Raw genomic sequence first — 41,061 nt, 5'->3', positions numbered from 1 at the left:
GCAGACCAGCAGCTACCGGCCACCCAAAACCCCGCTGTCCGCGCGCCGCAGGCGCCCGGACAGCGCAGAAACCTCATCTGTGGATCAAGGCTTAGACTCCAGCCCGGCACATTCCCACGCGCAGAAGGGATTCCGGGTGGCGCACGGTCAGCGAATCGGCTACATCAGGGTCAGCACCGACGACCAGAACACCGAGCGACAGCTCGACGGCGTACCCATCGACAAGACCTTCACCGACAAGGCGTCCGGCAAGGACCGCGAACGCCCGCAGCTGGTGGCACTGCTGGACTACGTCCGCGACGGCGACACCGTGGTCGTGCATTCCATGGACCGGCTCGCCCGCAGCCTCGACGATCTGCGCCAGCTGGTGCGCGGGCTGACCGAGCAGCAGATCAAGGTCGAGCTCGTCAAAGAGGGCCTCACCTTCACCGGCGACGACACCCCGATGGCCAACCTGCTGCTGAACATGATGGGCGCGGTCGCCGAATTCGAACGCACCCTGATCCTCGAGCGCCAGCGCGAGGGCATCGCCAAGGCCAAGACCCGCGGCGTCTACAAGGGCCGCAAACCCTCCCTCACGACCGAGCAGGCCCACGCACTACGCGCCCGCGCCGCCGCCGGTGAGTCGAAAGCAAAGCTGGCCAAGGAATTCGGGTACACCGCGACACTGTGTACAGCTACCTCAAGGCCCTGCCCACGCTCCCCGCCGACCAGCGGACGCTGATCCGGTAAGGCGGACCCTTTCAGGGCCCACTCGTCTGCTGCTGCACCACTTCGGCTCAGCGTTCAAGCTTGGACCAGCGTTCGGCGCGGACTGGCGGGTCATGCCGGCGGCCTTGCCGATTGCTTCCCACGACTTCGCGGTTGACGGTTGGCGTGCTCGAAGAGGGCCCGACACCCCCGCCGCACCGCAGACGACACCACCACCCACCCGGCGGCCACCGACGTCGGCACGCGGAAAGGGTGCCCGCAAGAAACGCCGACACCGCCGCCGCTGACCGGGCCGACGCAAGCGCGGGGCGGGTGACTAGACGCCGGTCCACCGCTGCCGGATGGACCGAAGCATTTGCTGAAACCGCCGAAAGATCAGGGAAACCAGGCTGTATGACGCTTCACCGCACTCCACCACAATGCCCACCCTCGGCGTACCATCAGGTCGCACATGGTATTGGAATGTTCGTCTTTCAACTTGGATGAACGTCGTAGAGGTGAGCGGGTCGAGGAGCTGTTCCCCCACAGATGGGATGGGGAAGGCCTGATTCTGCTCAAAGTCGTAGCCCTGCCTTTGGCCCTGCGGGTCGGTCCATCGTATTTCGAGAGCGAACTCCATGATCTCCTTCCCCAACAGTCGAAACGCTCGGGCCAACGCAACCTAGCGTCAACTCGAGACAGAAGCTCGGATCTCGGTGCCCGTGTTGGGGTGCCGGTAAGAATCGCACCACCCGGGGCCTCGGGGGCATGACGGTGACTAGCGTCAGCGAGACGCTCTGGCCGTGGGACGTTTCCGCAGGTGGGGCGCTGCACGCAGCAGTGTCACGCCATCCTGGCTACCCTCGCTGTCCACTCATCTGGTCCCATACCTGAATCCGACGTTCGATCACCGCGACCCGTTCCGCCCGACACGCGCCTGCTGCGAGGCCGCACGAAAATGTCAGTGACCCGCCGCCGTATTGCCTTACCTACGAGGGGCAGACTTCCGGCGTATTCATGTCGCCACCCTAATACGTTGCTAGCCAATGGATTACGGCATATCTGCTCGATTTTCGGCGAAAACTACCGGGACCCCCTGGGGTCTCGCGGTCCAGGGTTCCGGGGAGGCCAGCCCGATGGCCTACGTCAGCACGGGCGGGCAACCCGCTGTCGTCGCATGATCGAATCGCTGTGTGAGCCCGACACCCTGACACAGCTGTGGGGCGGTGTCGGGGTGCCGGGCCGCGGCGGGTTCATCGGGGGTAGGTGGTGTAGCGGGTGTGGTCGGGGTGGTCGGCGTCGGCGGGGATGATGACAATCGGTGTGGGTGTGCCTTCGGGGTTGCCGTGGCTGACGGTGCTGAAGGAGAAGGTGCCGCCGGTGCAGCCGGGGATGGCGAAGGCGTCGTGGATGTTGCGGAGTTGGCCGCGGACCTCGTCGTGGTTGGGCTGGGTTTTGCCGGTGGGAGGGGTGGCCAGGCGGGCAGCCCTGGCCGCGGTGAAGACGGCGTCGTGGGTCAGGCAGGTGTAGGCGTCGGCGTCGGCGGCCAGGAATCCGGCGGTGGTGAGGGCGGTGAGGTAGTCGGTGTATCCGCGGGGTGGGTTGCCGTCGGGCAGTGACCAGGTGTGGGGATCGACGACTCCGGCGTAGACGATCGTGAGCTTTGCCGCGCGTAGCTCGTCGGTCATGGTGCGGTCGATGTGGGTCAGGGCCGAGCTGGCGGTCATGATGACCATGGGTCGGTCTGCGCAGTTGCGGGTGCTGAGGGCTTCGATGAATTTCTCCAGGTCCCCGATGCGGCCGGCGTAGAGGATGACCTTGGCGTCGCTTTGGCAGATGCTGATGTCGGTGTTGTAGAACATGTCGGGCCGCTCGTTGCTGGGGATGGATTCCCCGGTGAACTCCAGGGCGCGGCGCGTGCCGATCCAGGATCCGAGTTGGTCGTTGAAGGCTGTGGTGAGCGAGCCGGTGTAGAGGTCTCCGCGGGTTTCGGAGTTGTCGTCCCACACGACGAGGGCGGAGTCGAGCCCGGGTCGGGTGTGCAGGTAATCGGCCAGAGCGGCGACGAGGTCGCTGGTGTCAGGGACGACGCGGATCATCCCAGGGATGTGGGTGTAGTCGAGTTCGTCGGCGGTGGTGATCGCGCCGATGACGGGGATTCCCTTCTGTGTCAGGGCCTTCGCGGCGTCGCGGGTGGCGTTCACGCTGGTTCCCAGCGCGATCACCGCGACCAGCCGCTGGCCGGGATCGCCGGCCAACTTGATCAGTTTGTCGACCGGGTCGTGCCACTGGTCCTGCTGGCTGCCGACGTTGGCCAGCAGCAACCGGATTCGCGGTCGCGGGCTGCCCACCGGCGAGCTGCCGCTATTGGCCCGCTGCTGGGCGACGGCGGCGCCGATGAGCATCTGACGTGCTTGCTCGGTGCTCAGCTGTCCCGGCAGTGTCGGAGACTGTGTCAGCGGACCGAGCAGGGCGACGTCGACGTAGTCGCCGCCGCTACTGGCTGCGCGATTCTGGGCGGTGATCTGGTCGATGACCGGGGTCAGCGCGGGGTCGAACTGGTCGAACAGCTCCGGCCCGGTGACCCCGACACACTCCGCAGGTGTCCCCGCCATCGACAACCCGGCCGCGACACAGCGGTGATCGGCGGCGGACACCGAGCTCGGGCGCAGTCCCACCACCAGCCCGGCCACCACCACGATCACGGCGATCACGACGACCGAGGCCGCGAGCCACGGCCGCCGCCGAACCAGGCCAACGAGCCACGCCCTCCGGCCGGACCAGCCAGGCCCAGGGGCCTTCGAGGATTCCTCGCCCGGACCGAGCGCCCGGACCGGCTGCTCGGTCGGCTGCTCGGTCGGCTCGGGCTCAGGCGGTTCGGTCGGCTGCGCGGTCGGCTCGGGTGGGTCATGGATCACGCGAGGACGGCTGGCGTCGAGCCAACGTCGGTGCCACACACCGACTTCGGCGTCCAGCTCGGCGTCACTGTTATCGGGGTGAAGCAGCCGCTGGCTGACCCTCACGATCCGGTCGGTCACCTCCGCCGACGGCATCGGGGAGGTCTCGCCGAACGCCTTCGACAGCGTGGCTTCACCGACATTCGCCCTCGTGGCGACTTGCTGCTGGGTCAACACCGGGTCGACGCTGTAGCGGGCCCGGGTGACCAACTCCTTCAGCTGGCGTTTGAATGCGAGAATCTTGGCAGGGTCGGGCATCATGCCCGCCGAAGGGTGGACGAGGACCCCTGCGAGGGCGTCAGCAGCCGGGCAGCGATCTCAGCGGCCGCGACCCCGGCCGCCCCGATCACCGCGACCGCGGTGCCCGGCGCGATGCCCCTGGCCACCAACACGATCGTGGACACGATCACGACGATCAGAATCACCACCCGCAGCACCGACTGCCTCGGCAAATGGGTGTCCCACGGATACGGCGGTCGAATCACGTCGATCATCACCGATCACCTACTTCCCCAAATCGAAAACTGGCCCGGACGAAACCGGAGGTTTGATGCCCGAGCCCTGTTACCGAGAACCCGTCCCCTGCACCGGATTGCCTGCAAGCAATCGGTGAGAGTGACGGCGGTAACAGGGCCCTGTGAGACGAGGCTCGCACCCGAAACCGGGTCGCGCCACAAGAAAGAGTTTCCGATTCCTTTACCTAGCTCCCAGGCCCTTGTGACGGCCATCGAGAGCCGAGAAACCTGACGCATCAGCAAGTTTCAGGCAATGCGCTACCAGTTGGAAATAGGTGATGTGGGTGAGCGCGGAAAGCGCGAAACCCGGGATCGCCTGCCAGGAAACCGCTTTCATCGAGTCGTGGACCCAGGCCTTCCCAGGGAGGGGGATTTCGGCAGCTGGACGTGGTCCTGAGACCGGATGCATTGGTATGACGAACCCACCCAGCGGTCCCCGGAGGCCGTCGCGGACAAGCGGGCGCCTAGGAAGTTCGCCGGGTGGCCAACCTCCTAGGCGGAGCAGGTTCGAATCCTGCCGAGGGCACGAACCTGCAACAGAGGTTTCCGCAGTTCAGGGCGATTTGCAACGTCGCAGGGGCCATAGTAGGCCGACGTTGGGTAGCACATCCCAGGTCGGATGTCGCAGGTTCGTGCCTTGGGTCACCAACCCGCGACACGGAATTCGGCATATTGGTCCGCCTGCATCTCGAGATGCAGTGCCTGGCACGGATTCTGTGGTCGCACAGAGCCGTCGGCGCTTGTCCGGTTCGGACAAGCCTGCTTCGAACGAGGCGTGGGTGATGTCGTGGCGGGAGCGCAGGGTGTCGGGGTGGTCAGCGGCCAGGACCCGCATCCGGTCGACGAGATTCTGTTCGAACAACTCGATCGCTTCGGTCACGCGGCCCGCCACCGGAATTCGTCGCCCAGCTGATCAGCTTGCCAGGGCGGTTCAGTCACCACGGACGTTGGACTAGGCGCCCCTCTCGCGCCCCTGAGCGAGCGCCGGGAATCGGTCAGAGCGCCCGCTTCAGCCCGACGTGACTGTTGTCGTACCCGAGCCGCGCATAAAAGGCGTGAGCCCGCTCGCGCGCCCGGTCTGTGGTGACCTGCGCGAGCGTCGCACCTCGGTGCCTGCCGTGGTCGTGTGCCCACTCGAGCATCGCGGTTCCGATGCCGCGAGAGCGTTCCGAGGCAGCGACCCGGACTCCCTCGATCTGGAGGCGGGTGGCGCCGCCGCGGGACAGCCCCGGAATGATGGTGAGCTGCATGGTGCCGACGATCCGGTCGCCCTCGTCCCGGACCACGGCCAGATAGTGCGACGGGTCCCTGGTGACGGCGTCGTATGCCTCCTCGTAGCGGGAAATTTCGAAACCTTCGCGGGTACGGCCAATCTCGTCGTCGGAGAGCAGCGCGACCAGCGCTGGCACGTCGGCACGCCCCGCCCGCTGCACACGATAGATCCGGTCGCCGAGTCGGAGCCGACCACCGACCGAAGCCCGTGCCCGTGACTGCAGTCGGGCGATCAGCGTGTCCAGCCAGGCGCCGACATGCCGCCGAGCTTCGGGAGTGTCCGGATACCGGCAGCGCAGGTGCAGCCCCGCCTCGTCGAGGATGAACCAGAGCATCACGCCATCGGTCCGAATCGTCGCGCCGACGTACTGCGCCTCCAATCCGGTCGCGTCGACTCGCACCGGCAGCCGACGCAGGTCCAGCCACGAAATCGCGAACATCCCCGGCGCCTCGGGCATCCCGCCCCACGGACGCAGGATGTCCTCCAGTGGCCAGGACCCCATCCGGACGGCCTCCTTCACCGCCTCCGCGCTGGCACGGGGATCGGAGTCGGCCGACTCGAGCACCGAGTTGGTGATGAACCACCCCACCGAGTCGTGCCAGGTGGTGTCGTACCGACTGTGCACCGGAAACACGGCCCGCAGTGCGGTGCCGGCCAACTCGTGGGTCACCTCGGTCATCGCCCCCACCACCAGCGCCAAGGTCGAGACGCCGTCGTCGCGGGCCTGCGCCGAGAACGCGGCGCTGTCGTCGACGTCGAGGACATCGCGCACCTCCACGCGCTCCTCCTGCAACGTCGCCTCACCCAGCGGCAGCGGGAACCGTGGCATCACATCGCCGCTGCCCGCCAGCACCTCAGCCCAGCGGCGGTGCACCTCGTCGGGTGCCGGCGGGCGGTCCCGCAGCGCGCGGGTGTGCTCCGCGAAGGCGGGGGCGGGCGGCAACGACGGTGCACGACCCTTCTGCACCGCGGCCAGCGCGGTGAGCAGGTCGCGCGCGATCACCAGCATCGACCACATGTCGACGTGCGCGTGGTCGGCGGCGACCACCACGGTCGGACCTACCGCTGTCTCGAGCACGCAGAGCCGGTACGACGGACGACTGTACGGTGAACAAGCACGGTCCAGCACGGCGCGGAGCGCATCGTTGACCGCCTGCCCCGGAGCGATCACATGCTCGACCCAGCCGCCGGGGCGGATATCGACCTCGTGCAGCCGAGGCTCGCCGTCCTCGCCCGGCACGAAGACCGACCGCAGCGTGCCGTGCCGCTCGATCACCGCCAGCCAGGCGGTCGCGAGTTCGTCGGGCGGTACCGGCGCGGAGAGCCTGAAGGACAACGCCATCCAGGATCCCGCTCGGTCGCCGGCGCCGACGTGGCGCCGCTGGTCGAAGGACACCGGAAGCGACCGGCCCACCCGACCCGCAGTGACGTCGAAGCCCAGCAGGCGGCCGAACGGCAGGCGCAAGTGCGCGACGTTGGTCAGCCGCATGACGGTATCCTAGGCTCCTTCCCGAGCGATCGCCGTCTCACCAGCACCCTGGAGCCGCCGTGCCGACCTTCCGTGTTCCCGGCGCCGACCTCGACGTGGAACTGAGCGACGAGGGCGGCCACCCCGTCGTCCAACTCCACGGCCTCACCTCCAGCCGCCACCGCGACCGTCTGATGGACCTCGATCTCGGCCGCGGACTCAGCGGAACCCGACTGCTGCGGTACGACGCGCGCGGCCACGGCCACTCGACGGGCCGTACCGTCCCCGAGGACTATCGGTGGCCGGTTCTGGCCGATGACCTGCTGAACCTGCTCGACCACTGGTTCCCCGGTGAACAGGTGCACGGTGTCGGTCCTTCGATGGGCACCGGGACACTGCTGCATGCCGCTGTCCGCGATCCTGCCCGATTCACCGGCCTCACCCTGCTGGTGCCAGCGACCGCCTGGCGCACCCGCGCCGCGAAGGCCGACATCTACCGGAAGAATGCCCGCTTGATCGAGGAGCAGGGACTCGACGCCTTCCTCGGTGCCGATCTCACCGTGCCTCGCCCGCCGGCCACCGTCGGAACGCCGGAAACCGTGCCGGATGTCGCCGAGCACCTACTGCCCTCACTGTTCCGCGGGGCAGCGATGAGCGACCTGCCCGCCCCCGAGGCGATCGCCGCGATCGAGGTGCCGACCACGGTGTTGGCCTGGATCGACGACCCCGCCCATCCGGTGTCGACCGCCGAGGCCCTGGTGGACCTGCTGCCGACGGCCACACTGGAGGTGGCGCACACACCGGCCGATCTCGCACGCTGGCCGAGCATCCTGTGCGAGGACGTAGCACGACACGGGTAGGCACGACGCCCTAGCGATTCGTTCTGGGGCCAACCGCCCAATACGATCGCCCGTGCCCCACGGCTCGCCGTCGGCCGGTCCGACTGGGGCCCGAGCGCCCAAATGTACGCTCTGGCTACACGGAACTGATCGAATCGGTCCCAGGACGGGTGCATAACAGCCGAGCGCCAGCCGGATCTCATGTGGCGCAGCGCCAGGCCGCACGCCCCGCGCCCGCCGGTGATGCCACCACCAGCGTCGTGAACAACGTTGCGGCACAGAACTATTCGTTGCCATGCGCTTGTGGTCGGCTCCGCCGGTGGCGGATCACCGGAACGTCAGCAACACATATCGACCAATCGAACCTCCATTCAGTAGTGATGGTGACGTGATCCCTGCTCAGTCGAGCCGCTTCGGACTGCATAAGGTGGGCGGGCCGTGTGGGTGTGTGCGCTTCACCGACAAATGCGACGAATTCGTGGTGCGGGCCGGCTACCCGGACCACCGCCGCAGATCTGCTCTGCACCGCGAATGATGCTTCTGGGCAGACGTTTTCAACCGAAGCCGGTAGCGTGTGCGCTGCGCGAACGTCGAGCCACCGGCCGTAGCCGGAGCGGCGCGAAACCAGACATGGCACGTTGCCGTGCGAAGGCGAGGGGGTTCGATACGGCAACAACCTGAACAGTAATCCCCATCGCCATTTCGTCATCTTTTCCTGTTCTGAGATCGTCGCCGCCGTTCCGCCGACCACCGTCCGCAGGCAGTCCGCAGGCGCGCCAGATCCACCCAATCCCACCAACGAAGCCAGCGGAAGATCCTCTGCTCAGATGTCGAATCCCCCCAAATGCCAACGTCACCCGTCACACGCAAACGTCGAGATCAGCTACCTTGAAAACCGTCGTGGTTCACGCCACCGTGGGTTCAAATCCCACACCCACCGCAGGTCGGGCGCGGTCTCTACGATCATCGCCCCCTCGACGAGGGGCTCCGTCCGCAGCGGTACATGAAGCCGCGTTCGGCCTGGTCAACGGTGCGCGTCGGGGTTCTCGCCGCAGGTCGTGGCGTCCAGGGAGTTGCCGAGTCCGGCCGTAGGACAGACGGGCGAGCCCGATGTCGGGGCACACGCCGCAACCCTCGGACCTGAGATGGCTCATTTGGTTAGTCACCGGCCTGTGTGCGATATCGATCGGACCACGCCGGTGAATCGACCTAACCAGGCATTTGCCGCGTGATCGGCTACGGTTCGGCGTCGAGGGTTCCTTGTGAGACAGCCGCGCATTTTCACCGTGACGATAGCGAGGATCTGTGACGAACCGCGCTCGTTTCACCCGATGCATAGTGGCATCCATGATGGTGGCCGCGGCTGTGGCCTGCGGCGCCGCGCCCGCCACGGCTCAGCCGTTGGATGAGGCGCCCGGGGGAACGCCTGCCGCGGTCTGGACCCCGTGCCCCGACCACCCGGATTTCGAATGCACCACCGTGCCGGCACCATTGGACTACCAGCATCCCGACAGGCGCACGATCGAGCTGGCGGTCATCCGACACCGGGCAACCGACCCCGCGCATCGGATCGGCAGCCTGCTGTTCAACCCAGGCGGGCCGGCAGGAGCAGGAACCACAGTCCTCCCAATCGCATATCCGCTCTTCCCACTCCAGATCCAGGAACGGTTCGACATCGTCAGCTGGGATCCGCGCGGGGTCGGTGAATCGACCTCCGTCCAATGCTTCGACGATAAGGCGGAGTTCGATGCTTGGTTCGCGCAGTTGCCTGTGGGGTTTCCGGTCGGCCACGAGCAGGAGCAGCGGTGGATCGACCTGTACGCCGAGCTCGGCCGGGGTTGCGAGCGGCGTGATCCGGCCTTGTTGCGGTTCGTCTCCACCACCGACTCGGCGTACGACATCGATCTGCTGCGCAGAGTCCTCGGCGAACAGCTGGTGACCTACTTCGGGGTCTCCTACGGGACGCTGCTGGGCGCCACCTACGCCAACCTTTTCCCCGACCGGGTCCGGGCGATGGTGCTGGACGGCAATATCGATCCGTCTGCGTGGTACGACTGGAATCCGGTGTTGTCGACCTTCCTACGGCAGGCATCCGACCTGGGAACGGCCAAGACGCTGGAACAGTTCTTGAACCTGTGCAGCCAAGCAGGCCCGATCCGCTGCCCGTTCTCGGCCGGCAGTGCGGTGGCGACCCGAGCGAAGTACGAGGCACTGCTGCACCGCCTGCTCATCCACCCGCAGGACGGGTTCACCTACGCCGCCACCGCCAACGCCGTGCGCGCTAATCTGTATACCGTCCATGCCACCGCCGGTTCCCCAGCGAACTGGACGGCGCTGGCCGAGCTGCTGCAGCAGCTGTGGCTGGGCGCAACGCCGCAGATGCCCGACCCGGGCGAGAATCGCCTGGTGGACCGGTCCTCGACAGCGCTGAGCGACTCCTCCTGGGAAGGTTCGGCCCAACAGCAAAAGTACACGGGCGTCGAGCAGCCCTTGGCGATCATATGCGGCGAGAGTCCCAACCCGCGCGATCCGCACAGCTACGGCGCCATGGCGAAGTTCAGTACCGTTCGAGCCGGTACGGTCGGGCCCTTCTGGGCGTGGGTGACCGAGGCGTGCTCCACCTGGCCCGCCAAGGCCGCCCATCGCTACACCGGCCCGTGGGGCCGCTCCGCGACACCGATCCTCACCGTCAACGCCATCTACGATCCCGCCACCCCGTACCACAACGCCCTGGCCATGACCGCCCAACTGCACAACGCCAGGCTGCTTACCGTCGCTGGATACGGGCACACCACGCTGTTCAACCCGAGCAGCTGCGCGAAAGCCTACGAGAGCGACTACGTCATCCGTGGCGCGCTGCCCCCACCCGGCACGGTCTGCCAGCAGGACGTCCCACCGTTCACTTGACACCACCTCCAGCAGATCCACCCCGACAGGCTGACGACCAACGGCGCCGATCACAATCGCGGCGGTGGCCATCTGGTGGCCGCACGGCGTGCGCGCCACCGAACAATGCCTGGTCGCAAGGACGCTGGGCGAACATGCCTGACGTGTGTGACGTGCACAAATGATCCGGATGCGAATCTGGGGGTCAAGTGGTCGCAGGTTCAAATCCTGTCAGCCCGACAGGCGAAAGCCCCTCTGACCTCGGCGGAGGGGCTTTTAGTCTATTCGACCACTCGATAGGTGGTGACCATCTGGTGGCTGCTTCGTTGCCTCGAGGTGCACCCAAACGAGATTCCGCCCACGCTGGTGGCATCCACCCGGGCGCTCCGGCGACCTCTGATGTGCGTGTTCCGCAGTCCGCTGTTGCATTTCGCGCCTGCGAGGCCGAGAAGTATCCGCAGTATCGGTCATCGATGACACCGGGCAGCTGCAGACCGCGTCCGTGCGAATCCGATGACGATCGACGGTTGCAGTTCTATCGAGCGAGTATCGGCGCCCAGAGCCAACTCGATCAACTGCCGGACCTACCCGTATTACCGAGGAATCGAGCAACTCCGAGGCGAGCGATGACCGACCTGGCCATCGGGCCGAGAACTCCGCTCGGCACGGGAGCCGTCAAACGGCGCGCTTTCATCGACCGGTGTCATAGCCGACCGGAGAGGCGGGAGGCAAGAGCGTCGAGGGCGAGGTTCACGGCGAACTCGTATTCCGCGGCGCCATCGAAGCGGGCCAGCTGGTGCGCGGCGGCCGAAACGGCGGGTAGGCCACTGTTCTCCAGGATCGACTGGCGTTGCGCTATCCCAGCAGCGTCGGTGGTACCGAAGGTAGGCACAGCGTTGACTTCTCGAAGCAGCGCACCGATGAGCGTGGCAATGAGGGCCCGGAGGAGATGGACCGATTCGTCGGGAGGACAGCCGGCTTCGCGCAGAACCGCCAGGACCGCCTCGATTGGTGCGAGCCCTTCGAATGAAGCGAGCTGGCGCGTGAGCACGAGGGACGCCGCCTCCGGATGGAGCAGTGCGCGCTCGCGGAAGCCTGTGGCGATCGCGTACAGGTCGAATCGCAGATCACCGGTGATTTCGGGCAGCGCGATGGAGCCCAGCAGATGCTCGGCAACGGCATCGAGCAGGCCATCCTTGCTATCGACGTGGTTATAGAGGCTCTTGGCGTCCGCGCCGAGTACACGACCTACCGCTCGCATGCTGACCCCACCAACGCCGTCCGCGTCGATGACCTTCAACGTCGCCTCGACGATGGCCTCACGGGAGAGCTGCCGCTCGCCCTTCGGGGGGCGCCCACGGCGCGGAGTGCTGGTGGTCATGGCCCTCATTCTGCCGGAATGCCTTGCATTAATCCACAACGTGGGTATAACGTGGAACACATTAACCCACACCGTGGATAAAGGAGTGGCCATGCGTTTCCCCTGGGGATCAACCGACGTAGTGGACCTGCCGGGCATCGGCGATGCGATCGATACATTGACCGTCCCGACCGCAAACGACGGCGGGCCCGGTACACGGTTGCGCCTGGCCCGAGACCAGGGCCTCGCATTTCGCCGCGAGTTCCCCTCGACAGGCATGCCGGACAGCGTGGTGACCTGCGACCTCGTCACGCTCCCCTACCCCACCCGGTTCGGGCTGTTCCGGGCGTCCCGGGCGTTGGCACCGTTCCTGTCGATCACCAACCGGATGCTGGTGATCCGATGGACCGAGACCGATGGCAGGCGACGAGTGCTGCTCTTCGAACCCTCCGACCACGAACTCGGGCGGTATACGCCCTACTTCGACAGTCTTTCGCGACGCACGCCGGGCGTGGTCGGACGGCAGCTGGTCCGCGAGCACGGAACTGTGGTCGAACACCTTGCCCGACTTGGCATTTCACCGATGGATGTCGACTACTTGATGTTCGACCACCTGCACACTCAGGACCTTCGGCGCTGGGTCGGGACCACGGCGTATCAGGATGACCTGAACGAGCAGCCGAAGGCGATCTTCCCGAAGGCGAAGGTCATCGTGCAGCGCGATGAGCTCGCGGGGATGGCCGAACTGCATCCGATCCAGCGGCCCTGGTATCAACCCGCGACTTACCGCGACGTCCCGCCCGACGCCTTCCTCCCCATCGAAGGATCAGTGGTACTCGGACCGGGTATCGCGGTCATCAAGACGCCCGGACACGTATTCGGCAACCAGAGCCTCGTTCTGAACACATCAACTGGAATATGGGTGAGCAGTGAGAACGTGATCGCCGCCGAGGCCCTCACCCCCGAACACTCGAAGCTGCCGGGTCTGGCCAAATGGGCGCGATCGTGGCAGCAGGAAATCGTGCTCAACGCCAACACCATCGAAACCACCGTCGATCAGTACAACTCGATCATCCTCGAGAAGACCCTCGCCGACCGGAGTCAGTCCGACCCCCGGTTCCTACAGTTCTTCCCCTCCAGCGAGCTCACCGGCGTATGGACCAATCCCGGTACGTCACCGACCTTCTCGCACCGTCACATCAGTCACGGCTGACCGCTCAGGCCAACCACCCAGAGCCCATCAGGAGCCACCTCATGTCCCGATTCACCCTGCCTCCCGAAGACGTCCTGCGAGCCCGCGAGAAGCTCGTCCTGGACCATTTCCGCGACGAAGTTCGCCAGGACTGGGACGCCACCCTGTCCACCTTCCCGCATCCCCACTACGAGCTCATCGCACAAATGATCGTCCACGACGGCGACAGCGAAGTGCGCGGGTACTACCACGACACTCGCGTGGCTTTCCCCGACCAGGACCACGAAATCATCGCTTTCCGCCATGCCCATGATGCGGTGATTGTCGAATTCTGGCTGACGGGAACACATCTGGGCCCGCTGGGCAAGATCCCCGCCACCAGTTCCCGACACCGCACCCGGATGACCGCCTACTTCGTCTTCGACGCCGACGAGCATCTGATCATCGAGCGAATCTACTTCGACCAGCTCACCATCCTCAAGCAACTGGTCGGCGGGCTCGACAAGAAGAATCCCGCCGACCTGCTCAAACTCGGCCGAGCCGTGGTCGGAGCACTGACGATGGCCGGGACCGAAGCGGACCCACGCCTGACCGACACCACCGCCCCCGATCTGAACGACTGACACCGAGTCCAGGAGAATCACAATGACAATGCGCGCACTTGTCGGTGGCAAAGGCCCGGAATGGGAGCTCGAAGAGACCCCACTCCCCGAACAGCTCGGGGCGATCCGGATCCAGGTGATGGCGGCCGGCCTCAACCGCGCCGACCTCTACGCTCTCGGCGGCTCCTACACCGCCGCCGGGCAAACCACCGGAACGTTCACCGCGGGAATGGAAGTCGCGGGCATCGTCGAACGGTCGAGCCTGCTTGCCCCGAACCTTCCGGTCGGCACCCGGGTCATGGGCATCACCGCCGGCGCATTCGCAGACTATGCGCTGTGCCACCCGCGGATGGTGGTTCCGATCCCCGAACACCTCAGCTTCGAGGAAGCGGCGACTCTTCCGGTCGGCCTCATCACCGAGCATGACGCACTGGTCACGCAGGCCGAGTTCACGGTCGGCGACACGGTTCTCATCGTGGGTGGAACAAGCTCCGTAGGGCTCGTCGGAATCCAGCTCGCCAAAGCACTCGGAGCTAGCACGGTTATCGCGACCACCACCACCGAGGACAAGCGTGCCGCCCTCGTAGCCGCCGGGGCCGACATCACCATCAACACCGCGACCCAGAACCTCACCGAGGCGGTGCTCGCGTCCACAGCGGGCAAAGGCGCCGACATCACCCTCGACCACGTCGGCGGTGACCTGTTCGCCCAACTGCCCGCGGCAACCAGCATCGGCGGACGGATAGTGAGCATCGGTCGTCTCGCCGGTCAGGCGACTTCGCTGAACTTGGACACCGTCGCCTTCCGGCGGCAGAAGCTCATCGGCACCACCTTCAGCATCCGCACCAGGAAGGAACTCGGCGACGTCGTCCAAGCCCTCATCCCCGAAGTCCTGCCCGCAGTTCAGGACGGCCGGATAGCGCCACACGTCGACAGCGTCCACGCGGTCGCGGACGCCAAGACCGCTGCCGATCGGCTCCGGGCGAACGAGGCCACCGGCAAGATCATCCTGTCATTCGCCGACGCACACACCGGGTCATCTCCCGCAGCCAGCCCCACCGCGAACATGTGGGGCACAATCGCGCAGATCGGCTATGTGGTACGCGACATCGAAGCCTCGATGCGCCACTTCACGGCCTGCGGCATCGGGCCCTGGTTCTACCTCAAGGGTGTCCGGCCCGCGAACTTCACCTACCGCGGTGAACCCTCCGACATGGCGATGGACGTCGCGGTCGCCAACAGCGGCGACATCCAGATCGAGCTCATCACCCCCGTCAACGATGCCCCATCGATGTATCGCGACTTCCTCGCCGCCGGCCACGAGGGGGTCCAGCACGTTGCCTACTGGTCCGATGATTATCAGAACCTCTACGACCGCGCACTCGCCGCCGGATTCACCGTCGGCCAGGAAGGCCAACTCGGCGGAGCCGACAGCCGATTCGCTTACTTCGAGACCGAACACCACCCCGGCACCGTCATCGAGATCTCCGACCTCGGCGGCTCGAAGAAGTTCATCTTCGATCTCATCAAGCTCGCCGCGGCAGGCTGGGATGGCAGCAACCCGATTCAAGAGATCGACGCCGACCTCATCGGTGGTGATCCCGCCGCGAAGGCCGCCATCCTCGAGGCGCTCGGATGAAAATCCATCACCTCAACTGCGGCACCATGCACCCCCGGGCGACCCCGGACGGCTTGGTCTGCCACGTCCTACTGGTCGAGGCGCCGAACGGGCTCGTCCTGATCGATTCGGGCCTCGGGCTGCAGGACGCCATCGATCCAGCAGCGAGGTTCGGCCCAGCGCGTTTCTACGTACGACCCGAGTTCGATACAGCCGAGGCCGCCATCGCCCAGGTGGCGCGACTCGGGTTCGACCCGGGCGATGTGCGCGACATCGTGCTGACTCACTTCGATGCCGACCACACCGGAGGATTGTCGGACTTCCCGCGGGCCAGGATTCACCTCACCGCGGCAGAGTACTTCGCCGCCACCCACCCGCGGGGAATCGTCGAACGGGAACGGTACCTGTCATCGCACCGCGCGCACGGCCCGAACATCGTCGAACACACCCCGGCGGAAGGCGAGTCATGGCGCGGATTTCCAGGGGCCAAGGAACTCACCGAGATCTCTCCCGGGATCGTTCTCATCAACCTGCCCGGTCACTCCCGCGGTCACGCGGCCATCGCCATCGATGCCGGTGACCGCTGGGTTCTTCACGCCGGCGATTCCTTCTACCACCGCGGCCAAATAGACGGGACCCGCAAGGCCCCGATCGCTCTCACCGCGATGGAACGCGTCATCGCTCACGACTGGAAGCGAGTTCAAGCCAATCACCGTCGGCTCGAGGAGCTATGGCGAACGGCCGACCCCGGCTTGACAATCGTCAACGCCCACGACCCTGGCCTGCTTCCTCTCGCTCGGAGGTAAGAACCAAAGGAACTATCCCCAACTGCAATCGGGACTTCGCCATGCGCCGCTCGGCGATCACTTCTGCTGCGCCGCACCCAGCCGAATCCGGCACTCCAGACGAATGTCGCTGAAAAATAGCTGCCATTGCTGTGGGCCCACTTTGCAACGCCGATTCCATAGAAGGAGACATCATGCGTATTACCTTGCTGGGCGCCACCGGCCCTACCGGACTGCAGGTTCTCGAGCAGGCGGTACAGGCGGGTCACGAAATCGTCGCCCTTGTCCGCGACCCTGCGAAACTACCGCAGCCAAGGGGCGGCCGGGTCGATGTCGTTACTGGCGACGCCACCAACACCGAAGACCTGACGAAGGCCCTCACTGGTAGCGACGTCGCGATCTCGGCGCTGGGGGCTGGAAAAGACTTCAAATCCGACATCGCCTCACGAGCCACTCGCGCCTTCATTCCGGCTGCTCACGCCGTCGGCCTACAACGGGTGGTCTGGCTGTCCGCTCTGGGCGTCGGCGACACTGCTGGACAGACTCCGACACTGGTCAAGTTTGCGATCAGGGTGATGATGGGCAAGCTGTTCGACGACAAGGCCGTCGCCGACGACATGCTTCGCTCGAGCGATCTGGACTGGACCCTCGTGTATCCGATGATTCTCACGGACGGACCGCGGACCAGGCACTATAGGACCGTCAATCTGCCTTCCTCGGGCAAGGTCGGCAGCCGAATCAGCCGGGCCGACGTCGCCGACTTCATGCTGCGTGCTGCGCTCGGCAACGAATGGTCACACCACAATGTCGCAGTGGCCCGCTGAGACGGGCAAAGAATGGACCGATCAAGTCCGCGATCCTGGTGCCTCATCCGGAAAGGTTGACACGGCAGCGCCTGGGGATGGCGACCGGCCATGACTGCCAAAGGATGGTTCCCGCCGGAAGGTGATGTCCACGTGCGAATCCGGCTGGCCGGCGTGGTCTTCGACTACCGGGCCACCGCGACGGCAGTACGCAACTTGATCCACGATTGGAGGCGAAAGCATTGGTGCACAATCGAATTGATACCCGACACCATCGATGACTATCGGCTGCTGCCGCGCCTGCCGTGCGAGCAACTTTTCCTCGGACCGTGACCAGCAGCAGCACTGTTGCGCCGAATCGTCCCGACCGGCGATCCGGCGCAGCACGTTCAGGCCCTTTGCTCAGTTGGTCGGTGCCGGGGTTGCCGCCGCAGGAGCGGGAGCATTGATGGCCTGGAAGAACTGGATCGCGGCGGCGATTCCGACAGGCACACCGCGCGCGATAGCGCCGATCGCCGCGCCCAAGGCCGCACCCGCTCCAGCGCCCGAGATACATCCGCCCAACGCGCCCGCGAAAAAGATCGGGGCCGTGAGCGCGCCAACGGTGACCGCACCGAGCACGCAACCGCCGACCAAGCCGATGATCGACCCGATCAGCGTGCCCACACCGACCGCCAGGGCGAACTTGCCGCCCGCGTTCGCCAACGCGGCGTCCACGGCCGCGTCGGTCTGAGCATCGACCGGATTGATCGGCATGTCAGCCGGCCGTGCGGTGGCGGGATCGGCGCTCGGAGTCAAGGTCGCCGTATTGTTGTCGATTTGCGCGACAATAGGAAACTTCTTGCCGTCCCTGAAGTACGACAGTGCCCGGCCTCGACGCAGGCATCCGACGAGCGAGCGTTCGAGCCCGCCCCGAGATTCGACATATAGTGCTTGATAGATCGCCTCGTGACTGAAGCGTATCGATGCGTCGTCGGGAGTTCGCATTTCAGTCGGTTGGCGATCTGCTCGGGACTCCAAGCGCTCACCCACGCCCGATCGCCCCGATGCGGCCTATTCCGCCCTTTCCACTCAGGACCCGACAGGCCGGCCACGCCCCGACCGTCAGCGCCGCGGGCAATCCCGGCGAGCCTGTTCTGGACATACCAGCGCAGCCGGTCGTTGACGACCAATTTCGCCGTCTTCCGTCTGGCACGCCGTTCAGCGTGCCACTGCGCTGTCGACGCCTTGCATTCCAGCCGGTAAGTGCGCGTGGAAGCGTTGCGGCGCAACTCCCGTGAGATCGTCGACGGTGACCGACCAAGCCGGCGGGCGATCTCGCGCACGCCAGAACGCGATGTCCTCACGCTCGCTCGACGGCAGATATCGTCCCGAAACAGTTGGATCCAGAACAGGATTCACGCCGCCAGCATGACGGAACCATCGGAACCCGACCGGCGAGGATACCCCCGCCTCGCCCGCAGCTTCTTCGGTCATCGCACCACGAGCGACCGCTGCCCAGAACCGAACACGACCCTCACGCCACGCCACCGTCGGCTGGCCCGGGGAAGCCATCTGGCCCCGATACTCACGAACTCTCTTCTGCCGCTGAAGAACTCCCATGCCAACACGTCCATCATCAAGGTGTTGCGACGATCAGTTGAATACGGCTTGGCGCGTGGGCTGGTCGCCCGTTCACGGTCTTGGCCTCGATAATGGTCAGCGGCTGGGCCGTGCCAAGATCCACCGCCGGGTTGCGCAACGGTTCGAGGCCGTGCTTCTTGTCGAGCCAGTTGCGCGCACCGCAGTGGGTTATCCGTCGAGCAGGTCGACCAGTTTGGTGAGCGCGGTAGCGAGCACCCGCCGTTCGTCGCCGTCGATCTGGTCCAACGCGGCCGCGAAACGCTGGATGCGGGCGGAGGCGAGGCCGTTGACCAGCGCGTGCGCAGGCTCGGTGGCCGACAGCTTCTGCGCTCGACCGTCGACCGGGTCGACGGTGCGTTCGAGGTAGCCGCACTTCTCGAGCCCGGACACGATACGTGACATGGTCGGCGCGGTGACCCGTTCGGCGGCGGCGAGATCACCCAGCCGCATCGGTCCGGTGCGGACCAGGGTGGCCAGCGCCGCCGCCGACCCGGGGCCCAGCGACCCGAAGTGGCCGCGGCGCAGCAGCCGAATGAGCTTGCCGAAGGCCAGATACAGATCCGCCGCCTCGGCCAGGTGCTGGGTGCTGCGCTCCTGCTGGATCATCCCGCCTTCGCTCCTACGCGTGTCGTCGCCGTTGCGTCGGCAGCGGCGGCGTTGTCCGTTTCAGTCAGTTTGCCCGCCCGATCGGCTTCGGCGAGTTCTGCCCGTTCGTCGACGGTGTGGCGGCCGCCGGAGAACCAGGAGGCGATTGCTACACCGGGCCGCAGTGCGCATACCTCTCGTCGTACCGCATACCGCCCGGCTGCTCGGCCCGATCGGCCGGGCGGAGTCCGGCTACATCTCCGGCAGCCGGTCTCCCTGCACCAGCTCGATGTCCAGATCGATCTTCACGGTGGTCCCGACCGCGGCCACCCCTGCCCGGACGACGGCGTTGTAATCGATGGCGAAATCATCGCGGCGCAAGAGGGTTTCGGCATGGAAGGCGGCCCGGACCCCACCCCACGGGTCGGGTCCGTAACCGCCGTAGGTGAGCGCCAGGTCCACCGGCCTTCGCTGCCCGTGCAGCTCCAGCTCCCCCACCATCACCCAGGTGTCCGCGCCCGTGCGGCGCAGCCCGGTGCTGATGAAACCGATCACCGGAAACCGCTCGACGTCGAGGAAGTCCGCCGAGCGCAGATGCTCGTCCCGCATACCGACGCCGGTATCGATACTCGCGGCCTTGATCTCGGCGTAACCCGTTGTCCGATCGAAGTTTTCGGCGACATCGAGCCGCCCGCCGACGTCGGCGAACCGCGCCTTGATGCTCGCGATGCCCAGGTGGCGGGCGGTGACGCCGACCGTCGAATGCACCGGATCGATGGTCCACGGCCCCGCCGGCGGCAAGGGCACCGCGCTCGCCTCTGGGTCGAGCCGGATGTCGCCGAGCTCACCAGCGCCGGTGGCCGGGATGCGGACGACCCGGGCAACCGGCTGATATCCGGGGGCGGTGACCACTGTGGTGTGCATGCCCGCGGGCAGCGGCTCGGTGGCCGCCGCCCCGGTCGCATCGGCGACGGCGCGGGCGAGCTGGCGTCCGTTCAGATCGGTGACGGTCAGCAGTGCGCCCGGCACGGGCCAGCCCGCGGCGTTGCGGATCTGGACGGAGAGCCCGCTCATGACAGCTCCGCCGCCTGCTCGCCGTCGTAGCCCAGCCACACATCGTGGCCGACCTCGCCACCGGTGACGGTCACCGCGCTGGTCACCGGCGGATAGCCGCGGGCGACCACGGTGTAATCGCCCCCGGGCAGATCGGTGACGACATAGCGGCCGTCCGCGTCGGTGCGGGCGGTCCCGATCGGTGTACCCGCCTCGTCGAGCACGGTAACCTGCGCGTCGCGCACCGGATTCCCGTCGGCCAGCACCGATCCGGTCAGCATCGCCATCGGGGTCAGCTCGATATCCTGCCGCAGCAGGCCGCTGTCGGGCACGACGAGCGTGATTGCGCTGGGCCGCATATGTTCGGCCACCGCGACCAGGGTGTAGATGCCCGACACCACGCCCCGGCAGATGTAGATGCCGTCGGTGGCCGTGACGGCAGCACCCACCACCTCGCCGCGCTGATCGGTCAGCGTGACGGTGGCCTCGGCCACCGGCTCGCCCCGACCCGCCGACCACACCACACCGGAAAGCTCACCGGACCCGTGCAGGGTCAGGTCCAACCGCTGCGCACGCCCGTCGACCATGGTGTTCAGCGCCGCCGGCTGATGCCCGCCCGCCGAGACGATCAGCACATAGCTCCCGACTGCAGGCGCCTCGATGCGGTAGCCGCCGTCGCGGTCTCCGGTGGCCCGCGAAACCTGGTGTCCGCGTTGGTCGATCAGCGTCAGCACCGCACCCGGGACGGGCCCGCCGTCGGCACGGTGGATGCGCCCACCGATCGAGCGACCATCACCGGTGGAATCGACCACCGACCCGGCTGTCATCGCCGCAACATGTTCCCGCCGATGCACCACGGGGCTGTTCGCCGCTGCCGCATGGCCATTCGCCGTCACCTGACCGTTCGTCGCGACGTGGCCGTACGGTGCGGCATGCCGCCCGGCAGCGGCGGCAAGGGCCGGCTCGGGCCGGGAGATCACCTGAGTGGCTCCCTCCCAGACCTGATCCTCGGCCCAGGCCGCCCCGACGGCCTCGTCCGCGTCCTGCGGCTGTGGTATGCCCGCCCGATCGGCTTCGGCGAGTTCCGCCTGTTCGTCGACGGAGTAGCGGCCGCCGGCGAACCAGGAGGCGATGGCACCGATCGCCATCATGACCGCCGCCGTCAGGAACACCACGATCAGTCCGGAGTGGAACGGTCCGGAGATCAGGTGGGGGAAGAATTGCTGCCCGGTGAGCACGTCGGCTTGCACACCCGGCTGGTCGAGGGTGCCGCTGGGACCCAGCAGCTCCTTGAACGGGTTGTAGCCGAGGAACGTGGCGAACAGGCTGCCCACCGGTGGCATGTCCGCGATCTGGCCGGCGACCGGCGCGGACACGCCCTGTTCGCGCAGACCGGAGTCCATTGCACCCGGCAGCGTGCCGGACAGGCCGACGATCATCAGCGAGAAGAAGATGCCGATCGACAGCGCCATGCCCCCGTTCATCAGGGTGCCCCGCATACCGGAGGCGACGCCGCGCTGCGAGGCCGGCACAGCCGACATGATCTCGGCGGTGTTGGGCGAGGTGAAGATGCCGGTGCCCAGGCCGTTGAGCAAGATGATCAGCGCGAACAGCCAGTAGTTGAAGTCGACCGGGATGATCACCAGCAGAACGAAGGTGACCGCCGCGAGCGCGAGCCCGCCGGCCGCGAACAGCCGGGGGCCGTAGCGGTCGCTCAGCCAGCCCGAGATCGGGCCCGCGATCAGGAATCCGATGGTCAGCGGCAGCATGTAGATGCCGGCCCACAGCGGAGTGGACTCATAGTCGAAGCCGTGCAGCGGCAGCCAGATGCCCTGCAGCCAGATAATGAGCATGAACTGCATCCCGCCGCGGCCCACCGACGCCATGAAGCCGGCCAGGTTGCCCAGGCCGAACGCCCGGTTGCGCAGCAGCGACAGCTGGAACATCGGCTGCGCGGTCTTGGTCTCGATGACGCAGAACGCCGCGAGCAGCACGATGCCCCCGATGACCGCGGCCAGCACCCAGGGGTTGGTCCATCCGGTCTTGGAGTCGCCGTAGGGCTGGATGCCATAGGTGATTCCGGTCAGCAGCGCGGTCAGGCCCAGCGCGAAGGTGATGGTGCCCGGCAGATCCAGCGAGCCGGAGTTGCGCTGGCCGTAGTCGTGCAGCGATCGGTAGGACCACACGGCGCCCAGGATGCCGAAGGGCACGCTCACCCAGAAGACGGCCTTCCAATCCCATTCGGCGAGCAGGCCGCCCATGAGCAGGCCGAGGAATGAACCGGCCACGGCGGCCACCTGATTGATCCCCAGCGCCACGCCGCGCTGCTTGGCGGGGAAAGCATCGGTGAGGATGGCCGCTGAGTTGGCCATCAGCATGGCGCCGCCGACACCCTGGACGACACGCCACCCGATCAGCCACAGTGCGCCTGCGCCGTGGGTGAACGGGTCGAACGACAGCGCGATCGCCGTCAGGGCGAATACGGCGAAACCGAGGTTGTAGATGCGGACGCGGCCGAACATGTCGCCGAGGCGGCCGAACAGCACCACCAGCACCGCGGAGGTGAGCAGGAAGCCCATCATCAGCCACAGCAGGTAGCTGACGTTGCCCGGCGAGAGCGGGTTCAGGTCGACGCCGCGGAAGATCGCCGGCAGCGAGATGATCACGATCGAGGAGTTGATGGTGACCATCAACATGCCGAGCGTGGTGTTGGACAGGGCCACCCATTTGTAGTGCGGGTGGTCGTGATCGACGCGGAGCCGACGGCGGATGGTCTGGACGTCGCCGACGTCGAGTTCGCCGACCGATGGTGCGGAAGCCAAGAGCATCTCCCCGGGCAGTAAGCGGATAGGGCCTCCGGTTAATATAGTTGCATATCGCTAACTAACTAAATCGGGGGAATGTGACACCGCCCTCAGCCCGCGGCACCGACAGGTCGTAGCGGTAGCCCGCGGCCTGGTCGACGGCGGTGAACGAATGCGGCAGCGGCTCCAGCCATTTGCGCAGCAGGGCGTCGATCCGGGAACGCGTGGTGCGCGCCCGGTTCAACGCGCCAACGACCACGTGAGCGCCGAGGTGATGATCGGGCGCCGTTCCTCGTTCCCGGGCGAACTCGGAGTACCCCCAGCGACTTCGCTTGTGCCCGGTATTCAGAGGCTGCTGCTGTTCCGAAGAAGCCGGAAGTCCGGCCCGAAGCCGAGTTCCTCGACCGCGGTCGAGCTGCCCATGGTGTCGAACCATCCGGTGGGCACCGGCGCGGCGGGCAGACTCGGCTGGGGGACGAGCCTGTCCGGGGTGCAGCGGTGTAGCGGGCCTTGTGCGGCATCGAGAATTATTCGCAGATGGAGGTCGATGCGTGAAACGAACAGGGTGCTCATGGCAGTCCCGTCCTCGGTGACCCGCGCCGCTTCGAACACTGCGTGCAGGGCGGCGAACTGAACCGCTACACCGTGGTGTGCCCACCATTGGCGACACCAGGTGTACTGGCCTTCACGATGATTCGCGGCCACACGCACGGCAGTGACCGGCAGTAGCCACTGGTTCACGAAGTCGGAGCAGTGGGTGAATCGTGGGGGTTTGGTTTTGCGGTCACCGGCGGAGCCGTTCGTATTCGGTGGTCGACGCGTGGTCCCGAACCATCCCGGGGAACCGGGTCAGCGGACAATGATTGCAGCGCGGCGTGTTTGGCTCGCGTACATCGATGCAGTGGCCCGTTGGCGGCATCGAGGATGACTCTCATGTGTGCGTCGATATGGCTCAGGAACGCGGAGATCGCGCCGCCGGACTGGCTACGACGCGAGGCCTCGAATGCGCTGTGCAAGTGAGCGATTCGTGCCGCGACCGGTCGGTGTCGCCACCATTGCACGCACCACGTGTAGGTCACGTTTCGATGATGCGCGGCGCGCTGGGCCGCTATCGCAACAGTCCACAAGCAAGAGACGTACTCGACCGCCTCACCCTGGACCCCACGTTCAACCACATGTGGCACAACAGCCTCGAGGTTGCCTACGGACGCCGGCCCACCGAGTTCGCACACCCGAGTGGCCATAGCAGAAGCGCGTGAACATGGTCGTCGACCGAACCGTCCCAAACATCGAGAATGGCAACCTCGAACCCATTGGGTAGTCATGCATGCAGCGCTGGCTTATTCACTATCGAGCCCATGAGGTAGACCACTAGAGGTCTTCCCATTGGGGCTGATTGCCGTCGCGTGAAGTACCCCTAAATCGCGAATCACATAGACCCACATCATATTTGCGGGACAGATCGGCAAACTTGACTGTCCAGCGCAGGCCCCCCGCCTCAAGCCGGAGAGCGCCGGCTCTTCGAGCGATGCTGATCGCACACCCGAGATCGCAACACCGAAACAGTCCATCGGACGCAAATCAGATTGCCTATCAACCTCTTTCATGCATTCACGTCAGGATCTCCACGCCACCATGTCGGCCGTGCAGCCACAGAATAGTCGAATCGCAGTCCGCGCCAGGACGGGTGGCGCAGGCCGGTGGCGGTGCGTTCGCGGTAGGCGACATCGCCGACCAGATGCGGCCGGATGGCGCACCATACGCCGAACGCTACCCGCAAAAGATACCGAATGGTCGCATTATCGTGATGCTCCGGAATCCCGTATCCCTGGTGGAATTCGTCGTACTGTCCGTGCCGGAAACTACCGTTGTCTGCCGATCGAGCCAGTTCTGGTCATGTGGGTGTGGGCGGCTCGGCGGCGGGGTGCATGACGGCGTGCCACCACGATTCGAGCCGACTCGGCTCCGGCCAGCGCACCACTGGCACATCGTCATCGGAACCGCTGGTGATGGCGGGTGCCGTCGTATGCGGCTTTCCCGGCCGGCGGGCGGGCTTGTCACCGCGTGGTTCGCGTGGGGTTGCTGTCATGGCGCACCTCCGAATCTCTGCCCGACGCCGGTCTCACCGGGCGGGCTGGATTCGCAACTCGCGGCGGCGGTGTACGCCGAGGTCGACCGCGCGCGAGGAATGCCACGAAGGCCCAGGGGCAATGCCGAGGGGTCTGCACCACCGCAAAGGGGGCCGACCTGCGCCATAGTAGGCATTCAAGGTCAACAGCAGGCCACGTTCGAGCCGATTCCCGGGGTCTGCACCGAGATCGAACCCAGCGGGCGCAGCCTGGCGCACCCGGTGTGGACCGCGTACCGATCGGGCGGGTCTCGCCCCAGCGTCGCGGTAGTGCACGTGGGGCGCGACCCTGATGTCGGCTCAGCGGTCGGGGCTTGTGTGCACTGCGCCGACACACAGCGCATACCAACAGGTCGGCCTTCTCAACCGGTCGCTGCCCAATCGTGGCCGACTGATGATGAGGTCGTTACGGCCCGTGGGGTCCAGAGTCGCGCTGGTGGTGCAGCGTCAGCAGCAGGTGATCAAATTGCGAGCGCGTCGCCGGTGATATCTGGATGGTGGCGATTTCGCCGATCAGTTGAGCCGCCAGATCACGCACGCGGATGTTGGTTTCCTGTGACCGCCATACCAGTACCCGGAACGCTTGCTCGGCGCTGATGCCGTAGACGAGCATCAGCGCTCCTTTGGCCTGCTCGATCGCCACCCGATGTTCGAGTATCTGCGGCAGCAGGTCGTCGAGGATTGCGTGGGTCTGTGCGGCGTCGCGGTCGGTCAGGTCGATGTAGTAGCCCTCGGTGCCGACCACGGCGCCGGTGTCGTCGGTGATCGAGTCCGACACCACCACGACGTAGTGCTCGGTGCCGTGGGTGTCGATGATGCGGTGGCGGCTGGAGAACGGGGCGTGGTCGCGCACCGAGGTGACCAGTGCCGCTTCCACTCGGTCGCGGTCATCGGGATGTTTGTGCGACAGAAGCAGTTCCGTGGTCGGGGTCACTTCGCCGGGAGCATAGCCGTGCATGCGGGCCACCTCGTCGGACCACTCCCAGCGTTGGTCGGCGAACTGGAACCGGAACCAACCCGCTTGCAGTGCGTTGCCGGCGCCGACCACCTTCTCCACCGAGGCCACCGCCTCATCGGCACCGTCGTCGTCCTCGGTCATGTCCTCAGTGTCGCACCCGGCGGCCTGGCGGGAGCCATGGCGGCACCCCGTCGCGGTCCGGGGCCACCAGTTCACCGTCGAGGGTCCTCCCGCCCCGCCGCCAGCGACAGCAGGGCGTGATCTCAGGGAAGGCCGCGCTGAGGGAGTTGCCGTTACGGCTGACCATGTGGCACGCAGAGTCGGAAATCCATGCCAGACAGCGGATTCCGCCGTACTTCCATTCGTAGGCGTACCGGGTGTCGTCGGCGGCGGGAGCCGGGCCGTTCTCTTGACTAACGCCTGTGGACCAACAAGGGCGATGTCTATGCGTCCACGGAAGTCCGCGGCCGTCGAAGCGATTTTGGATGGTGTGCCGTCGATGGCGGTTCGGTTCACCCCTGGGACAGGGCGAAGGCCAGCATCGCGGTAGAGGTGAAGTCGGTCGAGGGTTCCACGTTCTGCCAGGCGCCCACGTCGTCGAGGAAGCGGGCCTTACCCCCGTCGAAGTCGGTCCAGGCCGTACCAGGATTCGAGGAACAGCGCTTCATCGTCGGGAAGGTATTGAGCTCGTCGAGCTTTTCTGCGGCATTCGGCCCGTTCACCACAGCGCCTCGCAGGATCTCGCCCGTGCCGTCGAGGCTGCCACCCAGGTTGGCCACTTGGTGTTCTGGGCAGTGCGGGTAGACCTCGCCTGCGCCGATCATGAAGGTGCTGCCCCAGGAGTTGGCGCCCATTGCCCAGCCACGCTGTTGCGCGCTGAACTCGTCGTAGCGGTGGTCGCCGGTGACCTTCCCATACAGCTGTGCGGTGGCGACCAGGCCGAAAGTGTGTGGTACCGAGTCGAAGTCGGTGTAGACCGCACCTGCCGCGAAGGGGTCCTCGGTGGCCCGGTTCACCCCGTCGTCCAACTGCCGGCGCAGGTCACCTTGCAGCTCTGCGGCGTTCTCGCTGTCCGCCTTCACGATAGTAAGCAGGTCCGCGTGGGCGAGTGCGCTGACGTCGGCGACGCCGAGAGTGCCCTTGGTGTCGGAGTCGATGTACTGCTTCGCCCAGCGGGTGCCCTGGTGCTGCCAGTCGCCGGCTCGTGCGTCGCCTAATGCCTTGGCGGCCAGGCTCATTTCGGTGGCCCCGAACTCCATGTCGTCTTGCCAGGAGTCCTCGGGGTAGAAGTTGTGGGGGAACGCAGTGATCAGTTCGCCCTCGGGTGAGGTGTCGGCCCGGGTGTAGATGGCAGCGGCCTTGTCCAGCCAGGACTTGGCAGCGGAGGGATCGCTGTTGGCGCTGTTCTGTGCGGCGAGCGCGAAGACCGCTGCCATGCGGCCGGCCAGGTTAGGACTGATCGGCGCGCCGGGCTCGTTGGCCCGGAAGACCGGCCGGTTCTTGATCAGGTAGTCCGGGTCACCCGGTTGCACGTCCAGTTCGTCATCGGTCTCGGGCAGCCGCCACACGTCGTGGTCGGTACGGATCCGGTCGTTGCCGACACCGATACCGACTTGGGCGTAGAGAGTGCCACTCTTGCCGTCCCACATCTTGTCCAGCCAGGCCAAGCCTTGCTCGACCTCCTCGGCCAGGCCCGCGGTGTGCGGAGCAGCACGTAGGGCCAGCAGCAGATCGGCGGTGCTGTAAGCGGTGGTGTGGGTGAACTTGAGGAAGTCACCAGCGTCGGACCAGCCGCCCGAGACATCGACTGGACCACCCACGGGGGTCAGCTTCTCGTCGAGCAGTTCGGTGCCGTCCTCGTTGTACCGAGGGGTGGCGTAGACCGTTGCGTGGCGGTCGGCCAGATGTGAGGGCTTGCGGTGCAGGACATTGGGCAGGACATCCGCACCGTCGCGCTGAGATTGGAAGAAGCGCACGTTGTTCTCCACGAGCGAGGTGAGCAGATCCTTGGCGGGCGCAATGCGGAACTGTGGGGAGCGCCCAGAGGCCGTGCCGGTGAGCTCGAGTCGGTAGCTGCCCGGGGTATCGACAGCCGACAGGTCCACGGTGTGGACGGCCGGATACTTGCTGTTCCAGGTGCCGGTACGCCCGCCGACCTGGCCGGTGGCCACGATGGTGCCCCGGTCGTCCACCAACCGGTAGCCGGCTTGGCTCAGTTCCGTTTCCGAACCCATGACGAACGCCTGTTTTGCCTGCCCGACGATGTAGCCGACCTGATCGACCCGGATCGCGGGTGGGCCGGCGTGGGCGGCCGCATCGGTGGGCAGGGCGCATGCTGCGACTGCGAGGGTGACAACGAGTGCGGTGGAATGCAAGCTCCACGCGAGGCGAAGTGAAACGGCGGACATGGGCTCCACCCTGCCTGGTACTACATGAGATTAAGATGAGGGGCTCTGGACGAGGGCGGCCGATCCTACCCAGGCGCGGCTCGTGCGCTCTGGCAGCAACAGCTCCACCAATGCCCCGCCTCCGGGAGCCAGGGAAAGCCGGGCGGTGCCACCGTGCAGCTCGGCCACCCAGCACACGATGGCAAGACCGGTACCGGTGCTCGCACTGCCGGTGACATGCCGCTCGAGCCAGTAGCCCAGAATCCCCGGCCACAACCTCGGCGGTAGTCGTCAAGCAGGTGTACTTGGCGCTGCTGATTCGGAACTGAACAAACAGGCCGAGGATCGCACGGTCGAGTTCGCACGGTTGCGTCGCAATAGTGTCGCACCGCTTCGTGCGCGCCATGGCTGTTTAGAGTCGTTCGCTATGAAATGGAATCGGCGTAAGCGGGTGGCCATGGACGGTGCTGCGGTGGCCCGGGTCGGGGAGGCCGTGCGGCGGGACCCGGAGGGTTCGACCACGTGCAGCGGATTCGCCGAACGGGCCCTGGCGACGCCGGCGGTCCCGGCGTGGATCCACTGGGTCTATGACCGCAACCCCGAGATCGCGCGGTTCTACTTTCAGCTGCACTATCCCCTCGACGACGGTTACGGCGATGAGGAGCGGATCCTCAAGCGGGCCCATCAGGCCGAACAAGCCGCACGGTGCGTGGAACGGGCCCGCCGCTTCCACACCGACAGGCCCGTGGTGAGCGCGTATTTTCCCGAGCTGCCCGACGACGAGGACTTCCACGCCGCCTGCGACGCAGGGCGCGAATGGGACGGGCACTGGTATTCCCGCGACCCGCTGCAAGCCTGGCCCGAGGTCCACGGCCTCCGATAAACCCGTCCCGGGTCTCGGTGTCGGTGCTCGAGGTCGTCGCCATATCTCGGCATCGACCTCATACCGAAACCCCGAGCCTCCCGAGCGCGCTGGCCGATGATTGGCATGGTTTCGGCGAAGACGACGAACGTCAGGTCTGTATCAACCTGTTGCAGTGGTACTTACGTGTGGCAAAACAAGCACGAATAGAGCGGCAGAATGCGTCACACGGGGCCAGCATTGCCGCCCCGAACGAGGGCGCGGTGGCCGGTCAGAATTCACATCGATGGGGACCAGCTGACCGACCCGGTCCTCTGGTGGGGTCAGAGGAGCTTCAGCAGGTGCAGGTCGTCGACGTACTTGTGGACGAGGGCGGGGGAAAGGTGGGGGATGTCGGCGTCGGGGCCGAGATCGGCCTGCTGCACGGCGACGCGGAAGAGGTCGGCGGGGAGGACGGAGCCTCGGGTGGGTTCGGCGGGGGTGCGGTAGGCGTCCAGAAGCGGGAGGACGGATTGCTGGCGTTGCTGCTGGGGTAGGGCCAGCAGGGCGCTCTCGAAGCGGGACAGCCATTCGCCGTAGTCGTCGAAGCGCTGGACGGGGTGGCCCTCGTCGATGAGCCAGTCGACGAACTGGTCCAGGGAGATGCCGTCGTCGTAGGGGTTCAGGACGTCGAAGCTCTGATAGCCGCTGGTGGCGCGGCCGCCGAGGGTGACGATCGCTTCAGCGGTGAAGTCGGCGGGCAGGCCGTCGTAGTGCGCCCGCTGCCGATGGCCGCCGGAGTCGGTGCGGTAGAACGACTTCGGCGCCATGCCGGTCACCAGGATGCTGAGGAGCAGCCGGGTGAACATGTCGGTCACGTTGAGCTGCCCGGCGTAATAGCTGTGCGCGAGGATCATGTCGGAGCGGAACACCGCCACCGGCAGCCCGAACCGCTCCTGCGCGTCCCGTAGTAACACCTCGCCGGCCCATTTGCTGTTGCCGTAGCCGTTGGCGTAGCTGTTGTCGAGTACCCGCTCCGGGCTCATCTCGCGGATGTCGCCGTCCTCGGCGAACCTCCCGGGCGGCACCTGGCCGGCCACCGCCACCGAGGACAGGTAGGTAACCGGCTTGCGCCTGCCGGTCAGGGCCAGCCGGATCACCTCCGCGGTGCCGACGACGTTGGGGCCGAACAGCTGGTCGTAGGGCAGCACGTGGTTCACCAGCGCGGCCGGATGCACGACCATGTCGGCGGTGTCCGCCAGCCGCTGCCAATCCTTTTCCGTCAGACCGAGATTCGGGTAACCGATATCGCCGGGTAGCACCTGCAGCCGGCGTTCGGCCAGCTCCTGGTAGTGCCGCAACAGCGCCGGATCGCCCGAGTCGAACACCGCGTCCAGCCGCGCGCGCGCCGCATCCGCGTCCTTGCCGCGGATGATGCAGATCAGAGCGCCGTCGACGGCGTCCAGCCGCTCCAGCCAGCGCAGGCACAGGAACCGGCCCAGGTATCCGTTGGCACCGGTCAGCAGCACGGTCCGCGGCGTCGTGGCCGCCGCCGGCAGCGCGGGCGCGGCCTCGAGAGTGCCGGCGTCGATGAACTTCTCCAGTGTGAGGTCGGCGGCGCGGATCCGATCGCCGGTGCCGTGCACCGAGACCGCGGTCGCGCGCCGCCCCGCGGTAACCTGCTCCTCCTCGATGTATCCGGCCAGCTGTTGCAGATCGACCGCGGGACTGACGATCACGCCGACGGGCACCTGTATCCCGAAGATCTCCTGCAGCAGGTTGGACAGCGACAGTGCCGACAGCGAATCGCCGCCGAGATCGCCGAAGTGCGAGTCGGGCCGGATATCGGCGTCGGCGCAGCCCAGTAGCGCCCGCACCGCCCGGTGCACGATCTCCGGCACCGGTCGGTCACCGATCCCGCTTCGCAACGCGGTCAATTCGTCGGTCTGCTGCCGCTCCAGCTCCCGGTAGAGTTCCTCCAGCCGCTCCCCGTAGCGTTGCTTCAGCTTGGGCCGCAACAGTTTTCCTACACCGGACAGTAGCCCTTCGGCGCGGGTGAACGGGTGCGTCTCGATGATGATGTCGCGCGGTATCTCGTAGGAGGCCAGCCCGGCATTCTGCGCGATCTTCTGCAGCGACTGCAGGACGGCGGCCTTCAGATCGTCCGGATGCGCATGCAGCGCCTCGTCGGTGGGCACCACGACCGCGAGCACGTAGGCGCGCTCGCTGGAGCCGTACACGTAGATCTGCCGGACCAGCGCGCTGATCGCGTATACGGCCTCCAGCTGGGACACGGCGACGAATTCGCCCTGCGAGAGCTTCAGCACGTTGTTCCGCCGGTCCACATACACCAGTTCGTCGGGGCTGATCTCGGCCATGATGTCGCCGGTGCGGTAGAAGCCATCGGCGTCGAACATCTCCGCGCTGAGCTCGGGCCGCTTGTAGTACCCGGGGAACATCGTCTTCGTCTTCACCAGCAACTCGCCGCGCGGATGCGGCCGGTCGTCGTGGTGGTAGCCGAGTTCGGGCACGTCGGCGAGCTTGTAGTCCAGCACCTGGGGTCGGTGAATGTGGTTGTCCCGCATGATGCCTCCGGCCTCGGTGGAACCGTACCCGTCGTGCAGCGGCAGTTCGAACACGGACTCGATGAAGGCCCGTGTCTCCGCGGACAGCGGCGCGGTCCCGCAACTCATCGCCAGCACGCGGCCACCGAACTGCCGCTCCCGCAGGTCGATTCGCACCTCACGCTCGGCGGTGGTGCGGTCGGCGCCGTCCGCGACGCGCTGTTCCACCTCGCTGACGAACTCCTGGAACACCAGATCGCACACCCGCGGCACGAAGGACACCTCGGTGGGCCGCACCAGCGCGAAATCGTCGAACAGGGTGGACATGTGGCTGCCGGCGGTGAAATACGCGGTGCCACCACGCATCAGCGTGCTGACCACCTGCATCCGCCCCGCCAGGTGGCTCTGTGGCATGTAGTTGAGCTCGATCGCGGGCAGCGAAATGCCATCGGCTCCGTAGCGGGTACGCCACATCGCGGCCAGCATCTCCTCGGTATACATCGCACCCTTCGGGGTGCCGGTGCTGCCGGAGGTATAGATGAGCATGGACAGCGGATTCTCGCCGGCGGCGGGCACGAACAACGGAACAGGAGACAGGCTGCTGCCTCGGTCGAGCACGGTGTTCAGCTCGGCCACCACGATGGGACTGTCGGCCTGCGCCAGGCGGAGACGGGCGCCCTCCATGGCGGCACGGTCGCTGTCGTCCTCGGAGTGGTAGTCGAAGACCAGCAGTTGCTGCGGAGCGGCGGTCCCGGCGAGCACCGCGTCCACGGCCCCGTCGAGCATCTCCAGACTGCTGGCGAGCACCCGCGGGGACGTCTCGGCGAGGATCGCCGCCCACTGCGCAGGCGTCGCGCTCACCTGCAGTGGCACCGATACCGCGCCCTGCCGGGTGCAGGCGAAGTCGACCGTGATGTAGTCGGGGCTGGTGAACCCGAGGATCGCGACGAAGTCACCGGCACGCACCGGATGCTGCGGGTCTCGGTGCCATGCGGCGGCCAGCGCGCCCACCCGCGACCACAATTCCCGGTAGGTCATGGTGTCGAAGCGCGGCAACAGCCGACGGACCCGGCGCCCGGCGGCGTCGGTGCCGAGTTCGGTACCGCGCATGCCCAAGGCCGGCCTGTCGGCATACCCGGCCGCGACGGTGTCGACCATCTGGGCCAGTCGCAGGCCGGGCCGCGCGGCGGCGGCGATGACCTCCTCCGACGGCATGGCATCGCGCACCTGCTGGTCGGTGAAGACCTGGTCGATGCGGTGCTGCTGTTCGGTTTCCCACGTATGCGTCGCCATGGCCGGTCTCCCTGGGTCGTTCGACGGACTACAACTAGAAAACCTCTGGCAAATTTGAAGTGTAGTTCCGTGTCTCCGGCGCGCGCCACGATCACGGTGGACTGGGCGAATACGCGGCGACATCGCGGGCTCGTGGTAACCGACGCAATCGCGGGTACGTGGCGACGCCGCACTCGGTCGGCGTCACCGCCCGCCACCTGGCCATCGCGAGCATCAAGGCGCGGTTCGCCGACGTACTCTGCGGGTCGGTTACGCAAGGCTCCGTGCTTACGAGGGCACCCCGGACCGGACGAGACCCAACGATCTCCCACTGAATCCGCCGCCCGCCAGCGTCTTTCGAAATTGCGTTCAGCTGCGAATAGTTGACCGTTGGCGGCCAAATCTATAGGCGTACAAGTCTTTTCGATGGCTCTTGACAGCAGTCCGTGATGTCGAGTCGCGGCACTTTGTTCCAATCCCTGGGCCGTTTCCCGTGGGTTCAGCCGGACTGAAGCTACTTCGTCGGGAACCCGCCGCTTTCGGTCACAAAAGCCTGTTTGCCGCGGCGGGTATTTAGCTTGCAGTCCGTTCAATGGTGGTCAATCCGGTCGGGTAGGTGTTTCGCGAATGCGATCCGCAGCAGCTACTCCGTATGCTTCGCCCGAGGAGGTCGACATGTCCGAAGACACACCGGCAATTCCGTCCTGGGTGCCCCGAGACACATACCCCTTCGAGCACCGCTATCTCGACCTGGCCGGCGCTCGCGTCCATTACGTCGACGAAGGCATCGGTCCACCCCTGCTACTTCTGCACGGCAACCCCACCTGGTCGTTTCTCTACCGTGAGTTGATCACCAATCTCAGCGGCCAATTTCGCTGCATCGCTTTGGATTACCCCGGGTTCGGCCTCTCACGCCCGGGCCCTGAATACGGTTTCACGCCCGCCGAGCACGCGACAGTCGTCGAGCGATTCGTCACCGAACTCGACCTGTCGGGCGTGACGCTCATGGTGCAGGATTGGGGCGGACCGATCGGGTTCGCGGTCGCGACGCGGCATCCGGATCGGTTCGCCGCGTTCGTGATCGGCAATACCTGGGCCTGGCCGAAATCGGATCTGGGAACGCAGGTGTTCTCCCGGACGCTGGGCGGTCCGATCGGCAGCTACCTGATTCTGCGTCGAAACTTCTTCGTCGAGAGGCTCATACCGCTCGGTGTCCGGCGCCGGAAGCTATCGGAGTCGGTGATGGACGCCTACCGTGGGCCGTTCCCGACGTCCGAGTCGAGGCGTCCGATGCACGTGTTCCCTCGCGAAATCCTCGGCAGCCGACCGTTTCTCGCCGAGATCGAGCGAGGGCTGCCCGCCCTGGGTAACAAGCCCGCGTTGCTGGTGTGGCCGACGAAGGATGTGGCGTTCCGCGAACCGGAGCGTCGCCGCTGGGAGCGGGTCTTTCCCCAGCATCGCACCGTCATCCTGGAGGGCGCGGGCCACTACATCCAGGAAGACGCGCCCGAGCAGATCATCGCCGCGATCCGGGAATGGGCGCCGCAACGCGACGGCGAAGGTTGAACTAGAACCGGGTGGCCGGCGGCGTTGCGGGTGGTGCCGTCTACCAATCCGGCTGACGCGACCGCCAGCACGAACCCGGCCAGCCCAGGCCTCCTCGCAAGGGACTCCCGAACATCGGGGTCCCGGACTCGTGCGAAAAACAACGACAGTGGCTTGACCAGCACCGATGCGGACGCGCAGGCTGAGTGCATGCGGGCCCGCGACGTCGTGGTCGGGCAAACCTATGCGGTGCTGATTCCACACCGGATTTCGCCGGGGCGCCATCTCGACCGTGATCAACCCGGCACGCCGGCGTCGGCGTGGTGGTGGATGAGCGGTACTCGTTTCCGGCTCACCGTCACCGAAGTGGACTCGACCAGCAGTCCGGCCATGGTGGAGGGGCGACCGATCACCGAAGGCAAGAGCATCGAGGTCGTGCTGACCGACGAGCAGGTCACTGCGCTCACTGCGCTGGGTCTGCCCGGTGGCGAATATCGCGTGCGCGGACGATTGGTGGACGACCAGGACCGACCCGTGGGTTTACCCGAGCCCCTGCGCGTCCCGGCTCGCTGGCTGCAGCCCGCCGAGGGGGTCGACCACCGCACGCATGGCAACCTCGATCCCTATTCGGGGTGACCGTGTGTGTCTTCCGCGCCTCAGCCCTCACCAGGCAGTCGATCTCCAGCCCATCGACCAGCCATGCCCGCAGACCCGAAACCAGCGAGAACACCGCACCGCGGCAGCGACCCTGGGTCTGCGGGAATTCGACCCGAGCCGCACTCTGCATCGAGTGGAAGGAGCACATGAGATGCCCGATCCGCTGACTGCGCTGACCCAGGCCGGGGTGTCGATCTGGCTCGACGACCTCAGCCGCGAACGCCTCGCCGACGGCAGCCTCGCCGATCTGGTTCGTGACCGCCACGTGGTCGGTGTGACCACCAACCCGACCATCTTCGCCAAGGCCATTACCGGCAGCAACTGCTACGCCGACCAGATCCACGCGCTCGCGCTGCGGCGGGTGGATATCGCTGCCGCGCTGCGGGAGTTGACCTGCTACGACGTGCGCTGGGCCTGCGATGTGCTGCGCCCGGTGTATGACGCCACCGGCGGGGTTGACGGGCGTGTATCGATCGAGGTCGACCCGCGTATCGCCCACGACACCGACCGCACCGTCGCCGAAGCCCACGCCCTGTGGTGGATGGTGGACCGACACAACCTGTTCGTCAAGATCCCCGCCGCCAAGCAGGGCCTGCCGGCGATCACCGGCTGCCTGGCCGACGGCATCGATATCAACGTCACCCTCATGTTCTCCTTGTACCGCTACCGTGAGGTGATCGACGCTTTCCTGACCGGGCTCGAGCAAGCCCGTGCACGCGGTAAAGACCTCGGTGCCATCCACTCCGTCGCCTCGTTCTTCGTCTCACGCGTCGACACCGAGGTCGACAAGCGCCTCGACGAACTCGGCACCGACCAGGCGGCGGCGCTGCGCGGCCGGGCCGCCATCGCCAATGCCCGGCTGGCCTATCAACTCCACGAGCAAACTCTCGCCAGCGAGCGATGGCAGGCCTTGGCGCAGGCCGGTGCCCACCCGCAGCGTCCGCTCTGGGCCTCGACCGGGGTGAAAGACCATCGCTACGACGACACCCGCTACGTCGTGGAACTCGTCGCGGCCGGGGTGGTCAACACCATGCCCGAGGCAACCCTGCAGGCTGTCGCCGACCACGGCCTGCTCCCCGCCGACAGCATCCACGGCACCTACCCGCACGCCCGGCAGGTGCTCGACGAGCTCGCCGCGGTTGGCGTCGATTACGACGATGTCGTCGCGACCCTGGAAGCCGACGGCGTCGCCAAGTTCGACGCCAGCTGGGACCAACTCGACCTCGCCCACGCCCTCACCGCGCCCGCAGGACGGTGACCGCACGACCGCACTCCCGGCGATCATGATCGCGTGCGCCGGACTCACCAGCGTGGAAACCGCACATGCATTGCACGACAACGGATTCGACAGCCACGTCACACCGACCCGCAACGAGCCGGCGTGGGAACTCGAGGCACCGAGTAGTTGCGGTCGCGGTAGAGACGGCATTGCACGACCAGCCGCTGCCAGCTGCGCCGACGCAGATCCGCTACGGCCGAAACGGGCAACAGCCGCAGACCCGTTCAGTCCGGGACCGCTTACCAGCCACCGCGCATACAGGAACGCCTGGATCAGGCGCTCGCGCTCGACGCGGGGTTTGTCGGGCTGCTCACGCGCGTGCAACGAGCCGTGAGACGATCGGCGTGGCCGCCTGACCCGGCGCCAGGGGTGTCGAGGCGAACTCTGCCTTGATGCCTTCGACCCAGCGCCGGGCGCGCTCGGTGAGCTGGTAATCGTCGGTCTGCAGGTGCCCGCGGGTGACAAGCACGCCGAGTTGGGCGCCCTTGCAGCGTAAGTCGCCCGGCGCCGCGACACGCATGTAGAAGGCCTCGGACTCGTCGATCAGCGAGTCCCAGTCGTTGCCGCAGCGCGCAAAGGAGAGGCGCCCGTCGTCGTCGAGGTGCCACACACCTGTGCGTGGGGTCGCGGTCAAGAGCTCGAGATCCGGCGAGGTCTCCGTGATCATCAGCTGACCCCACACCTCGTCCTCGCCATAGCCCCGCTCCCAGCGCGAGTTGATCTCCTCGATGTCGAGCTCGTACTCCACGTCCATGTACTCGAGCAGGTGGAAGAGGAACAGCGGCATGTCGGCGTAGGTCTCGGTGGTCAAGTTCGTCATCGTGCTTACGCCGCTCAGGCGCGGGTTCACCTCGCCGAGGTAGAACTCGTCCGAGTCCAGGTCGTGCAAGAGGTCCACCTCGAAGTAGCCGCAGTACCCTTCGCGGTGGAGGACGTCGCCCAGCTTCCGCACCATCTCTCGCACGGCGTGCGTCTGTCCAGGCGGCAGCACCCCGCGCCAGATGTCATTGCCGCACCAGCCGCCTTTGTACGGAGTCAGCTCTGGGTAACCGACGAGACTCGTCATCGCGGTGCCGACCACGGTGCCGTGACGGGTCACGGCGCCCTCGAGGCACACCTCGACATTGCGGATGCGCTTCATGACTTTGACTTCCTGATCGACCAGGTCACCGCCGTACTGGTCCCAGTCGCGCTGACCGCGCAGAAAGAACGTCTCCGTGCCGGCGTCGCCATAAGCGGTCTCGACGACGAGGTCGTCTCCCAGCCCAGCGCTCTGCGCGAGCGCAAGCAGTTCGTCGTAGGAGCCGACCCATCCGATCACATTGGGCACGCTCGGCACGCCCGCCTCCTCGGCCAGGCGCGTCATGACGATCTTGGAGCCCAGGCGATGGCGCAGCTCCGCCGACGGGTGCATCACCTCGAGCCCCGCCTTGTGCGCGAGGGCCTGCGTCTCCTCGTCGAGCATCACAAAGCAGGCCTTGCCACCGGGCCCTCGATGCGCGATGAACTCGAGTGTCTCGGGGTCGTACAGGAGGTGGTTGCACACGTCCTCAATGCCACCGTAATCCCGGCGGTCGCGCCGCCGGGGCACGAACACGCGCGGATGTGCGCCCTCGAAAGAGTCAAAGTACGTCAGGTAGAAGAAGTTCCGTACCCAGCGGTCGATGCCTAGGAGGTTGAACGGGGTCGGCGAGATGAAGTACAGCGGTACGGCGTTGGTGTGAAAGAACGCGCGTACGTCCGAGATGCCGTTCAGCACGCGGCGCGACTCGGGCTCAGGCCCGGCTGCGTGCACGATCACGCCAGCCGCGGTGAGGTCGATGCCTGGGCCCGGCGCAGCGACCGCGGCGGGAGCAGGGGCGCTGCGGTGAGCGCGACGATGGTGGGCTCACAGACCTCCATGCCACAAGTGTGCGCCTGCCCATGGCCGTGTGGAAGTGTGGAGTGCCCCAGTACTTCGAGTGCGGAAAATTAAATGTGATTGCATCGTCTTCTCGCATAACCGCAGCTCACCGGGGGTGGGGGCCGTTTCCACGGCCACTCGGTCGACGAAGCAGCCGGCCCACCCGCCACCGCAACGCCCGAGGTCGGATGCTTCGGGCACTGCCGTGCATCGACCGATGAATCGGTCCTGATCGAGGCGGCCGGCGGAGGTCCTCCGCGCGCCTGGTTTTGGGATGACGTGGTCGACACTGTGTCGAGTGTGGTCGACGATGTCGTCGGCGCCGTCATGACAGTGGTTGGCGCCGCCGTGGGGACGGTGGAATAGACAGTCGGAATAGTCGCTGACGCAGTCGGATTCGTGATCGGTGGGATCGAACAGATTCCGATCGTCGGGCGATTCACCGGTGAGGCGATCGACCTTGGCCAGAGCATGGCACTGCCTTTCGTGCAGTTCCTCATCGACGCGAATGTATGGATTGCCTCCCAATGGGTGCGTTGAGGGCCCGTCCACTTCGAAATGGTGTTCGGTTGCGGAAAGTAGCCACATGGCGATCAGATCGACAGGCAGACAAGACTTTTCGATTACGCTTGACAGTGATCCGGAGCGAATCGAACCTGCGATCCAGGGATGAGAACAGAGCAGGGTACCCGACGCTACTGCGGCCACGCGGTCGCCCTGGCTGTGCACCAGGACTAAAATTTGGCACGAGGCGGAGGGATATGACTCAATACCCACCCGATATCGAGATGATCGCCGCGATGCCTCGTGGCGGTCCGGATGCGTCTTGGCTCGACCGGCGGCTAGAGACCGGAAGGCTCGAATACCTCGACAGATACGACGTGCCCGAGCAGCGCAAGCGGAGGATCGTTACGTTCCTCGATCGAGTCGGCAACGTGTTCGGTGACCACGACCGCAACGCACAGCTGGTCGTCGGACGGCTCGCCGGCCTCCGCAATCCGCGGGTGCTCGAATTGGGTGCCGGCCACGGCGAGCTGGCGGCACGAGTGCTCGACCTGCACCGCACCGCCACGGTGACGGTGACCGACCTGGACCCGAAATCGGTTGCCGCGATCGAAGCAGGCCCCCTCGGCGCCCACCCCCGTGCCACCGCCAGGGTCGCCGACGCGACCGCCATCGACGCACCCGACCATAGCTACGACCTGGTCGTGTTAGCGACCTCGATGCATCACCTCCCGCCCAGCCTCGCGTACCGGGCCATCGCCGAAGCCACCCGTGTCGGGAGGAGATTCCTCGTCCTCGACGTGATGCGGCCGCCGGCGATTGCCTTGGCAGTGGTGCCGGTGCTCACCCTCATCCCCGTGATCTTGATCGTGATGGTCTGCTCCTCGCCGTTCGCGGTCGCCCCGGTCCTGCACGACGCGTACATCAGCTTGTTGCGCTCCTACAGCACATCGGCGTTCATGGCACTCGGCAGCGCGGCCGACCCCACGATCACTGTCAAGTTCCTGCCGACGACCAGCGGTCAAGCGGCCGTGCTCTACACCAAGCCGTCGAACGCTCAATTCACCGGCCGCATGCTTCCGGTGACCTACCGCCACTGGGTTGCTGTCGGTGATGGCGCAGGCCCACGCCGTGCCAGGTGATCATGCGATTCAGGTACACGGTCGGACTCGGTGACGGGTGGGGACCAACTTGGGGACCACACGGCTTGCGTCGCAACGAACTTCGCCTGTTCGCGGGTGATCTCGGATTGCACGTGCATGGCGTGCGACGTGCTCGCAGGTTCAAATCCTGTCAGCCCGACAAAGAGCCGGTCTTCGGACCGGCTCTTCTTGTATCTACGTGACTGCTGCTGGCTACCATTGCTACGGCGACGGAGAACGAGGAGCCCCCGATGAGCCTGCACCACCAGCTTGTGGAAGTAGCGGCCGGCATGGACGTACCCGAAGGATTTCGCGCGGACGCGAAAGGCGATGTGATCGTGGTGTCCCCTCAACGACCCGAACACTGGAACATCATCCAGGAGATCGCCTTTCGGGTCCGGCTCGCGGACGCGGAGCTCGCCACCACATCGGACGTGAAGATCGCAGGAACCGGCGAGAACGACAAGGCCCCCGACGTGGCGATCTTCCGCAAGGGTGAGGCCCTCCATGCCCGGAACGCGCTGGCCTTCTTCGAGGTGGTTTCGCCGAGCAGCATCGAGGCCGATTACATCGACAAGGCCCGCCTCTACGCCGAGGCCGGAGTTCCCGAATACCTGATCGTCGATCCAGCACGCGAAACCTGGACACTGCACTCCTGCCCATCCGACGGTGAATATCAGCTCACGTCGACGAAGCCGATCAGCACACCAGTTCGAGTCGCCGATATCGAGTTCGAGCTCTAAGCCTCGATCCACCGACGGTCTTGTGTCCGTTGGTGCCTGATGAACGAGAAAAGTGCCCTTCGAGCTGGGATGATCGCTGTTGTCT

General features: G+C 66.2%; 31 protein-coding genes and 4 pseudogenes. 17 read left to right on the top strand and 18 right to left on the bottom strand.

Annotated features, from left to right (window positions below; translation table 11 throughout):
- Positions 1–136: 136 nt before the first annotated feature.
- Positions 137–732, top strand: a pseudogene (locus tag ACFXIV_RS45885) (recombinase family protein).
- A gap of 1,211 nt (positions 733–1,943) precedes the next feature.
- On the opposite strand, the gene ACFXIV_RS45880 reads toward ACFXIV_RS45885, so the two are convergent.
- Together ACFXIV_RS45880 and ACFXIV_RS45875 are read right to left on the bottom strand one after the other, a co-directional pair.
- Complete coding sequence (locus ACFXIV_RS45880; protein ID WP_379403905.1) at positions 1,944–3,908, bottom strand: ABC transporter substrate-binding protein; 1,965 nt, start codon at positions 3,906–3,908, stop codon at positions 1,944–1,946.
- Entirely contained in the window at positions 3,905–4,141 is a 237-nt protein-coding gene (locus tag ACFXIV_RS45875) for a hypothetical protein (protein WP_379403906.1), read from the bottom strand. The genes ACFXIV_RS45880 and ACFXIV_RS45875 overlap by 4 nt, the downstream gene beginning before the upstream one ends.
- A gap of 796 nt (positions 4,142–4,937) precedes the next feature.
- Between ACFXIV_RS45875 and ACFXIV_RS45870 the strand changes: the two genes are divergently transcribed.
- Entirely contained in the window at positions 4,938–5,075 is a 138-nt protein-coding gene (locus tag ACFXIV_RS45870; protein ID WP_379403907.1) for a hypothetical protein, read from the top strand.
- Positions 5,076–5,157: 82 nt separating this feature from the next.
- Here ACFXIV_RS45870 and ACFXIV_RS45865 read toward each other — a convergent pair whose 3' ends face one another.
- Complete coding sequence (locus tag ACFXIV_RS45865; protein ID WP_379403908.1) at positions 5,158–6,924, bottom strand: GNAT family N-acetyltransferase; 1,767 nt, start codon at positions 6,922–6,924, stop codon at positions 5,158–5,160.
- Between the two features lie 59 nt (positions 6,925–6,983).
- On the opposite strand from ACFXIV_RS45865, the gene ACFXIV_RS45860 reads away from it, so the two are divergent.
- Both ACFXIV_RS45860 and ACFXIV_RS45855 read left to right on the top strand, forming a co-directional pair.
- A complete protein-coding gene (locus ACFXIV_RS45860) occupies positions 6,984–7,763 on the top strand; it encodes an alpha/beta fold hydrolase (RefSeq protein WP_379403909.1) in 780 nt (259 codons plus the stop codon).
- A 1,326-nt stretch (positions 7,764–9,089) separates the two neighbouring features.
- Positions 9,090–10,649: an alpha/beta hydrolase gene (locus ACFXIV_RS45855; RefSeq protein ID WP_379403910.1), complete on the top strand. Its 1,560-nt coding sequence runs from the start codon at positions 9,090–9,092 to the stop codon at positions 10,647–10,649.
- Positions 10,650–11,331: 682 nt separating this feature from the next.
- On the opposite strand, the gene ACFXIV_RS45850 is transcribed toward ACFXIV_RS45855, so the two are convergent.
- The gene (locus ACFXIV_RS45850; RefSeq protein WP_379421474.1) at positions 11,332–12,009 is read right to left on the bottom strand and encodes a TetR/AcrR family transcriptional regulator; all 678 of its coding nucleotides are present in this window, start codon (positions 12,007–12,009) and stop codon (positions 11,332–11,334) included.
- Between ACFXIV_RS45850 and ACFXIV_RS45845 the strand changes: the two genes are divergently transcribed.
- The 6 genes from ACFXIV_RS45845 to ACFXIV_RS45820 all read left to right on the top strand — a co-directional run bounded on the left by ACFXIV_RS45845 (position 12,008) and on the right by ACFXIV_RS45820 (position 17,321).
- The gene (locus tag ACFXIV_RS45845; RefSeq protein ID WP_379421473.1) at positions 12,008–13,201 is read left to right on the top strand and encodes a hypothetical protein; all 1,194 of its coding nucleotides are present in this window, start codon (positions 12,008–12,010) and stop codon (positions 13,199–13,201) included. The genes ACFXIV_RS45850 and ACFXIV_RS45845 overlap by 2 nt on opposite strands.
- Before the next feature lie 41 nt (positions 13,202–13,242).
- Positions 13,243–13,803 (top strand): ester cyclase, encoded by a 561-nt coding sequence (locus tag ACFXIV_RS45840; protein WP_379403913.1) that lies wholly within the window; start codon positions 13,243–13,245, stop codon positions 13,801–13,803.
- Between the two features lie 22 nt (positions 13,804–13,825).
- Positions 13,826–15,421, top strand: a complete 1,596-nt coding sequence (locus tag ACFXIV_RS45835; RefSeq protein ID WP_379403914.1) for a zinc-binding dehydrogenase — start codon at positions 13,826–13,828, stop codon at positions 15,419–15,421.
- Complete coding sequence (locus ACFXIV_RS45830) at positions 15,418–16,206, top strand: MBL fold metallo-hydrolase (protein ID WP_379403915.1); 789 nt, start codon at positions 15,418–15,420, stop codon at positions 16,204–16,206. Before ACFXIV_RS45835 ends, ACFXIV_RS45830 begins: the two co-directional genes overlap by 4 nt.
- Positions 16,207–16,379: 173 nt before the next feature.
- On the top strand, positions 16,380–17,009 hold the full coding sequence (locus tag ACFXIV_RS45825) for an NAD(P)-dependent oxidoreductase (protein WP_379403916.1): 630 nt from the start codon (positions 16,380–16,382) through the stop codon (positions 17,007–17,009).
- Positions 17,010–17,099: 90 nt separating this feature from the next.
- Complete coding sequence (locus ACFXIV_RS45820; protein WP_379403917.1) at positions 17,100–17,321, top strand: hypothetical protein; 222 nt, start codon at positions 17,100–17,102, stop codon at positions 17,319–17,321.
- A gap of 528 nt (positions 17,322–17,849) precedes the next feature.
- Here the strand turns inward: ACFXIV_RS45820 and ACFXIV_RS45815 are convergent.
- The 12 genes and pseudogenes from ACFXIV_RS45815 to ACFXIV_RS45760 all read right to left on the bottom strand — a co-directional run.
- A pseudogene (locus tag ACFXIV_RS45815) lies at positions 17,850–18,590 on the bottom strand (transposase); the annotation flags it as partial.
- Between the two features lie 189 nt (positions 18,591–18,779).
- Positions 18,780–19,217: a MarR family winged helix-turn-helix transcriptional regulator gene (locus ACFXIV_RS45810; RefSeq protein ID WP_379403918.1), complete on the bottom strand. Its 438-nt coding sequence runs from the start codon at positions 19,215–19,217 to the stop codon at positions 18,780–18,782.
- Positions 19,218–19,448: 231 nt separating this feature from the next.
- Positions 19,449–20,270 (bottom strand): YceI family protein, encoded by an 822-nt coding sequence (locus ACFXIV_RS45805; RefSeq protein ID WP_379403919.1) that lies wholly within the window; start codon positions 20,268–20,270, stop codon positions 19,449–19,451.
- Positions 20,267–21,076, bottom strand: coding sequence for a collagen binding domain-containing protein (locus ACFXIV_RS45800; protein WP_379403934.1), 810 nt, complete (start codon positions 21,074–21,076; stop codon positions 20,267–20,269). The genes ACFXIV_RS45805 and ACFXIV_RS45800 overlap by 4 nt, the downstream gene beginning before the upstream one ends.
- A 273-nt stretch (positions 21,077–21,349) precedes the next feature.
- A pseudogene (locus tag ACFXIV_RS45795) lies at positions 21,350–23,077 on the bottom strand (MFS transporter); the annotation flags it as partial.
- Between the two features lie 55 nt (positions 23,078–23,132).
- Complete coding sequence (locus tag ACFXIV_RS45790; RefSeq protein ID WP_379403920.1) at positions 23,133–23,312, bottom strand: hypothetical protein; 180 nt, start codon at positions 23,310–23,312, stop codon at positions 23,133–23,135.
- Between the two features lie 86 nt (positions 23,313–23,398).
- Positions 23,399–23,803 (bottom strand): annotated as a pseudogene (locus tag ACFXIV_RS45785) (DUF4913 domain-containing protein); the annotation flags it as partial.
- Positions 23,791–24,297 (bottom strand): DUF4913 domain-containing protein, encoded by a 507-nt coding sequence (locus ACFXIV_RS45780; protein WP_379421472.1) that lies wholly within the window; start codon positions 24,295–24,297, stop codon positions 23,791–23,793. The gene ACFXIV_RS45780 and the pseudogene ACFXIV_RS45785, both read right to left, overlap by 13 nt.
- A gap of 650 nt (positions 24,298–24,947) precedes the next feature.
- Positions 24,948–25,142 (bottom strand): hypothetical protein, encoded by a 195-nt coding sequence (locus ACFXIV_RS45775; protein WP_379403922.1) that lies wholly within the window; start codon positions 25,140–25,142, stop codon positions 24,948–24,950.
- A 445-nt stretch (positions 25,143–25,587) separates the two neighbouring features.
- Positions 25,588–26,280: a PAS and ANTAR domain-containing protein gene (locus ACFXIV_RS45770; RefSeq protein WP_379403923.1), complete on the bottom strand. Its 693-nt coding sequence runs from the start codon at positions 26,278–26,280 to the stop codon at positions 25,588–25,590.
- 4 nt (positions 26,281–26,284) lie between these two features.
- The gene (locus tag ACFXIV_RS45765) at positions 26,285–26,467 is read right to left on the bottom strand and encodes a hypothetical protein (RefSeq protein WP_379421475.1); all 183 of its coding nucleotides are present in this window, start codon (positions 26,465–26,467) and stop codon (positions 26,285–26,287) included.
- Between the two features lie 184 nt (positions 26,468–26,651).
- Complete coding sequence (locus ACFXIV_RS45760) at positions 26,652–28,547, bottom strand: glycoside hydrolase family 9 protein (RefSeq protein ID WP_379403924.1); 1,896 nt, start codon at positions 28,545–28,547, stop codon at positions 26,652–26,654.
- 406 nt (positions 28,548–28,953) lie between these two features.
- Here ACFXIV_RS45760 and ACFXIV_RS45755 point away from each other — a divergent pair, with 406 nt between their 5' ends.
- Positions 28,954–29,409, top strand: a complete 456-nt coding sequence (locus ACFXIV_RS45755; protein ID WP_379403925.1) for a hypothetical protein — start codon at positions 28,954–28,956, stop codon at positions 29,407–29,409.
- 302 nt (positions 29,410–29,711) lie between these two features.
- Here ACFXIV_RS45755 and car read toward each other — a convergent pair whose 3' ends face one another.
- The gene (car, locus tag ACFXIV_RS45750) at positions 29,712–33,224 is read right to left on the bottom strand and encodes a carboxylic acid reductase (protein ID WP_379403926.1); all 3,513 of its coding nucleotides are present in this window, start codon (positions 33,222–33,224) and stop codon (positions 29,712–29,714) included.
- A 654-nt stretch (positions 33,225–33,878) separates the two neighbouring features.
- Between car and ACFXIV_RS45745 the strand changes: the two genes are divergently transcribed.
- The 3 genes from ACFXIV_RS45745 to tal all read left to right on the top strand — a co-directional run bounded on the left by ACFXIV_RS45745 (position 33,879) and on the right by tal (position 36,663).
- Complete coding sequence (locus tag ACFXIV_RS45745; RefSeq protein WP_379403927.1) at positions 33,879–34,769, top strand: alpha/beta fold hydrolase; 891 nt, start codon at positions 33,879–33,881, stop codon at positions 34,767–34,769.
- Positions 34,770–34,922: 153 nt separating this feature from the next.
- Positions 34,923–35,384 carry a hypothetical protein gene (locus ACFXIV_RS45740; RefSeq protein ID WP_379403928.1) on the top strand — a complete coding sequence of 154 codons (462 nt, stop codon included), beginning with the start codon at positions 34,923–34,925 and terminating at the stop codon, positions 35,382–35,384.
- A gap of 172 nt (positions 35,385–35,556) precedes the next feature.
- Positions 35,557–36,663 carry a transaldolase gene (gene tal, locus ACFXIV_RS45735; RefSeq protein ID WP_379403929.1) on the top strand — a complete coding sequence of 369 codons (1,107 nt, stop codon included), beginning with the start codon at positions 35,557–35,559 and terminating at the stop codon, positions 36,661–36,663.
- A gap of 331 nt (positions 36,664–36,994) precedes the next feature.
- Here the strand turns inward: tal and ACFXIV_RS45730 are convergent, their stop codons facing one another.
- Entirely contained in the window at positions 36,995–38,485 is a 1,491-nt protein-coding gene (locus ACFXIV_RS45730; protein WP_379403930.1) for a biotin carboxylase, read from the bottom strand.
- Between the two features lie 501 nt (positions 38,486–38,986).
- Here ACFXIV_RS45730 and ACFXIV_RS45725 point away from each other — a divergent pair.
- The 3 genes from ACFXIV_RS45725 to ACFXIV_RS45715 all read left to right on the top strand — a co-directional run bounded on the left by ACFXIV_RS45725 (position 38,987) and on the right by ACFXIV_RS45715 (position 40,976).
- Positions 38,987–39,127, top strand: coding sequence for a hypothetical protein (locus ACFXIV_RS45725; protein WP_379403931.1), 141 nt, complete (start codon positions 38,987–38,989; stop codon positions 39,125–39,127).
- Positions 39,128–39,348: 221 nt separating this feature from the next.
- Positions 39,349–40,233, top strand: coding sequence for a class I SAM-dependent methyltransferase (locus ACFXIV_RS45720; RefSeq protein WP_379403932.1), 885 nt, complete (start codon positions 39,349–39,351; stop codon positions 40,231–40,233).
- A gap of 251 nt (positions 40,234–40,484) precedes the next feature.
- A complete protein-coding gene (locus ACFXIV_RS45715) occupies positions 40,485–40,976 on the top strand; it encodes a Uma2 family endonuclease (protein WP_379403933.1) in 492 nt (163 codons plus the stop codon).
- The last annotated feature ends 85 nt before the right edge of the window (positions 40,977–41,061 follow it).

The sequence above is a fragment of the Nocardia sp. NPDC059236 genome, from assembly GCF_042754085.1.
Lineage (GTDB): Bacteria > Actinomycetota > Actinomycetes > Mycobacteriales > Mycobacteriaceae > Nocardia.
This window is presented reverse-complemented; position numbering and strand designations above follow the sequence as displayed.

Bases quoted from the DNA above. Each gene is read 5' to 3' on its own strand.
- ACFXIV_RS45880 (WP_379403905.1), bottom strand. From the start codon at position 3,908: ATGATGCCCGACCCTGCCAAGATTCTCGCATTCAAACGCCAGCTGAAG.
- ACFXIV_RS45875 (WP_379403906.1), bottom strand. From the start codon at position 4,141: ATGATCGACGTGATTCGACCGCCGTATCCGTGGGACACCCATTTGCCG.
- ACFXIV_RS45865 (WP_379403908.1), bottom strand. From the start codon at position 6,924: ATGCGGCTGACCAACGTCGCGCACTTGCGCCTGCCGTTCGGCCGCCTG.
- ACFXIV_RS45855 (WP_379403910.1), top strand. From the start codon at position 9,090: ATGATGGTGGCCGCGGCTGTGGCCTGCGGCGCCGCGCCCGCCACGGCT.
- ACFXIV_RS45845 (WP_379421473.1), top strand. From the start codon at position 12,008: ATGGCCCTCATTCTGCCGGAATGCCTTGCATTAATCCACAACGTGGGT.
- ACFXIV_RS45850 (WP_379421474.1), bottom strand. From the start codon at position 12,009: ATGACCACCAGCACTCCGCGCCGTGGGCGCCCCCCGAAGGGCGAGCGG.
- ACFXIV_RS45840 (WP_379403913.1), top strand. From the start codon at position 13,243: ATGTCCCGATTCACCCTGCCTCCCGAAGACGTCCTGCGAGCCCGCGAG.
- ACFXIV_RS45835 (WP_379403914.1), top strand. From the start codon at position 13,826: ATGACAATGCGCGCACTTGTCGGTGGCAAAGGCCCGGAATGGGAGCTC.
- ACFXIV_RS45830 (WP_379403915.1), top strand. From the start codon at position 15,418: ATGAAAATCCATCACCTCAACTGCGGCACCATGCACCCCCGGGCGACC.
- ACFXIV_RS45825 (WP_379403916.1), top strand. From the start codon at position 16,380: ATGCGTATTACCTTGCTGGGCGCCACCGGCCCTACCGGACTGCAGGTT.
- ACFXIV_RS45820 (WP_379403917.1), top strand. From the start codon at position 17,100: ATGACTGCCAAAGGATGGTTCCCGCCGGAAGGTGATGTCCACGTGCGA.
- ACFXIV_RS45810 (WP_379403918.1), bottom strand. From the start codon at position 19,217: ATGATCCAGCAGGAGCGCAGCACCCAGCACCTGGCCGAGGCGGCGGAT.
- ACFXIV_RS45805 (WP_379403919.1), bottom strand. From the start codon at position 20,270: ATGAGCGGGCTCTCCGTCCAGATCCGCAACGCCGCGGGCTGGCCCGTG.
- ACFXIV_RS45800 (WP_379403934.1), bottom strand. From the start codon at position 21,076: ATGACAGCCGGGTCGGTGGTCGATTCCACCGGTGATGGTCGCTCGATC.
- ACFXIV_RS45780 (WP_379421472.1), bottom strand. From the start codon at position 24,297: ATGGCCACTCGGGTGTGCGAACTCGGTGGGCCGGCGTCCGTAGGCAAC.
- ACFXIV_RS45775 (WP_379403922.1), bottom strand. From the start codon at position 25,142: ATGACAGCAACCCCACGCGAACCACGCGGTGACAAGCCCGCCCGCCGG.
- ACFXIV_RS45770 (WP_379403923.1), bottom strand. From the start codon at position 26,280: ATGACCGAGGACGACGACGGTGCCGATGAGGCGGTGGCCTCGGTGGAG.
- ACFXIV_RS45760 (WP_379403924.1), bottom strand. From the start codon at position 28,547: ATGTCCGCCGTTTCACTTCGCCTCGCGTGGAGCTTGCATTCCACCGCA.
- ACFXIV_RS45755 (WP_379403925.1), top strand. From the start codon at position 28,954: ATGAAATGGAATCGGCGTAAGCGGGTGGCCATGGACGGTGCTGCGGTG.
- car (WP_379403926.1), bottom strand. From the start codon at position 33,224: ATGGCGACGCATACGTGGGAAACCGAACAGCAGCACCGCATCGACCAG.
- ACFXIV_RS45745 (WP_379403927.1), top strand. From the start codon at position 33,879: ATGTCCGAAGACACACCGGCAATTCCGTCCTGGGTGCCCCGAGACACA.
- tal (WP_379403929.1), top strand. From the start codon at position 35,557: ATGCCCGATCCGCTGACTGCGCTGACCCAGGCCGGGGTGTCGATCTGG.
- ACFXIV_RS45720 (WP_379403932.1), top strand. From the start codon at position 39,349: ATGACTCAATACCCACCCGATATCGAGATGATCGCCGCGATGCCTCGT.
- ACFXIV_RS45715 (WP_379403933.1), top strand. From the start codon at position 40,485: ATGAGCCTGCACCACCAGCTTGTGGAAGTAGCGGCCGGCATGGACGTA.